Annotated in this window: 55 protein-coding genes and 2 pseudogenes (2 of these 57 only partly in view); 48 read left to right on the top strand and 9 right to left on the bottom strand. The window is 35.5% G+C overall.

All coding sequences use genetic code 11. The features are described 5' to 3' along the window. The 31 genes and pseudogenes from nuoN to DT250_RS08395 form a co-directional block, all read left to right on the top strand. Nucleotides 1-806: the 3' portion of an NADH-quinone oxidoreductase subunit NuoN gene (gene nuoN / locus DT250_RS08545; RefSeq protein WP_141555619.1), read on the top strand. Its footprint begins 709 nt before the window's first position; 806 of the gene's 1515 nt are visible here — the last part of the coding sequence; the start codon falls outside the window, past its left edge; the stop codon is at nt 804-806. A 212-nt stretch (nt 807-1018) separates the two neighbouring features. Continuing rightward, nucleotides 1019-1255: a DUF1146 family protein gene (locus tag DT250_RS08540; protein WP_000940744.1), complete on the top strand. Its 237-nt coding sequence runs from the start codon at nt 1019-1021 to the stop codon at nt 1253-1255. A gap of 51 nt (nt 1256-1306) precedes the next feature. Continuing rightward, nucleotides 1307-2011 carry a YwmB family TATA-box binding protein gene (locus tag DT250_RS08535; protein ID WP_370513119.1) on the top strand — a complete coding sequence of 235 codons (705 nt, stop codon included), beginning with the start codon at nt 1307-1309 and terminating at the stop codon, nt 2009-2011. A 39-nt stretch (nt 2012-2050) separates the two neighbouring features. Next, the gene (gene murA / locus DT250_RS08530; protein WP_000411269.1) at nt 2051-3355 is read left to right on the top strand and encodes a UDP-N-acetylglucosamine 1-carboxyvinyltransferase; all 1305 of its coding nucleotides are present in this window, start codon (nt 2051-2053) and stop codon (nt 3353-3355) included. 208 nt (nt 3356-3563) lie between these two features. Further along, nucleotides 3564-4583 (top strand): stage II sporulation protein D, encoded by a 1020-nt coding sequence (gene spoIID / locus DT250_RS08525; RefSeq protein WP_149212927.1) that lies wholly within the window; start codon nt 3564-3566, stop codon nt 4581-4583. A gap of 103 nt (nt 4584-4686) precedes the next feature. Further along, nucleotides 4687-5101 (top strand): annotated as a pseudogene (locus DT250_RS08520) (AMP-binding enzyme); the annotation flags it as partial. Nucleotides 5102-5217: 116 nt separating this feature from the next. Then, a complete protein-coding gene (locus DT250_RS08515; RefSeq protein ID WP_149212926.1) occupies nt 5218-6225 on the top strand; it encodes a LytTR family transcriptional regulator DNA-binding domain-containing protein in 1008 nt (335 codons plus the stop codon). A 180-nt stretch (nt 6226-6405) separates the two neighbouring features. Next, nucleotides 6406-7248: an ABC transporter ATP-binding protein gene (locus DT250_RS08510; protein ID WP_000170857.1), complete on the top strand. Its 843-nt coding sequence runs from the start codon at nt 6406-6408 to the stop codon at nt 7246-7248. Beyond that, on the top strand, nt 7248-7955 hold the full coding sequence (locus tag DT250_RS08505; protein WP_149212925.1) for an ABC transporter permease: 708 nt from the start codon (nt 7248-7250) through the stop codon (nt 7953-7955). Before DT250_RS08510 ends, DT250_RS08505 begins: the two co-directional genes overlap by 1 nt. Nucleotides 7956-8116: 161 nt before the next feature. Continuing rightward, entirely contained in the window at nt 8117-9022 is a 906-nt protein-coding gene (locus DT250_RS08500) for a stage II sporulation protein SpoIIQ (protein ID WP_098230430.1), read from the top strand. A 288-nt stretch (nt 9023-9310) separates the two neighbouring features. After that, nucleotides 9311-9445, top strand: a complete 135-nt coding sequence (locus tag DT250_RS08495) for a hypothetical protein (protein WP_000008903.1) — start codon at nt 9311-9313, stop codon at nt 9443-9445. Nucleotides 9446-9753: 308 nt separating this feature from the next. Next, nucleotides 9754-10026: a sporulation transcriptional regulator SpoIIID gene (spoIIID, locus tag DT250_RS08490; protein ID WP_000544012.1), complete on the top strand. Its 273-nt coding sequence runs from the start codon at nt 9754-9756 to the stop codon at nt 10024-10026. 161 nt (nt 10027-10187) lie between these two features. Further along, nucleotides 10188-11189, top strand: coding sequence for a rod shape-determining protein (mreB, locus tag DT250_RS08485; RefSeq protein ID WP_000457990.1), 1002 nt, complete (start codon nt 10188-10190; stop codon nt 11187-11189). Nucleotides 11190-11694: 505 nt separating this feature from the next. Then, nucleotides 11695-12129, top strand: coding sequence for a 3-hydroxyacyl-ACP dehydratase FabZ (gene fabZ, locus DT250_RS08480; RefSeq protein WP_000931959.1), 435 nt, complete (start codon nt 11695-11697; stop codon nt 12127-12129). 346 nt (nt 12130-12475) lie between these two features. Continuing rightward, nucleotides 12476-13153 carry a CpsD/CapB family tyrosine-protein kinase gene (locus tag DT250_RS08475; RefSeq protein WP_141555616.1) on the top strand — a complete coding sequence of 226 codons (678 nt, stop codon included), beginning with the start codon at nt 12476-12478 and terminating at the stop codon, nt 13151-13153. A gap of 276 nt (nt 13154-13429) precedes the next feature. Next, nucleotides 13430-14173, top strand: a complete 744-nt coding sequence (locus DT250_RS08470) for a YveK family protein (RefSeq protein WP_149212924.1) — start codon at nt 13430-13432, stop codon at nt 14171-14173. Beyond that, nucleotides 14163-14864, top strand: coding sequence for a CpsD/CapB family tyrosine-protein kinase (locus DT250_RS08465; RefSeq protein ID WP_149212923.1), 702 nt, complete (start codon nt 14163-14165; stop codon nt 14862-14864). The genes DT250_RS08470 and DT250_RS08465 overlap by 11 nt, the downstream gene beginning before the upstream one ends. 109 nt (nt 14865-14973) lie before the next feature. After that, nucleotides 14974-15741 carry a tyrosine-protein phosphatase gene (locus DT250_RS08460; RefSeq protein WP_149212922.1) on the top strand — a complete coding sequence of 256 codons (768 nt, stop codon included), beginning with the start codon at nt 14974-14976 and terminating at the stop codon, nt 15739-15741. Between the two features lie 240 nt (nt 15742-15981). After that, nucleotides 15982-16842: a UTP--glucose-1-phosphate uridylyltransferase BpsC gene (gene bpsC, locus DT250_RS08455; protein WP_078183560.1), complete on the top strand. Its 861-nt coding sequence runs from the start codon at nt 15982-15984 to the stop codon at nt 16840-16842. Between the two features lie 32 nt (nt 16843-16874). Further along, a complete protein-coding gene (locus tag DT250_RS08450) occupies nt 16875-17561 on the top strand; it encodes a sugar transferase (protein WP_304488581.1) in 687 nt (228 codons plus the stop codon). 130 nt (nt 17562-17691) lie between these two features. After that, nucleotides 17692-18825: a glycosyltransferase gene (locus DT250_RS08445; protein WP_149212921.1), complete on the top strand. Its 1134-nt coding sequence runs from the start codon at nt 17692-17694 to the stop codon at nt 18823-18825. 1 nt (nt 18826) lies between these two features. Beyond that, a complete protein-coding gene (locus tag DT250_RS08440) occupies nt 18827-20092 on the top strand; it encodes a hypothetical protein (RefSeq protein ID WP_149212920.1) in 1266 nt (421 codons plus the stop codon). A gap of 39 nt (nt 20093-20131) precedes the next feature. Then, complete coding sequence (locus DT250_RS08435) at nt 20132-21202, top strand: glycosyltransferase family 4 protein (protein WP_149212919.1); 1071 nt, start codon at nt 20132-20134, stop codon at nt 21200-21202. Nucleotides 21203-21214: 12 nt separating this feature from the next. After that, a complete protein-coding gene (locus tag DT250_RS08430; RefSeq protein ID WP_149212918.1) occupies nt 21215-22342 on the top strand; it encodes a glycosyltransferase family 4 protein in 1128 nt (375 codons plus the stop codon). A 47-nt stretch (nt 22343-22389) separates the two neighbouring features. Then, complete coding sequence (locus tag DT250_RS08425; protein WP_149212917.1) at nt 22390-23763, top strand: sugar phosphate nucleotidyltransferase; 1374 nt, start codon at nt 22390-22392, stop codon at nt 23761-23763. 36 nt (nt 23764-23799) lie between these two features. Continuing rightward, on the top strand, nt 23800-24747 hold the full coding sequence (gene manA, locus DT250_RS08420) for a mannose-6-phosphate isomerase, class I (protein ID WP_149212916.1): 948 nt from the start codon (nt 23800-23802) through the stop codon (nt 24745-24747). Between the two features lie 111 nt (nt 24748-24858). Continuing rightward, a complete protein-coding gene (gene tagU / locus DT250_RS08415; RefSeq protein ID WP_098130138.1) occupies nt 24859-25773 on the top strand; it encodes a polyisoprenyl-teichoic acid--peptidoglycan teichoic acid transferase TagU in 915 nt (304 codons plus the stop codon). Between the two features lie 98 nt (nt 25774-25871). Next, the gene (locus tag DT250_RS08410; protein ID WP_149212915.1) at nt 25872-26690 is read left to right on the top strand and encodes an SGNH/GDSL hydrolase family protein; all 819 of its coding nucleotides are present in this window, start codon (nt 25872-25874) and stop codon (nt 26688-26690) included. 84 nt (nt 26691-26774) lie between these two features. Beyond that, nucleotides 26775-27788: a UDP-glucose 4-epimerase GalE gene (gene galE / locus DT250_RS08405; RefSeq protein WP_149212914.1), complete on the top strand. Its 1014-nt coding sequence runs from the start codon at nt 26775-26777 to the stop codon at nt 27786-27788. A 121-nt stretch (nt 27789-27909) separates the two neighbouring features. After that, complete coding sequence (gene galE / locus DT250_RS08400) at nt 27910-28902, top strand: UDP-glucose 4-epimerase GalE (RefSeq protein WP_098130141.1); 993 nt, start codon at nt 27910-27912, stop codon at nt 28900-28902. A gap of 216 nt (nt 28903-29118) precedes the next feature. After that, a pseudogene (locus DT250_RS08395) lies at nt 29119-29390 on the top strand (hypothetical protein); the annotation flags it as partial. 198 nt (nt 29391-29588) lie between these two features. On the opposite strand, the gene DT250_RS08390 reads toward DT250_RS08395, so the two are convergent. Both DT250_RS08390 and DT250_RS08385 read right to left on the bottom strand, forming a co-directional pair. Continuing rightward, nucleotides 29589-31019 carry an oligosaccharide flippase family protein gene (locus DT250_RS08390; protein WP_098130142.1) on the bottom strand — a complete coding sequence of 477 codons (1431 nt, stop codon included), beginning with the start codon at nt 31017-31019 and terminating at the stop codon, nt 29589-29591. A 39-nt stretch (nt 31020-31058) separates the two neighbouring features. After that, nucleotides 31059-32039, bottom strand: coding sequence for a glycosyltransferase family 2 protein (locus DT250_RS08385; protein WP_149212913.1), 981 nt, complete (start codon nt 32037-32039; stop codon nt 31059-31061). 384 nt (nt 32040-32423) lie between these two features. Here DT250_RS08385 and DT250_RS08380 point away from each other — a divergent pair, with 384 nt between their 5' ends. The 14 genes from DT250_RS08380 to DT250_RS08315 all read left to right on the top strand — a co-directional run bounded on the left by DT250_RS08380 (nt 32424) and on the right by DT250_RS08315 (nt 48412). Next, nucleotides 32424-34370, top strand: coding sequence for a BglG family transcription antiterminator (locus DT250_RS08380; protein WP_149212912.1), 1947 nt, complete (start codon nt 32424-32426; stop codon nt 34368-34370). A gap of 144 nt (nt 34371-34514) precedes the next feature. Next, nucleotides 34515-36467, top strand: a complete 1953-nt coding sequence (locus tag DT250_RS08375; RefSeq protein ID WP_149212911.1) for a PTS fructose transporter subunit IIABC — start codon at nt 34515-34517, stop codon at nt 36465-36467. A 17-nt stretch (nt 36468-36484) separates the two neighbouring features. Continuing rightward, on the top strand, nt 36485-37429 hold the full coding sequence (manA, locus tag DT250_RS08370) for a mannose-6-phosphate isomerase, class I (protein WP_149212910.1): 945 nt from the start codon (nt 36485-36487) through the stop codon (nt 37427-37429). A gap of 122 nt (nt 37430-37551) precedes the next feature. Further along, the gene (locus tag DT250_RS08365; RefSeq protein WP_000699565.1) at nt 37552-38223 is read left to right on the top strand and encodes a response regulator transcription factor; all 672 of its coding nucleotides are present in this window, start codon (nt 37552-37554) and stop codon (nt 38221-38223) included. 11 nt (nt 38224-38234) lie between these two features. Beyond that, a complete protein-coding gene (locus tag DT250_RS08360; RefSeq protein ID WP_149212909.1) occupies nt 38235-39665 on the top strand; it encodes a HAMP domain-containing sensor histidine kinase in 1431 nt (476 codons plus the stop codon). Between the two features lie 66 nt (nt 39666-39731). Beyond that, entirely contained in the window at nt 39732-40514 is a 783-nt protein-coding gene (locus DT250_RS08355) for a DUF3919 family protein (protein WP_149212908.1), read from the top strand. After that, on the top strand, nt 40511-41545 hold the full coding sequence (locus DT250_RS08350) for an ABC transporter substrate-binding protein (RefSeq protein ID WP_149212907.1): 1035 nt from the start codon (nt 40511-40513) through the stop codon (nt 41543-41545). The genes DT250_RS08355 and DT250_RS08350 overlap by 4 nt, the downstream gene beginning before the upstream one ends. A 19-nt stretch (nt 41546-41564) precedes the next feature. Beyond that, entirely contained in the window at nt 41565-42899 is a 1335-nt protein-coding gene (pgtP, locus tag DT250_RS08345) for an MFS transporter (protein WP_046955541.1), read from the top strand. A 239-nt stretch (nt 42900-43138) separates the two neighbouring features. Beyond that, the gene (locus DT250_RS08340; protein WP_098857492.1) at nt 43139-44332 is read left to right on the top strand and encodes an efflux RND transporter periplasmic adaptor subunit; all 1194 of its coding nucleotides are present in this window, start codon (nt 43139-43141) and stop codon (nt 44330-44332) included. Next, nucleotides 44329-45009: an ABC transporter ATP-binding protein gene (locus DT250_RS08335; protein ID WP_000631628.1), complete on the top strand. Its 681-nt coding sequence runs from the start codon at nt 44329-44331 to the stop codon at nt 45007-45009. Before DT250_RS08340 ends, DT250_RS08335 begins: the two co-directional genes overlap by 4 nt. Continuing rightward, nucleotides 45006-46208, top strand: coding sequence for an ABC transporter permease (locus tag DT250_RS08330; protein WP_149212906.1), 1203 nt, complete (start codon nt 45006-45008; stop codon nt 46206-46208). The genes DT250_RS08335 and DT250_RS08330 overlap by 4 nt, the downstream gene beginning before the upstream one ends. A gap of 119 nt (nt 46209-46327) precedes the next feature. After that, nucleotides 46328-47026 (top strand): YknW family membrane protein, encoded by a 699-nt coding sequence (gene yknW / locus DT250_RS08325; RefSeq protein WP_149212905.1) that lies wholly within the window; start codon nt 46328-46330, stop codon nt 47024-47026. A 16-nt stretch (nt 47027-47042) separates the two neighbouring features. Further along, the gene (gene yknW / locus DT250_RS08320; protein WP_149212904.1) at nt 47043-47723 is read left to right on the top strand and encodes a YknW family membrane protein; all 681 of its coding nucleotides are present in this window, start codon (nt 47043-47045) and stop codon (nt 47721-47723) included. Between the two features lie 218 nt (nt 47724-47941). Further along, nucleotides 47942-48412, top strand: a complete 471-nt coding sequence (locus tag DT250_RS08315; protein ID WP_149212903.1) for a sigma-70 family RNA polymerase sigma factor — start codon at nt 47942-47944, stop codon at nt 48410-48412. 55 nt (nt 48413-48467) lie between these two features. On the opposite strand, the gene DT250_RS08310 is transcribed toward DT250_RS08315, so the two are convergent. Then, nucleotides 48468-48974, bottom strand: a complete 507-nt coding sequence (locus tag DT250_RS08310) for a competence protein ComK (RefSeq protein WP_048566685.1) — start codon at nt 48972-48974, stop codon at nt 48468-48470. A gap of 194 nt (nt 48975-49168) precedes the next feature. Between DT250_RS08310 and DT250_RS08305 the strand changes: the two genes are divergently transcribed. After that, nucleotides 49169-49567, top strand: a complete 399-nt coding sequence (locus DT250_RS08305) for a DUF4359 domain-containing protein (protein WP_000731403.1) — start codon at nt 49169-49171, stop codon at nt 49565-49567. A gap of 19 nt (nt 49568-49586) precedes the next feature. Here the strand turns inward: DT250_RS08305 and DT250_RS08300 are convergent, their stop codons facing one another. Together DT250_RS08300 and DT250_RS08295 are read right to left on the bottom strand one after the other, a co-directional pair. Continuing rightward, nucleotides 49587-49802, bottom strand: a complete 216-nt coding sequence (locus DT250_RS08300) for a DUF2922 domain-containing protein (protein ID WP_001197599.1) — start codon at nt 49800-49802, stop codon at nt 49587-49589. A 93-nt stretch (nt 49803-49895) separates the two neighbouring features. Further along, the gene (locus DT250_RS08295) at nt 49896-50120 is read right to left on the bottom strand and encodes a DUF1659 domain-containing protein (RefSeq protein ID WP_149212902.1); all 225 of its coding nucleotides are present in this window, start codon (nt 50118-50120) and stop codon (nt 49896-49898) included. A 110-nt stretch (nt 50121-50230) separates the two neighbouring features. On the opposite strand from DT250_RS08295, the gene DT250_RS08290 reads away from it, so the two are divergent. After that, nucleotides 50231-50716 carry a VanZ family protein gene (locus DT250_RS08290; protein WP_001080718.1) on the top strand — a complete coding sequence of 162 codons (486 nt, stop codon included), beginning with the start codon at nt 50231-50233 and terminating at the stop codon, nt 50714-50716. A gap of 24 nt (nt 50717-50740) precedes the next feature. Here DT250_RS08290 and DT250_RS08285 read toward each other — a convergent pair whose 3' ends face one another. From DT250_RS08285 to DT250_RS08270, 4 genes are all read right to left on the bottom strand, one after another. Continuing rightward, nucleotides 50741-53497: a DEAD/DEAH box helicase gene (locus DT250_RS08285; protein WP_149212901.1), complete on the bottom strand. Its 2757-nt coding sequence runs from the start codon at nt 53495-53497 to the stop codon at nt 50741-50743. Further along, entirely contained in the window at nt 53481-55100 is a 1620-nt protein-coding gene (locus tag DT250_RS08280) for an SWIM zinc finger family protein (RefSeq protein WP_149212900.1), read from the bottom strand. The genes DT250_RS08285 and DT250_RS08280 overlap by 17 nt, the downstream gene beginning before the upstream one ends. Before the next feature lie 298 nt (nt 55101-55398). After that, on the bottom strand, nt 55399-55701 hold the full coding sequence (locus DT250_RS08275) for a DUF3910 family protein (RefSeq protein WP_149212899.1): 303 nt from the start codon (nt 55699-55701) through the stop codon (nt 55399-55401). 79 nt (nt 55702-55780) lie between these two features. Beyond that, complete coding sequence (locus tag DT250_RS08270; RefSeq protein ID WP_149212898.1) at nt 55781-56659, bottom strand: cell wall-binding protein EntA; 879 nt, start codon at nt 56657-56659, stop codon at nt 55781-55783. Nucleotides 56660-57323: 664 nt separating this feature from the next. Here DT250_RS08270 and opuD point away from each other — a divergent pair. Continuing rightward, nucleotides 57324-57671 carry the beginning of a glycine betaine transporter OpuD gene (gene opuD, locus DT250_RS08260; protein ID WP_141555615.1) on the top strand. It continues 1170 nt past the right edge of the window, so the window shows 348 of its 1518 coding nt (coding positions 1-348); the start codon lies at nt 57324-57326; the stop codon falls past the right edge of the window.

The raw sequence follows: 57671 nt of genomic DNA, 5'->3' as shown, positions 1-57671 counted from the left end.
ATGAGGGAGCGGCTACGCCTGTTACTGCTTTTCTCGGGACGATTTCTAAAATTGCTGGATTCTTACTCATTATTCGTCTGTTTCTCATGGTTTTTGCAAGTGTATCGGTGCAAGGAGACATGCAATCTTTATACGGACGTATGAGCATATACATTGCAGTACTAGCGAGTATTACGATGATTATTGGAAACGTAGTAGCGTTAAAGCAATATAACGTAAAACGCCTATTTGCCTATTCGGGAATCGCACATGCGGGGTATTTACTCGTTCCGCTTGTCGCATTATCGCCATTTGCGATGGATAGCATGTGGTTTTACATGCTTGCGTATATGCTGATGAATATAGGCGCATTTGCGATTATCCACGGCTTAATCTTACAAAGCGACAAAGAAAATATCACCATTTTCACTGGATTATATAAAAGGTCGCCATTTACAGCGATAGTAATGACGATTTTTATTTTATCGTTGGCCGGGATACCAGGAACAGCTGGTTTCATCGGGAAAATTAACATCTTTTTAGGTGCACTGCATGTAGAGCCAGCTCATTACGTACTAGCTTCTATTATGATGGGGACGACAGTCATCTCATTCGTATATTATTTCCGTATTCTACAGCAAATGTTTTTCCGGACGGGAGAAGTGGAAGAGAAAATTCGTTTGCCATTGAATATAAAGGTTGTTATGAGCCTTTGTGCAATCTCGATTGTAATACTAGGGATTATGCCGATGATTGGATACAATTTCTTTTATGAATATTTTCCATTAATGAAGGATTTCTTCTTCTTAGGGAACGTGGTACAATAGTGAAAATAAAAGGTGTGGAGTTGTTACTCTGCGCTTTTTATTTTGTGTGAATTACAATTGAAAATGCATGTAGGTATATGTTTTTTGAGAGCAAATTACGATGTGAAATGTAAGATGTTTATTTGTATTTGAAAAAGTGTGGCTCCTACTTATCATGGTATCGTTTTTATAGTATTTCGTAAGTAGTAGCTGGGTAAAAAGGGGTCGATTTTTTGGCACATCTTTTAGGGCAACAAGCACTGATTGCCATTGTTTCGCATTTATTGTTTATTACCATTACGTGGTGGGCCTTACAAGGTGTTCACATTGAGCGTTTAATGAAGTCTGGAAAAGTGATGCAGACGCGAGTGTTACTCATCCTAATTACAATTGCAATTGGGACATCTGTAAGTAACTTTTTCCTTGATTATTTAGGCTATTCAAAGAGTTTAACGTATTTAGTAAAGTAAGTGTATAGAACCTCATATCTCCGTTAACAATGGGGATAGGAGGGGATGAAATTGAAGCTTAAAGCCATTCTTATTGTTATGATAAGTGTTGTTTTATTTTTGGTTGGATATAGAGAGATGAAACCGATCAGCGATGAACAGAAAATGGAGAGCATGATTGCAACTTTAGAGAAAAATGATGCTAAAGTAGAGAAGTGGTCATGGTTAGCGCGAGAAACAAAAACAATTTCTAATATACATACGTTTCAAAAGTTGTTAAACGATGTGAAGGACAAGGCGAATATTCAAAAGTGGGAATTAGAGCAATCTCCAGATGGATATAAAGCTACATCCTATAAAAAGTTTTCTTCTTATGAAGAACGAGTAGTAGTAACATGGAGTAAGGAAAATACTAAAGAAAACACTTTCATTATTTTTGAAGTAAGCGGGGCGAAATGGGACCCGAAGTACATTCAGAAAACAAATAAAATTTTTAGTGAAAAACCTATAATTTACACTTGTGTTCAAGGTGTACTGAATGATAAGATTGAAGGTGTTTTGCAAAATAAAACCAATCAGTTTTTGAAAGATCTTTCAGCAAGAGCGATCGAACAGATAGAAGAAAGAGCATTTGTGTCAGTCTCCGCATACAATAAAAAGTGGGATGACGCTCTTTCAACAAATAGAGAGAAAATAAATGTGCAAATAGCAATACGTTCTACAGACAACAAAGATACAATTGTGGTTGGCACACCGATCATAACTTCTGAGTATTGAGTGAATAGATACTGAAAAAAGGACACGGAGGGGAATAATTTGGAAAAGATCATCGTCCGTGGCGGAAAGCGGTTAAACGGCACAGTGCGTGTTGAGGGCGCAAAAAATGCTGTATTACCTATAATCGCTGCAGCCCTATTAGCGAGTGATGGAAAGAATGTACTATCTGAAGTACCAGTTTTGTCTGATGTATACACAATTAATGAGGTATTACGTCATTTAAATGCTGAAGTCGTATTTGAAAATAACCAAGTAACAATCGATGCTTCTAAAGAACTAAACATTGAAGCACCATTTGAATATGTACGTAAAATGCGTGCATCTGTTCAAGTAATGGGACCATTACTTGCACGTAACGGCCGTGCTCGTATTGCACTTCCTGGTGGATGTGCAATTGGTTCACGTCCAATTGACCAACATTTAAAAGGCTTCGAAGCAATGGGAGCAAAAGTACAGGTTGGTAATGGTTTTGTTGAGGCATACGTTGAGGGAGAACTAAAAGGAGCTAAAATTTATTTAGACTTCCCAAGCGTGGGCGCAACAGAAAACATTATGTCTGCAGCTACATTAGCAAAAGGGACAACAATCCTTGAAAACGCAGCGAAAGAACCAGAAATCGTTGACTTAGCTAACTTCTTAAATGCGATGGGAGCGAAAGTACGCGGAGCTGGAACTGGAACGATTCGTATCGAAGGCGTTGATAAATTATATGGTGGAAACCACTCTATTATTCCTGACCGTATTGAAGCGGGAACATTCATGGTTGCAGCGGCAATTACTGGTGGAGACATCTTAATTGAAAATGCTGTACCTGAACATTTACGCTCAATTACAGCGAAAATGGAAGAAATGGGTGTTAAAGTTATTGAGGAAAATGAAGGTGTACGTGTTATCGGCCCAGATAAGTTAAAAGCGGTTGATATTAAAACTATGCCTCACCCAGGTTTCCCAACAGACATGCAATCACAAATGATGGCATTATTACTACAAGCTGATGGAACAAGTATGATTACAGAAACGGTATTCGAAAACCGCTTTATGCACGTTGAAGAATTCCGTCGTATGAATGCTGATATTAAAATCGAAGGTCGTTCTGTTATTATGAACGGTCCAAACAGCTTACAAGGTGCTGAAGTAGGCGCAACTGACTTACGTGCTGCTGCTGCATTAATCTTAGCTGGTTTAGTATCTGAAGGTTACACTCGTGTAACTGAGTTAAAGCATCTTGACCGTGGTTATGTAGATTTCCATAAGAAATTAGCTGCATTAGGTGCAACTATTGAACGTGTAAACGAAAAAGTAGAAGAAGTGAAAGAACAAGAAGTTTCTGATCTTCACGCTTAATTGAAATAGTCTCTACGTCTTTTGACGTAGGGACTATTTTTTTGGGTTATTACTGTTATAGTCAATAAATTCTATACTTATGCACGTACCAGTAAAAATATTTAGAAAATTTTCGTTTTAGCTGCTTCCCCCTTAAGTATGTTCTAAAAGGAAGAGTTGTTCCATAAGAATGAATGGAGTAAAGCTTTTGGATATTGGGGGAAATAAGATGAAATTTTCAAAGCCACTTTTTATCACAGTAGCGCTTCTCATAGCGCTCGTTATCATTGTACCTGCTGCTCTTGTTATTCCGTTTGCGAAAGCAAAAGTAGGGGAAGAAGCAGCTTCTAAAACTCCTCCAGCGATAGAAAGTATACCAGCTCCAGGAAAAGTGGATACAGCGGTTCAAGTTGCTGTATATCGTGATCGGCAAAAGAAGGTAGAAACATTACCTATGGAGGAGTATGTGACCGGTGTAGTAGCTTCTGAGATGAATGCCAGTTTTGAAATAGAGGCGCTAAAGGCGCAGGCATTAGCAGCGAGAACATTTGTGGTACAGCGTATGCTAAGCGGAGGTAAGAAAAACAATGCGGACGTGACCGATACGGTGAAAGATCAAGTGTACAAAAGTAAAGAAGAATTGAAGAAACAATGGGGCAATAACTACGAAAATAATTTGAAGAAAATCGAAGAAGCCGTTTCGAAAACCGCAGGACAAGTTTTAACGTATGATGGAAAACCAATCTCAGCATCCTTCTTCTCAACGAGTAATGGTCGGACAGAAAATGCAGCTGATTATTGGGGAAATGATTATCCGTACTTAAAGAGCGTAGATAGTCCGTGGGATCAAGCCTCTCCAAAATTTACGAGCGAGCAAACCTTTACAGTAGCTGAATTTCAAAAACGTCTCGGTGTGAAGGTGTTGGCAGACGGGAAGGTTGGAAATATTAAAGATCTTACGGAAGGAAAGCGAGTAAAAGATGTAGCATTTCAAGGGAAAACATTAACAGGAAAGCAAGTTCGTGAAAAATTAGATTTACGCTCTTCTGACTTCACATGGAAACAAGAAGGGGATAAAATCGTCGTTACCACGAAGGGATTCGGTCACGGCGTTGGCATGAGCCAATACGGAGCGAATGGCATGGCGGCGGAAGGTAAGAAATATACAGATATCGTTGCTCATTATTATAAGGGTGTCGAAATAAAGTCGATGAATGATTATGAAGGAAAGTTGATGGTGAAGAAGTAGGGGGAAAAGAGGCCGTTCCAAGAGGTATATTGGGACGGTTTTCTTTTGTTAGTGGATAGGTTAATAGATATATTAAAAAAATCGTCAATGTTCAGTGGTGACAGAACTCTGTTTAAAGGGCCCATGGATCGCTGGAAGCTATTATAAGGATGAACGTACAGAAGAATCAATGAAAGACGGTTGGCTCTATAAAGGAGACATTGTCACGGTTGATTCGGAAGGATGTATTAAGATTGCTGATCGTACGAAAGACTGAATTAAAAGTGGAGGCGAATGGATTTCTTCCATAGATTTAGAAAATGCTTTAGTGTCGCACGATAAAGTGTTAGAAGCATCTGTTGTGGCGGTGCCGCATGAAAAACGTCCCGTTTACTTGCGTTGTACTAAAAGAGGGACAAGCAGTAGAAAGAGAAGATCTGTATGCTTTACTAAAAGCAGAATTTCCGAAAACATCTGTGGGGAAATTCTTAAAGAGAGCACTGCGTGATCAGCTCAAGACGTATGTAGCGCAAAACTAGAGAAGAAGGCTATCCTTTCATTTGGATAGCCTTCTTTTTATGATACTTCATAAAATATCTAAATCTTCCATTAATTGTTTGGTATAATAGGATAAAAAGTATTTGGGGGAGACAGAATGGCGTTATTGGAGTTGAGACAATTAGGGAAGACGAACCAGTTACCGGCAGTTGAACTGAAGGTTGAGCAAGGACAATGTGTTGTTTTGCAATGTAATAACCATACAGCTAAAGTGTTGCACCGCATTATTATTGGTGAGGAAGAAGCTTCAACTGGCAACGTGCTATTTGAGGGAGAAGCGATTGGAAAGAAAAATTATTCTCGCATTGGCTTTTGTTTTTTAAAAGATGAAGCATATGATCGTTTGAAGGTGAAGGAATACTTTAAGTTTTTAATAGGGCTGTATGAATCGAATATGAGTACGGAAGAAGTTGTACAATATGTCGGCCTCTTAGATAAGTTAAACGTTAAAATAGAAAAACTATCATTTTCAGAGAAACGTCGCCTTCATATCGGGCGAGTAATGGTTCATAATCCAGACTTAGTTATTTTGGAAGAACCAGAGCAAAATGTAGATACAGAGAGCACAATTATTATTCGAAAATCAATTATGAAAATGAAAGAGCAAGGAAAGGCCATTTTTATTACGTCATCCTTTCTATCGGACGCCCTTTCGTTAACAGAAGATGTATACATATTAAACAATGATGGTGTGAAAAAAATAGAAATCGAACAAGAAGAAGTTGAAGAGGTGGATGAAGAGAAGGTCGTGCAAATGATTCCGCAAATGAAACTTGAAAGAATTCCAGCGAAAGTAAACGATAAAATCATTTTACTTGATCCGATGGAAATTCATTTCATTGAAACGCAAAACGGAGTGACACATATTCATGTGCGTGAAGGTGATTTCGTATGTGCATTAACATTAAGTGAACTAGAAGCGAGATTAACAGGATTCGGGTTCTTTAGATGTCATCGCTCGTACCTTGTGAATTTACAAAGAGTACGAGAAGTGATTACGTGGACTCGTAATAGCTTTAGTTTAATTTTGGATGACGAAAGAAAAAGTTCAATCCCGCTTTCAAAAGGACGAATGGATGAATTAAAAGGTGTGATTGGGCTATAAAAATTGCTCCAATAAGCTTAAAATACGATTCATTCACCGGTAAAAATACTCCTTTTACCGGTATTTTACTGCGTAACCTCTTTGTTTTTCATATGATTGAGTCAAGAAAAGCGAAACAAACAAACGAAAAGCGCTAAAGCGACTTTCATCTATAAAAGAAAAAACAAAGGGGATGACGGGATGACATTGGCAATTGAAATGAAAGATGTAATGAAAAGTTTCAACGAAAAAACGGCACTTCGAAATGTAAATATTGAGGTGAAGCAAGGAGAAATTTTCGGATTCCTTGGACCGAGTGGATCTGGAAAAACAACAACAGTAAAGATTTTAACTTCTCAATTGCTGCATAGCGTTGGAACAGTGAGGGTACTAGGTAAAGATATTACAGGCCCAAGCAGCATCGATTATAAACGAATTGGTATTTTAACAGACAACAGCGGTTTATATGAGAGACTTAGCATTTATGATAACTTACTATTATTTTGTGACTTATACGATTGTAAAAAAGAACGAATCGATGAAGTGCTAGCGCAAGTGAATCTATTAGATGATAAAAAAACACCAGTAAAGAAACTATCAAAAGGAATGAAGCAGCGTGTTACATTAGCTAGAGCGATCCTTCATAAACCAGATATCCTCTTCTTAGATGAACCAACATCTGCACTTGATCCAGTAAACGTACAAAACATTCATAAAATCTTAAAAGACTTAAATAAAGAAGGAACGACGATTTTCTTAACGACTCACAATATGAACGAAGCAGAGACGCTTTGTAACCGCATCGCATTTCTATGCGGCGGAGAAATTGTAGCGCTTGATACACCAGAAAACCTTCGTCTACAATACGCGAAAGATCAAATACAAGTCGTATTAAAAGATAAGCAAAAAGAAGTCGTGCAAAAAGATGAATTAGGTGCAAAACGTATTTCAGAATGGATGAAAAAAGGTGAATTACTATCCATTCATTCACACGAACCAACGTTAGGCGATATCTTTATTGAAGTTACTGGGAGGGGACTATAATGACATTTTCAATGAGACGATTTTCAGCTATTTTTCGGAAAGAGGTACAGGATATCAAAACAAATGCATCGGTACTTGTAATGGCGGCGATGCCAATTATGTTCGCTTTTGTTTATCAACAGATGGATGGGCCGAAAGAACAAATAGCTATTATGGTAACTTTAATGACTTTAATAATGGTAGGGAGCTTTGTTCAAGCGGCTTTAATTGCGGAAGAAAAAGAAAAGCATACTTTACGTGTTATGATGTTATCACCAACATCATCGCTAGAAGTATTACTAGGAAAAAGCGCATTAACAGCTCTTATTACCTTTGTAATTTGTATTAGTAACTTCGCCATTTTAGGTGTGATAAAGGGGAATATGGTTTTAATCGTTCTATTTTTACTTGCTAGTATATTTTTCTTCCTTATGTTAGGTACGGCAATTGGATTAATAGCTAAAACAATGGCATCGACATCAGTAGTAGGTATGCCGATCTTGTTTGTTTTTTTCCTGGCTCCAATGTTGGGAGAATTTATTAAAAATAAGTTTGTAACAAAGGCGATTGAGTTTCTTCCAACGAAACATCTTGTAGATGCAATGCCAAAGATGCTGGCTGGAAAAGGTTTTTCAACTGTTAGTGGTGATTTAATCAATATTATAATTTGGTGTGTGCTTTCAATTGTTCTTTGTATGGTAGTTTACAAAAAGAAACAAATGGACTAAAAACTGAGCTGAAATGCTCAGTTTTTTCTTTTTTCAATCATTTCCTCGGAAATTTTACAATTCCTATACATATTTTTACAGATTTTGTCGAAAAGTAATTAGTTATACGTTGTATAGGATACGTGAATATTGTTCAAAATGATTGCTGAGGTGATGATGGAATGCGAGGAAGAAATAATAAAAAGTCGCAAAAGGTAGTACATTTATTTCAAAAAAGATGGGTGTTTCCGGCACTATACATTGCATGTGCAGCGGTAATTTTAATGGTTGCGCTATGGTTCCAAGGAGCTAATCCGAAGAAGACTCCGAACCAAGATCAAGCAACACCGTATACCCAATCGGAAGATCCAGCAGTACCAGTAACGAAATCTTCAGAAGTAGTGAAAATGCCAGCTGCCGCTAATGCGGAAGTAGTCGTGCAGAAGAAATTCTATGAAGATGCAGCAACTGAGGCGGAACAAGAAAAAGCACTTGTCTTTTATAACAACACATATTCCCCAAATAAAGGAATCGACATTGCTGCGAAGAATGGAAAAGAATTCGATGTAGCTGCTGCTTTAAGTGGTACAGTAACGAAAGCTGAAAAAGATTCACTTCTTGGTTATGTTGTAACAGTTGATAGCGGAAATGGTGTAGCAGTTTCTTATCAAAGCTTAGGCAGTGTGAAAGTAGAAAAAGGTGCACGAGTTGCACAAGGTGAAGTATTAGGAAAATCCGGTCTAAGTGCAATGAATAAAGAAGCAGGTTCTCACGTTCACTTTGAAGTACGTAAAGACAATGTGGCTGTGAACCCTGAGCGCTACTTAAATAAGTCAGTAGCAGAAATTAAAGCTGATGCAGGTGCTGCAAAAGCAACGAATGCTTCTGGTAAAAAGGCTGATGACAAATCTCAAAAAGAAGAAAAGTCAACGAGCACGAAACCAGAAAGTAAAACAGAAGATAAGTCTCAAAAAGAAGAGAAATCGACAAGCGGTTCGACTAGTGACAAAAAAGAAGAGCCGAAGAAAGAAGAAAAATCAACAAATGGTTCTACAGAATCATCTAACAGTTCTTCTTCACAAGAATAAGAAAGTGAAAAAATCAGTTCCCACTAGGAGAACTGATTTTTTTACTTTTACCCCGCATTAACGGGCAGTAAGACCCCTACTTCAAAATTCAGTGAAAGCTAAGAAGTTAGGCCTGGGGTCAACTGCCCGTAAAAGCCCGATTGGTGAAGGCTAATAATCAGTGGGAAATGGCGCCCACTGATTAAAGTTTCACTTTATATAAAAATACTCAATTTCGAGAAAAAAGTTGCAATAACAAGGAAATATGACGAGATTCTCGAATATATATTACAAACAGGAGGGGATACTGTGTCATTTTTATTTGTTCTGTCGACTGCTATTATTTTATTGTTTGTTTTATTCACTTTATATTATTATATTGCCGGTAAGAAAGAGGTTCCCCACCATCAATTGTTAGAAGAAGAGTTGGAACGAGAAGAATGACACCTTATATACAAGGTGTCATTTTTTTTCGCTAAAATAGTTACTGTTAACGTATTTCTCACAAAAAAACGTAATTTTTCTTAACTTAGTCCGCAAAAATAGTGAACATGTAGCATATATCAGTAGTGCGGGCAATACAATGGTATAAACCAAAGCAAAGAGAGTGTTTGAGGTGAGAAATCGTGAATCATTTCATTATAAATCCAAGAATGTTTAACGCTTACAAACAGCACTCACACTTACTTCTTAGTGGTATGCAGCGAGGCTCATTTCACACTTCTCACATCCAATTTAGGGAGGCGAGTGGTGTGCACGATTACATCAAAGAGAGAACTATCAAGATTGGTAAGTATATCGTGGAGACAAGAAAGACAGTGCGTGTCATTGCAAAGGAATTTGGGGTATCAAAGAGTACAGTCCATAAAGATTTAACGGAACGTCTACCAGAAATTAATCCAGAGCTCGCAAATGAAGTGAAAGAAATTCTTGATTATCATAAGTCTATTCGTCATTTAAGAGGCGGAGAAGCAACAAAACAAAAGTATAGAAAAGAAGATGTAGAAAAGCCGGTCCGTCAATAAATATGCGATCGCAAACATTCCGTTTCAATTCGGTAATATTTTTCAGAAGAATTCTTTTTGCGAATATTACGTTTCTGTTAAATTTATGATAAAATCAGAAATTAGGTGTAAAAGAATTCGGGTGTAACCTGATTTTGAATATCGAGGAGGAAATGACGGGAATGTTTGCGCGAGATATCGGAATTGACCTAGGTACGGCTAATGTATTAATTCATGTTAAAGGCAAGGGTATTGTATTAAATGAGCCATCTGTTGTGGCAATTGATCGTAACACAGGTAAAGTATTAGCAGTAGGTGAAGAAGCAAGAAGTATGGTGGGACGTACACCTGGTAATATTGTAGCAATTCGTCCGCTTAAAGATGGTGTAATCGCAGATTTCGAAATTACAGAAGCAATGTTAAAGTATTTCATTAACAAATTGGACGTGAAGAGCTTCTTTTCAAAACCTCGCATTTTAATTTGTTGTCCAACAAATATCACATCAGTAGAACAAAAAGCAATTCGTGAGGCTGCTGAACGTTCAGGTGGTAAAACAGTATTTTTAGAAGAAGAACCAAAAGTAGCCGCAGTTGGTGCTGGTATGGAAATCTTCCAACCAAGCGGTAACATGGTTGTTGATATTGGTGGAGGTACAACAGATATCGCTGTACTATCTATGGGTGATATTGTTACCTCTTCCTCTATCAAAATGGCTGGCGATAAGTTTGATATGGAGATCTTAAACTACGTTAAACGTAAGTATAAGCTATTAATTGGAGAACGTACTTCAGAAAATATTAAAATTAAAGTTGGTACAGTATTCCCAGGTGCACGTAGCGAAGAGCTTGAAATTCGCGGACGTGACATGGTAACGGGCTTACCACGTACAATTACAGTATGCTCTGAAGAAATTACAGAAGCACTAAAAGAAGACGCGGCTATCATTGTACAAGCTGCAAAAGGCGTACTAGAGCGCACGCCACCAGAACTATCTGCGGACATTATCGACCGCGGTGTTATTCTAACAGGCGGTGGAGCTTTACTACACGGTATCGACATGCTTCTAGCAGAAGAACTAAAAGTACCAGTATTAATTGCTGAAAACCCAATGCAATGTGTTGCGGTTGGTACAGGTATTATGTTAGAGAATATCGATAAATTACCAAAGCGTGCTTTACGATAAAGTGAAACTTTAATAAGTGGGGGCATCCCCCGCTTATTATTAGCTCGCAAAAGGCGGGGAATAAGAGAAGAACTAAGGTGTTAACCGTAGTTCTTTTTTGTTTTTTTATTCTTTTATTTTTTTATTTTATTTTGATTTATTGAGAAAATAGAAGAAAAATAAAGAAAAACGAAGGAAATAGGTAAAATATTCATATATATGGTTAAATTTAATATTTCCTTATTTGAAAACGTTTATAATATAATGAGTCGAATACGACATTAAGGCAAATCATGTTCAAATACATATTGCCTTTCCCTAATTTGGGCATACACTCTTTTCTACCTCCGTGTCAGTTGCTGGAATATGCAACTATTTTAAGAGAATAGAGTGTGTGCATTTTTTTATATATAAAGCTGAAAAGATATTAAAGTTTCACTTTATAATGACAAACAATAAACAAAATGGGATAATAAACAATATGTCCAAGTGGTAAGACCAATATTACAAAAGGGGCGATTGTTATATGCTAAATATAGAACAAATTAAAGAAATCATTCCTCACCGTTATCCATTTTTACTTGTTGATAAAATATTAGAAGTAGATGAAGGTAAAAGAGCGGTTGGAATTAAAAATGTATCCGCAAACGAAGAATTCTTTAACGGGCACTTTCCTGACTATGCAGTTATGCCTGGTGTACTTATTGTAGAAGCATTAGCACAAGTTGGAGCAGTTGCGGTATTAAAGAAAGAAGAAAATCGCGGAAGACTTGCTTTCTTCGCAGGTATCGACAATTGTCGTTTCAAAAAACAAGTACGTCCAGGTGATCAACTTCGCCTAGAAGTAGAAATGACACGTGTACGTGGTCCAATCGGAAAAGGAAAAGCAATCGCGACAGTAGATGGTGAAGTTGCATGTGAAGCTGAAATTACATTTGCGATTGGTGATAAAAAAGAATAAAGATAATAAAAAATCTCCTTGTGAAAATGCAAGGGGATTTTTTTATTTCCACTATATATCGGTGTAATCATTAAAATGCAAACTAGTCAGAAAATTACTTGTATATGGAAGATAATTGCCATATAATTACTTTATTGTTTATACGAAAAATAGGATAAATGATAAGGATAGAAAAGAAGTAAAGCCATTGTCATATTATAAAGGCGTTCATATAAGACAAAGTAGAATGATATTGATTAAGATGAGATGTAGGGAAATCAGTGATATAAATAGTAATTAGACGTATGAAATCGAGCATAGAGAGAAAAAGGAGAAATGTCGCATTTCACAAAAGGAGACTATGAATATGTTCGGAAGAAAGAAAAGAAAACCATTACGACAATTAATCACACATAAAGAGCCTAAATCACGTGTTGCAGAGCAATACCGTAACATTCGTACAAATATTGAATTTACATCTGTAGATAATCATGTTCGTTCTATTATTGTTACCTCGGCAGATCCAGGTGACGGAAAAACAACGACAATCGCAAACTTGGCAGTTGTTTTCGGCCAACAAGGAAAGAAAGTCTTATTAATCGGAGCTGACTTGCGTAAGCCAACGATTCAAAACTTATTTGCCATTCACAATTCAAATGGATTAACGAACCTATTATCAGGACAAGCGAAACTAGTGCAATGCATTCAAAAAACAGATATAGAGAACGTATACTTAATGGCTGCAGGTCCAATCCCGCCAAACCCAGCTGAACTATTAGGCAGCCGGATAATGGATGAGCTATTACTAGAAGCATATAACATGTTTGATATTATTCTAATCGACACACCACCGGTTCTTGCGGTTACCGATGCACAAATACTAGCGAACAAATGCGATGGAATCGTATTGGTCGTGCGCAGTGAAAAAACAGAAAAAGATAAAATTGTAAAAGCGAAGCAAATATTAGACAAAGCGTCCGGTAAATTACTTGGTGTCGTTTTAAACGATAAAAGAGAAGAAAAAGAACAATATGGATATTATTAGAAAATAATGTATATAATAGTAAATGTAAAAGCTGATAAATATTTTTATCAGCTTTTTTTGAATTTTTATAAAATTTTTCATTGAATTATATAAAAAACATGATACAATAGAAATTTTGGAAATTCGATGGAATGTGTTGTCATATTTAAGATTATTTTGTAAGATTATATATGCTTGTTAGGAGCTTGTATTAAATAATTTATTAAAATAAAAAAATGTAAGATCAATATGTTATAATTTTTCTTATGTGCAAATTTTAGAAAGTTGGAGGAACTTATGGAAGAAACAATTAGTTTGAAAGAGTTATTTCATATTTTAAAAAAACGTTTAGCAATGATCCTCGTAATTGCCTTTGGTGCTGCTATAGTAGGTGCTATCATTAGCTTCTTCTTTATGACACCAATCTATCAATCTTCGACGCAAATTCTTGTTAACCAGAAGAAACAGGATGGAACAATGATTCAAGCTGGTGAAATTCAAACAAATATTCAATTAACGAATACATATAAGGTTATTATTAAAAGCCCTGTAATCTTAGATCAAGTAAAAGAAAAGTTGAATTTAAATTTAACTATACAAGAATTAACAAAAAAGATAGATGTTACAAATGAGAAAGAATCACAGGTTATTTCTGTTACAGCAGAGGATAAAAGTCCGAAATTAGCTCGTGATATTGCAAATGCAACTGCAGATGTATTTAAAAGTGAAGTTGCAAAAATTATGAATGTTGATAACGTAACAGTACTATCTAAAGCAGAAGTTGCGGAAAATCAATCTCCAATTAAACCACGTCCGATGTTAAATGTAGCAATTGCTTTTGTTATTGGTTTAATGGCTTCCGTTGGCCTTGCATTCTTATTAGAATACTTAGATAACACAGTAAAAAAAGAAGAAGATGTAGAAAACTTACTTGGTTTACCAGTGTTAGGTATTGTAGCTCGTATGGATGAAGAAACAACAAGTGTGAAGTCACACGCTCCATCATCAAGAAAAGTGAGGGGACAAACAATTGGCTCTTAATTTATTTAAAAAGAAAAAAAATCATCGTCAACGTCGTCAATTAATTGCTCATCAACAACCGAAATCACCAATTTCAGAGCAATATCGTAATATTCGAACGAATATCGAGTTTGCAGCTGTTGATACGAATTTACATTCATTAATGGTTACGTCTGCGAACCCGAGTGAAGGGAAAACAACAACAACAGCGAATATGGCAGTTGTGTTTGCCCAACAAGGAAAGAAAGTCTTATTAATTGATGCAGATATGCGCAAACCAGCAATGCATCAAATGTTTCAAGTAGATAACATTTTTGGATTAACAAATGTGTTAACGCATAGTGAGCGTTTAGAAAAATGTGTGCAAACGACAGCTGTAGATAATTTACACTTTTTAGCTTGTGGTCCGATTCCGCCCAATCCAGCAGAATTGTTAGGATCAAAATCAATGCAAGAGCTTCTTGCACAAGCATATAGCCTGTATGATTTAGTGATTTTTGATCTACCACCAATTCTAGCTGTAACAGACGCACAGATTATGGCAAATGTATGTGATGCTTCTATTCTTGTTGTTCGTAGTGAATCAACAGAGAAAGAAACAGCAGTAAAAGCAAAAGGATTGTTAGAGTCCGCTAAAGGTAAATTATTAGGCGTTGTCCTGAACGATCGTGAACGTGAACAAAGCTTATATTATTACTATGGTGCAAACTAACGAAAGGAGTGAGATATGGCAAGGACATATCTCCTTTTTTCCCTTGAACATGAAACAAATTTCATGTTCAAGGGAAAAAAGTTTACAAAAGAGAAGGAGGATAAAACAAATGATTGACTTGCATTGCCATATTTTACCTGGTATCGATGACGGTGCGCAAACAGTAACAGATAGTTTAGCGATGGCACAACAGGCCGTGGTAGAAGGAATACATACAATTGTCGCAACACCGCATCATCAAAATGGAAAATATGTAAATAATCGTACTTCTATTATCCATCAAGTAAAGCAATTAAATGATAAATTACAACAACATGAAATTCCATTAAAAATATTACCAGGTCAAGAAGTAAGGTTATACGGTGATTTATTAGAAGACTATGAATCTGGTAAAATTGTTACTTTGAATGAAACAAATAAGTATATATTAATTGAGTTCCCATCTAATCACGTACCTCGTTATGCAGAAAAATTATTATATGAATTACGTGTGAAGGGAATGATTCCAATTATCGTTCACCCGGAGCGTAATGCCGAGTTAATTGAGCGGCCAGATAAGTTATATAGCCTTGTAAATAAAGGTGCGCTTACTCAAGTAACGGCAGGGAGTTTACTTGGAAAGTTCGGCAAAAAAATTAAAAAGTTTTCACTACAACTTGTAGAACATAATTTAACGCATATGATTGCATCGGATGCACATAACACAAAGTCAAGAGGATTTCATCTAGCGGAAGGCTATGAACTAATAGAGAAAGAATTCGGCACAAGTGTTATGAATGATTTAAGAGAGAATCCGTATTTATTAATTAGTGGTAAAGCAATTTATAAAGAAGATCCAGAACAAATTCGTCGTAAGAAACTGTTCGGTATTTTTTAAATAAGGAACAGGTGATGTCTCCTAACCGTTATCAACGGGGGCACTCGGTCGTGCTGTGGGTAGAAATTTTATTTCATGCCTACCTTAGACGCTTGTCGTCGGGAGTATGACGTGAGGATGGGTTAGATGCCCATATTTTATTTATGATAGAAACTCTACCTATGGAGTTATAACTGTGACCCTATAGGTAGAGTTTTTATTATTTGTACATATAAATATAAATATATAGGGGGAATACAATTGAAAAAAGTAAGAAAAGCGATTATCCCGGCTGCTGGTCTTGGGACAAGATTTTTACCAGCAACGAAAGCAATGCCGAAAGAAATGTTACCAATTGTTGATAAACCAACAATTCAATACATAGTGGAAGAAGCAATAGAGTCAGGAATTGAAGATATTATTATTGTTACTGGAAAAGGAAAACGTGCGATTGAAGATCATTTTGACCATTCCTTTGAATTAGAACAAAACCTGTTAGAAAAGGGAAAACATGAAATGCTTGAAAAAGTACAAGCTTCTTCAAAAATTAATATCCATTATATAAGACAAAAAGAACCAAAAGGTTTAGGTCATGCAGTATGGTGTGCACGTAAATTTATTGGGAATGAACCATTTGCGGTATTACTTGGTGATGATATAGTACAAGCTGAAACACCATGTTTGCGTCAATTGATGGATCAATATGAAAGTACACAGTCTTCGGTTATTGGTGTACAAACAGTACCTGAAAGTGAAACGCATCGTTACGGTGTTATTGATCCAATTGAACAAGACGATCGCCGTTATCAAGTACGTCAATTTGTGGAGAAGCCAGCGCAAGGGACAGCACCATCTAATTTAGCAATTATGGGTCGTTACGTATTAACACCAGAAATTTTTATGTTTCTCGAGAATCAACAGACGGGTGCTGGTGGGGAAATTCAGTTGACAGATGCAATCCAACGATTAAATGAAATTCAACGCGTGTTTGCTTATGATTTTGAGGGGACTCGTTATGATGTTGGTGAAAAACTTGGGTTTATTAAGACAACAATAGAAATGGCGCTTCAACATAAGGAATTAAAAGAAGAATTAGTGGAATATTTGAGAGAAATTATATAAAGGTAAATGTATGAAGAGAAGGTGGGATGGTTTTGAATTCATTGAAAGTTTCGGATAGGAATACATCACAAGAAGCTAAAGCAGAATTTAATATAGTAGAAATGAATATGAGCAAAGGATATTTAATAACTAAGCGCCTCATAGACATTATCGGGGCATTAGTGGGATTAATTTTATTATCCCCTGTTTTTATAATTGTTGCACTATTGATTAAATCTGGAGAACCAAGAGGACCAATTTTCTTTAAACAAATGCGTATTGGTAAGAAGGAAGAACAATTTTATATGTATAAATTTCGTTCAATGTCCATAGATGCAGAAGATAGGTTAAATGACTTATTAAAACACAATGAAGTAAAAGGTGCCATGTTTAAGATGAAAGAAGATCCAAGGGTCACCAAAATTGGAAGGTTTATCAGGAAGACGAGTATTGATGAACTACCACAATTATTTAATGTAATAAAAGGAGAAATGAGTTTAGTTGGTCCTAGACCACCTTTGTTACGTGAAGTAAATGAATATACGGAATACGATAAACAAAGACTATTGGTTACACCTGGATGTACGGGTTTATGGCAGGTGAGTGGGCGTAATAATCTTAGCTTTTCTGAGATGGTAGAGTTGGATTTATGCTACATACAAAAGCGGAATACATTTTATGACCTGAGTATCATATTAAGAACAATAAAGATGATGGTTAAATCTGAAGGTGCTTATTGAAGTTCAATAAATAATTGATATGTCGTGAGAAATAGTTAATTTAAAACATTGATTTTATTTGGTTTTTTTTAATCAATAAATGAATCTAGTCTATATAAAATAAATTTTTACGTTGTCAGGAGCATTTATATTGAAAAAAAAGAAAATTCTATTCGTTATGACAGATATGTCGCTAGGCGGTGGGCCAAAAACGTTATTAGATTATCTAAAAGGATTAGATAATAAAAAATATGATATAAATTTATATTTGATAAGAAATGAAGGGGAATTAATAAATGAAATTCCTAGTGATGTAAAAGTTACAGCTTATATTTTGAAAAGTGATCATAGATTACTAGCGATGTATAAAAAGATAAAATTATTATGTTCAAAAAAACAAATAAAAAAACAATTTGAAGGTTATGATTTAGTCATAGGATATACCGAGTATTATCCAACGTATGTAGTGGCTAAAATTAATAAATATTTAGGTACGAAAGCAATTGCATGGATACATACTGATTTAAGTAAAAATCCAGCTAATTTTTTAAAAAGAATAATACACAAAGTATTGGGTAATAAATTATATGGTCATATAAGTAAAGTGATGTGTGTTTCAGAGAACATTGGGGATGTTGTTAAGAAAATCTATCCAATTGTTAATGCTGAAAATAAACTAAATGTAATTTACAATCCAAACGATTATGAAGAAATAGTCCGACAATCCCAGGAAAGTATAAACTTAGAAATAAATAATAAGTTTAAAGTAGTCTTTGTGGGGAGATTATCCTCAGAAAAAAATATTGCACTATTGATAAAGGCTATAAGTGTAATTAGCAAAAGACATGATATTCAATTATTGATTATTGGTGAGGGAAGCGAAAAAGATAATTTAAGAGAATTAACTAGAAATTTAGAGATAGAAGAGAAAGTAAATTTCTTAGGCTACAAGAAAAATCCGTATCCGTATATAAGACAAGGAAATGTTTTCGTATTACCGTCTAATACGGAAGCATTGCCAGGTGTATTAATTGAAGCGTTAGCATTAAATGTCCCTGTGATAGCTAGTAATGTAGGTGGAGTAAGCGAGATAGTAGATCATATGAAAAATGGGATTTTATTTGAAAAGCAAAATGAGGAAGAGTTAGTAAATGCCATCGAGTATGTTATGAAAGATTTCCGAAATAATGAAAATCATTTAGTCAATCCTAAGGATAGTTTAAAGAAATTTGAGAAGAAGAACTCTTTTAAAAAAATAGAAAGTATTTTTAATGAGGAGACATAGGATGTTTTTTAATAAATATGTAATACCTTTTGTAGTAGCCTTTTTGCTATTGTATGATGTACGCCCCTTGATGTTTGGGAAGGTAATTAATCTACCATTAATAATAGTAGGGATGTTTTTTTTAAAGTATGCGATAGTAAATTGTAAAAAATATAGAATTGAACATTTAAAGATAGTTATTTGTTTAAGCCTTTTTACTTTTCTTGCTATTTTACAAGTGTTGCTTCAGGCACCACCTAATGGTGATAAAGGATTAACATACTTTTTTATTGAGTTAATTGTTTTATTTATAGGTATGGCAGGTATTATTGATACTTATTACGAGCGGTTTAAGCATGGCTATATATTCTTGAAAATGATCATATTAATTGGTTGTGCCCAAGCTTTAATTTCTTTAGCTATGTTTTTAAATAATGACATTAGAAGTTTTATTGCTAATAATTTTTTAAGTGATGCAATAGTATTTTTACAAAATAATGAAATGAGAGGATACGGTCTATCGCTGGCGACTACCTTTACTTTAACCATAATACAATCTTTAATATTATTCTTAATTGTATATGTATTGAAAGATATTGGAGCAAAGCATGTAGTATATTACGCACTGGCTTATACCATAATAGCTATAAGTGTAATATTAGCAGGTAGAACCGGAATGTTAGGAATAGGTCTCTCATTTATTATTATATGTTTGAAATCATTCATAGGTAATCAAAGAAAAAATTATAGGTTGTTTTTAGGATTAGTAATAATAATAATTCTGCTGGTTATTTCAGTAGTTAGTATATTTTTCTCTCAAAATAATCAATTTGTTCTATGGATGCAATGGGCTTTTGAGCTAGTTTATAGTTTCGGATCGACAGGGAAATTAAGCACTAGTAGTACAAATGAATTATTAGCAATGTATCAGACATTACCGGATAATCCAAAAACACTTCTTTTTGGTGATGGTAGATTAATAGGAGATACATATAACTATTGGTTTGAAACTTTTTCTTATTATATGAATGTAGATGTAGGATATTTAAGATTAATATTTTATTTTGGAATTTTTATGACATTTTCCTTCTATGGATTCTACTTATTTTTAATCCAAAAAGCTTTTAATTATAATCGTTTTTCATTATGTCTTGCTATTACTATAAGTATCTATTTTCTAATTATTGAAATGAAGGGTTTATTTTTAATTAATATAAATATAAATTTACTTATATTTTGTTTTTATTTGATTTCCTTAAAAAAGAAACAAAATAGGGAATGTTTATGATGTTTTAAGATTATAAAACTTAATTAAGAGGTAGGAAAAATGAAAATTTATATAAACGGTAGATTTTTAACTCAAAAAACTACTGGTGTGCAAAGGGTAGCAGAAGAAATTGTAAAAGAATTTGATGAAATTCTGATTGATTTGAACCTGGAGAACAAGGTAGAAGTCATTATTTTAACACCAAAGAATATAATAAAAAACTTAAAGTTAAAAAGGATAAAAGTACAAAAAATAGGCCCTTTTACAGGACATTTGTGGGAGCAATTGGTGTTACCTATGTATACTAAAGGTAATATGCTAATAAACCTTTGTAATACAGGTCCAATATATAAGAGAGAACAAGTTGTTATGATCCATGATGCAGCGGTATGTAGTTCGCCAATGGGTTTTTCAAAACAATTTGTAATGTGGTATCGCTTTGTATATAAACGTTTAGCTAAATCAGCAAATAAAATTATCACAGTCTCGAATTTTTCTAAGCAAGAACTTGTTAGTTATTTTCCTGATATGGTTTCTAAAATAGACGTTATCTATAATGGAGTTGACCATATTGGGAAAATCAACCCTAATATAGACATTTTAGAAAAACATAATTTAAGATCAGAGGAATTTATTTTAGCTGTAAGTAGCATGAATCCTAATAAAAACTTTAAAATAATTACTGATGCGATCCATGGGATAAAAGATTTTAAAGGACAAGTTGTCATTGTAGGAGGAGCGGCATCGAAGGTTTTTGCAAACGCAGAAATGGAATTTAATAATGATATAATTTGGACAGGGTATGTTAGTGATGAAGAGCTAGTTGCATTATATAAACATGCAAAAGTATTTGTATTTCCTTCTTTATATGAAGGATTTGGATTACCGCCATTAGAAGCAATGGCGGTAGGATGCCCAGTTATTGCTTCTAATGCTGCATGTATCCCAGAAATTTGTGGAGATCATGCTTTATATTTTGATCCAAATAATGCACAAGATCTTATAGAAAAAATCGGTTTAGTAGAACAATTAAGAAATCCAAGCAGTAGAATTGAATCAAAAGAGTTTGTAGAGAAGTATAGCTGGAATAGAGCGACTATAAAATTATTAGAACATATTAAGGTATTATAGGAGAATTTTAAAATGAAAATAGCTATAGTTCATGATTGGTTAGTAACATATGCTGGGGCAGAAAAAGTATTAGAGCAAATGCTTGAAGTATTTCCAGAAGCAGATTTGTTTAGTTTAGTAGATTTTTTAGATGAAAAAGAACGGGGGTTTATTAAGAACAAAGAGGTTAGTACAACATTTGTTCAGAAGTTACCTTTCGCGAAGAAAAAATATAGAAATTATCTTCCTCTAATGCCTTTGGCTATTGAACAGTTAGATTTATCAAAGTATGATGTTATTCTTTCTAGTTCTCATGCTGTGGCAAAAGGAGTTTTAACAGGGCCAGATCAATTGCACATATCTTATGTACATTCACCAATTCGTTATGCATGGGATTTACAGCACCAATATTTAAAAGAAGCAAATTTAGAAAAAGGTCTTAAGGGACTGTTAACAAAATCTATTTTACATAAAATAAGAAATTGGGATTACCGTACTGCAAATGGCGTAGATTATTTCATTGGTAACTCTAGGTTTATTGGACGTAGAATATGGAAAGTGTATAGAAGGGAATCAGAAGTTATTTATCCACCTGTTGATATCTCCGCATTTACACTACATGAACAAAAAGAAGATTTTTATATAACTGCATCACGTATGGTACCATATAAGAAAATTGATTTAATTGTTGAAGCATTTGCAAATATGCCAGATAAAAAGTTGATTGTAATTGGTGATGGACCAGATTTTGAGAAGATAAAGGCAAAGGCTAAAAGTAATGTGCAACTTCTCGGTTATCAATCATTTGAGGTGTTAAAAAGTCACATGCAGCGTGCAAAGGCATTTGTCTTTGCTGCAGAAGAGGATTTTGGCATTACACCAGTAGAGGCACAGGCTTGTGGTACACCTGTTATTACATATGGTAAGGGTGGCGCTACAGAAACTGTTTTAGATTTAAATTATGAGAAACCGACTGGTCTATTCTTTAAAGAGCAGACTGTTGAAAGTATTGTTGAGAAGGTTAATGAATTTGAAAAAAGTTATGACAAGTTTACTCCATCTAACTGTAGGGAGAATGCTATAAGATTTTCTCCGGAGAGATTTAGAGAAGAGATTAGAAGTATTATAGAGGAAAAATATAAAGAAAAATTTCTAGGGTGAGGGGATAATATCTTCACCTTTTTTATTTTTTGTAAGGGAGTGGAAATATGAAATTAATATTATTATCGGGTGGTTCAGGAAAACGTCTATGGCCGTTATCAAATGATTCACGATCTAAACAATTTTTAAGGGTACTCAAAAATAATAATGATGAAATGCAATCTATGGTTCAGAGGGTATGGGGACAATTAACAAGCTTAGGGATTGAAAATGATGCAGTTATTGCTACAAGTAAATCTCAAGTAGATATGATTAATAGTCAGCTAGGAAATGATGTACCTATTATCATTGAGCCAGAACGCCGTGATACATTCCCAGCAATCGCTCTTGCCGCTTCATATCTATATTCTAAAGAACACGTTGATTTGGATGAGGTTGTAGGTGTATTACCTGTAGATCCATACGTAGAAAATAGTTTCTTTGAAAGATTATTAGATTTAGAAAAGACACTAAACTCTTCAAACGCAGATCTAGGTCTAATGGGGATTACTCCTACATATCCATCTGAAAAATATGGTTATATTGTTCCAAATGTAGAGAAGAGTACACAGGAACTTATTCAAGTAAGTCATTTTAAAGAAAAGCCAGCGACTGCTGAGGCGGAAGAGTTACTCAAACAAAATGCACTTTGGAACAGCGGTGTATTTGCATTTAAATTAGATAAAATTATCTCTCTTTTAGATCAAAAAGGACTTCCAGTTCAATATGATGTGTTAGTTCAACAATATGCAAGTTTACCAAAGATAAGTTTTGACTATGAAGTAGTAGAGAAAACAGAAAATATTGTTGCACTTCCTTATAACGGTTCATGGAAAGATCTTGGAACTTGGAATACTCTTACAGAAGAAATGGGAACGAACATCATTGGTAAGGGAAATATGGGGATTGAATGTGAGCAAAACCATATTATTAATGAGCTAGATATCCCAGTTTCCGTATTAGGTCTTTCTAACATAATTGTAGCTGTTAGCCCAGATGGTATTTTAGTGTCAGAAAAAGATGCCAGCCCTCGAGTGAAAGAATTAGTGGGGGATTGGGATCAAAGACCGATGTATGAAGAGCGCCGCTGGGGTTGGTACCGTGTGCTAGATCATACTAAATATGATGATGGAAACGAAGTATTAACAAAGCGTATAGGTATTACGGCTAGTAAAAATTTAAGCTACCAATACCATAATAATAGAAGTGAAGTTTGGACAATTGTAAAAGGTGAAGGTATTTTTGTATTAGATGATGAAATAAGAGTTGTTCGCCCCGGGGATGTGTTGGAAATTCAACCTGGACAGAAGCATGCAATTAAAGCTGTTACAGACTTAGAGTTTATTGAGGTGCAATCAGGTAGTGAACTAGTCGAGGAAGATATTGTTCGGATTTATATGCAATGGAATAAAATAGAGGAAGTTTGTTATTTAAGAAAGTAAAAATTAGTAGTAAAAGCAACTAGAGGTGGAGTTATTTTGTATAAAGAACCATTATTTTTTCAACCAGTGTTACAGGAACGGATTTGGGGAGGAGAATCTTTAAAAGAATTTAATTATGATCTACCTTCACAAACAACCGGTGAGTGCTGGGGAATTTCTGCTCATTTAAATGGACCGAGTATCGTAAAGAGCGGTAAATATAAAGGATTAACATTAAAGCAACTATGGGATGAACATAGGGCGTTATTTGGGAACTATCAAGCTGAGCAGTTCCCTTTATTAACTAAGATTTTAGATGCAAAAAAAGATTTATCTGTACAGGTACATCCAAATGATGAGTTTGCAAATATCCATGAAAATGGTGAGTTAGGGAAAACAGAATGTTGGTATATTATTGACTGTAAAAAAAATGCTGAAATGGTGTACGGACATACTGCTCAAACTAAAGAAGAATTTAAAGGCAGGATTGAAAATAACGAGTGGAATCGATTACTACGTCGAATACCAATTAAGCCTGGAGATTTCTTTTATGTACCAAGTGGAACCATCCATGCGTTATGTGAAGGTACATTAGTATTGGAAACGCAGCAAAGTTCAGATACGACATATCGTGTGTATGATTATGATCGTGTTGATGGTGATGGAAATAAGCGAGAATTACATGTTGAAAAATCAATTGCTGTATCAATGATTCCTCATGAGGATTATAAAGTCTATCCTGAGATTGAAAAAGGAAATAGCGCTATTGTTACTAAATATGTACAGGAAAAATATTTCTCAGTTTATAAATGGGAAATTCGGAAGGAAGCATCTTTTCAACAGAATCAACCATTTCAATTAGCAAGTGTAATTGAAGGTGAAGCGATGTTAAGAACTGTAAGTGGGGAATTTAATATACAAAAAGGAGATCACTTTATTCTTCCTGCTGGAATTGAAAGTTTTGTTGTAAAAGGAAATGTGACTTTAATTGTCTCTCATCCGTAGGATAGGTCATATTAATTTTGTGATTTAACTTTATCATTTAGTATTATTGCTATAATATAATGAAGAAGTCTTAGTATTTTATTTGTAATTATAAGCAAAGAGGGTATAAGAATGAAAAAGAAAATTTTATTTTGGATTCTCGGTATAGTAGGAGTACTCATTATTGGTGGCGGAGCGTATGCTTATCATGTGTATTCTAATGTAGCGAACACATTAGATGCAGTTCACAAGCCATTAGACCGTGATAAATCGGATAAACGTTCAGAAAAAGTTGATGTGTCTGATAAAAAGCCTATTTCAATTTTAATGATGGGTGTAGATCAACGTGGTGAAGATCAAGGGCGTTCGGATTCTTTAATGTTATTTACGCTAAATCCGGCTAAAAAATCGATGAAAATTACAAGTATTCCACGTGATTCTTATACAGAAATCGTAGGAAAAGGAAAGAAAGATAAGATTAATCATGCTTATGCTTTCGGTGGAATTAATATGTCAGTAAAAACAGTAGAAAATTTCCTAAATGTTCCCGTTGATCATTATATTGAAGTGAATATGGAAGGATTTAAAGATATTGTTGATGCTGTTGGTGGAGTAGATATTAATAATGATATGGACTTTACAATTGATGGTGTTCATTATGCAAAAGGTGATTTGCATTTAAATGGCGAGAAAGCCTTGTTATATTCTAGAATGAGATACCAAGATACTCGCGGTGATTTCGGCCGCCAAATGCGTCAACGCCAAGTTATACAAGCTGTAATTAAAAAGGGTGCAAGTGTGTCTTCTCTAGCAAGTTACGGTGATGTATTAAAAGCAATTGAGAAAAACGTTAAAACAAGTTTAACTCAAGAACAAATGTTTGATATTCAAAAGAACTATAAAGATTGCATGCAAAATAGTGAAGAAATCCAAATCCCTGGTGATGGCCACAAAGCAGCTGACGGTATTTGGTACTATTATGTTCCAGATGCAGCGAAACAAGATTTAACAAATAAATTAAGAACACATCTTGAACTGACTAAATAATATGTAATAACCCAACTCCTATGGAAGGAGTTGGGTTTATTTTTGCGTGAATTTATATTAGTATTATATGTTGTGAGATTAATAGATGAGGTGAATCGATGAATAAGAAAGCAGTACTTGTCCTTGTTATTTTTGTATTGTTTGTCGCTTCGGTTGTGAGCGGTAAATTATACTGGAATAAAAAAGTTGCGAATGCGACAGGACAGACGAGTGAAGTAACGAAAACAAAAGCCGAAGTGAAAGATAGTGGAGCGAAGAAAACAGAGACAAAACAAGATGCGAAGTCATCTTTTAATGAAGCATATGCGAAGAATTTACCAGATGAAGTGAAAGGGAAATTAAAGAAAGCTGCTGAAGATAAAAAGGCAGTAAACCTTGTTATTGTTGGTGATGAAGCTTCTTCATCTGAAAAAGATGCTTGGGCAGCTAAATTCACGGCTAATTTAGAAACTGCTTATGGGAAAGGTTTATGGAATGTGACAGTCAAAGAATATAAGGGTGAAAGCACAGAAGAGTTAATCGCGAATAAACGTGATAAAGAGATTGCAAAAGACAATCCAGATGTGATTTTATTTGAGCCACCATTTATTACTGATAATGGTAAAAATGGTAATGGAAACTCCGTTGTAAATACACAGAAGTTTGTTCAAGCACTTTCTACTAGTGCAAAAAGTGCTACTATTATGATTCAACCATCCAATCCAGTATATGGTGCGAAGAACTATCCGAAAGCAGTTGATGCATTAAAACAATTTGCGGCGCAAAATGGTTATACATATGTTGATCATTGGGGAGCATGGCCGGATGCAACGACAAAGGCTATCCTACCATATCTACAAGAAGAATTTGGCTTCCCGAGCGCTAAAGGCCATGAAATTTGGTCGCAATATGTGACAGATTATTTCGTAGCTAAATAAAGCCTGTAAAAAGGAAATCATTTGTTTATGTAAGATAAATGATTTTCTTTTTTATTAATATTTAATAACACTGGAGGCATATTTATGGCAATACTTGTAACAGGTGGGGCAGGCTATATTGGTAGTCATACATGTGTAGAATTACTGAATAGTGAGTTTGAAATTATTGTGTTAGATAATTTGTCAAACAGTTCAGTAGAGTCTATCAATCGAGTAAAAGAGATAACGGGAAAACAATTTAAATTTTATGAAGAAGATCTTTTAAATAGCGGGGCATTGAATAAAATTTTTGAAGAAAATAAAATTGAAGCTGTTATTCATTTTGCGGGTCTTAAAGCTGTAGGAGAATCAGTAGCAATTCCATTAAGATATTATAATAACAACATTATAAGCACGCTAGTGTTATGTGAAGTGATGCAGAAACATAACGTAAAGAAGCTAATCTTTAGTTCTTCTGCAACGGTATATGGTATACCAGAAACATCACCAATTACGGAGGAGTTTCCGTTAAGTGCAACAAATCCATATGGCCAAACCAAATTGATGATTGAACAAATTATGCGTGATGTAGCACTTGCAGATGAGGAATGGAGCATAGCATTACTTCGTTATTTCAATCCATTTGGTGCACATGAGAGTGGCCGAATTGGAGAAGACCCAAATGGAATTCCAAATAATTTAATGCCATATGTAACACAAGTAGCAGTAGGGAAGCTAAAAGAATTAAATGTATTTGGAAATGACTATCCAACTAAAGATGGAACGGGTATCCGTGATTATATTCATGTTATAGACTTAGCAAATGGTCATGTAAAAGCGCTTGAGAAAGTACTGAATAAAAGGGGTGTAGATGCTTATAACCTTGGTACAGGTACTGGTTATAGTGTATTGGAAATGGTTGAAGCATTCGAAAAAGTTTCTGGTAGGAAAGTTCCTTATAAAATTACAGAGCGTCGTCCCGGTGATGTAGCAGTATGTTTTGCGGATGCATCGAAAGCAAAGTTGGAATTAGGATGGGAAGCAACACGTGGATTAGAAGAGATGTGTGAAGATTCTTGGAGATGGCAATTAAAAAATAAAACTGGCTATATTAAATAATACCTTTAGGTTTTCAGTGTACACACTATAGACGATTGAAGTCTATGTCTATGCTATAATGTATATAAATTAAGGAATTATAAGTTTGAAAATTTAGCTATGAAGAAAGTAGGTATATGCAATGCATTCGATTCTAATCTGCGGCGGAGCTGGTTATATCGGTTCTCATGCTGTGAAAAAATTAGTAGACGAAGGTTTATCTGTAGTAGTAGTAGATAACTTACAAACGGGTCATAAAGATGCGATTACAGAAGGTGCGAAGTTTTATAATGGTGACCTTCGTGATAAAGCATTTTTAAGAGATGTTTTTAAACAAGAAAATATTGAGGCGGTTATGCATTTCGCAGCTGATTCTTTAGTTGGAGTTAGTATGGAGAAGCCTCTTCAATATTATAATAACAATGTGTATGGTGCACTTTGCTTATTAGAGGTAATGGATGAGTTTAAGGTAGATAAGTTTATTTTCTCTTCTACTGCGGCAACGTATGGTGAGGTAGATGTGGACCTTATTACTGAGGAAACGATGACAAATCCAACGAATACGTATGGAGAAACGAAGTTAGCAATTGAGAAGATGCTTCATTGGTATAGCCAAGCTTCTAATTTACGTTATAAGATCTTCAGATACTTTAACGTGGCTGGTGCAACTCCAAATGGTATTATCGGGGAAGATCACCGTCCAGAGACTCATTTAATTCCTCTTGTGCTGCAAGTAGCGTTAGGTCAACGTGAGAAGATTATGATGTTTGGTGATGACTATAATACACCAGATGGTACTTGTATCCGTGATTATATTCATGTTGAAGATTTAGTGGCAGCTCACTTCTTAGGGCTTAAAGACCTACAGAACGGCGGAGAAAGTGATTTCTATAACTTAGGAAATGGTAATGGTTTCAGTGTGAAAGAAATCGTTGATGCAGTTCGTGAAGTTACAAATCATGAAATCCCTGCTGAGGTGGCGCCACGTCGTGCAGGAGATCCAGCACGTTTAGTTGCTTCTTCTCAGAAAGCAAAAGAGAAGTTAGGATGGGATCCTAAGTATGTAAATGTGAAAACAATCATTGAGCATGCTTGGAATTGGCACCAAAAGCAACCTAATGGGTATGAGAAATAGTTATTTAAAACTTTAATATAAGAAATTAATTTTCAAATTAAAAAGGTATGTTTTTATAGCATACCTTTTTAATTTGAAAATGAGGATAATCATATGAATGTGTAATAAGGTTATTGTCACATTAAAAAGGTATGTTTTTATAGCATACCTTTTTAATTTGAAAATGAGGATAATCATATGAATGGGGAATAAGGATTTAGTCACTGATTATTATATATAGAATTTAAAGAACAGCCAGAAAACATGAAGTCAGATAAGAAGAAAATTGAGGGCAGCTTTTATAAAAATCTAGAGTTCGGTACAGATCGTATGCGTGGTAAACTTGATGTATAAGGAATCATAACATATGTGTTTGAATGCTTAGAGCCAAAGCAAGTGCTTTCTGTCACTGTTTAAGTAGAATCGTTCTTATGAAAAGACATAACACGACTGAATGTAACGGTTATAAAGTATATGGTGAAGATGGTGGGCAATTACCTCCAAAAGAAGTAGCAGGTAATCCGTGGTTTAACGTGATGTTTTGAAATATCATAGAAAGATAATTATTGAAGCTTTTATACGTTGAAAAGAATGGCGGCCTCAAAAATATATGCATATTAAGACTGAATAATAAAATTTCAGGTAACTTATATAAATTACCTGAAATTTAAAAGATGAAGTATTGGATATTGAAAATGTATTAAAAACTAATAATAGTGTTTCTCTGTCTTTCGTAACTTGTTATTTAAAAAACTAAAAATTAAGTTGCGTGTTTGAGGATCAATCGTAATAACTATGATACCATATAGAAGGCCAGTAAGCGTTAAAGCAATTAACGGAGGGAAGCCAATTAAGACATTTTGATATATGAGACAACTAATCATAAATGACAAAATGTTGAATATAACACCTTTAAATAATAATTGAAGTCCTTTAGATATAAAAATGGTAAATCCAATTAATAGACATAATTCTGTTATAATTGCAGCCACTGCTGCTCCGATCATTCCAAATTGTTTACCTAATACAATATAACTAATTATAGCAACTATTAGTCCGATAGACATCGTTATTGTTCGTTTCCATTGCTGGCCAATTGTTGTTAAATTATCAGCAAGTGGATAATTTATCGATTGAAAAATAACCATAAATGCTAATATCGCAAGGACATCGCCTGCGGGTGCGTATTTTTCACCTAATAAACTAATTATCCAAAAGTTAGGATTGATAATAAAGGGAATAGAAATACCAATCCCCAAAAATGACATAAGCTTTAGCTCGAAATAGGATAATTCTCGATGTTCTTTAATATTGTTTTCATTTCCAAAAGCAAACAATCTAGGATAGAAAGCCGCTGCAATTACACCAGGTATTTGATATAGAACCATAGGTATTTTGGAAGCTGCTCCAAAATAGGCAATATTATCATATGAAGTAACCTTTTCTAATATAATTGGACCTAATGAAGGTAATAGCATAATTATAATACCATTTATTGTGAACACTAGTAGCTGATTTAAAATCCGATTATCCCATCCCTTATAAAAGGTTGTATAGCGATTAACAATAATTAAAGTTATACAGCCAGTTATAAAACTCGCTCCTCCATACATTGCCGCTACTATTGTAAGGGACCATTGTAAGTACATTCCTAATAAAAGAGAAACAGCAGAAGAAAGACCTTGTATAACTGAAATGGTAGCAGTAAATTGCATGCGCTCAGTTGCTTGAAAGTATGCCATACCTACACCTTGAAATGTAGCTCCAAACATTGTTGGTAGGACAACTAAATAGACGATAGTACGTAAGTAAGCATCTTCATAAAATAATTGAGCAAATATAATAAACAAAATAGAAACAATAAAAGCTAGAGTTAGGCGAATTCGTAGATAGCTGCTTAGAAGTTTACTAATATTCGAATTTTGTCTCGTACCTTCACGCATAAAGGTGTGTGTAAGACCAGCATCTGTGAAATAGCAAATAACAGATGAAACAGCTAATGCAATAGTGAAAATTCCATATTCTGATGGTGAAACATATCGAGCGAAAAGGATAGTAGCTATTGCAACCGCAAAACGAACGATAATATTACCTATAAATAAGTAAGATGCATTCTTTAGGATTTTATTTTTTTTCATGGGAGCACCCTTCTATTGGGAGGAAATAAATTATGAAATTCATAAAAATAATATTTTGAATCGTAAAAGCCATAATTTTGTATATAATTTTAGAGATTTCCTACCATTTTTGAGATAAATTTTTTGACAATATTTTTTTAAATCACTTTTTATTATTTTCACCAAGTCTTTTTTTAATTGGTCGTTATAATTCATAAACATATATGAACTATTAATTATTGTAGACGGAAATAAATAGGTATCAATAATTTGAATAAGTGATTTAGGATTCTTTTCGATTAAGTATACAGAGTTTATCTGTAGCCATTCCTTAATCCTTCGATATACTTCTAATTCTGTGGTAGTTAGTAATTTGTAGTCTTGGTATTTAGAAGTAAGATTACCATTTTGTAAAATTCGATAATAAGTTAAATATTCATCCACATAGCATACTTCAGTAACGCTGATAAGTTTAAATAAAAACTCTAAATCTTCGCCCCAGTTACAGTTAGGAGTAAAATGAATATCATAATCTTTAACAACTGATTTTTTAAAAACCCAGGTGCTGGTTTGAGCTATAATATTTCGAGTTAAATAGTCCGATGCTATATTACCTTTTATAAATTTTGTTTTTACTTTGCTTTTTTCAGGGGTTGTCTCAAAGAAATTCATATATCCACAATAGCAAGCATCCATTTTATTGAAATGCATGCTTTGAATTTGTTTTTCTAGTTTAGTTGGATGCCATAAGTCATCACTATCTAAAAAAGCAATATACTGTCCATTTGCGTTTTCTATTCCTGTATTTCTGGCAACAGAAACTCCTTGATTTTTTTGTTTAACATATTGTATTTTTTTAGGAGATGTTTCTTTAAGCTGTTTAACAATAGAAGAAGATTGATCTGTACTTTCGTCATCGACAATGACGATTTCAATGTGTTGATATGTTTGATTTAATATAGATTTTATAGTTTCTTCAATATATTTCTCTGCATTATACATAGGTATAATAACGGAGACAAGTTGTTCCTTTTCCATTATAAAATGATACCCCCTTGAGTATTTTGATTTATTTTTTATAGAAGGAAGGGGTAATAAGTGTATTACTTTCCTTAATGATGTTGTGCCCTTATATCACGTGATTATGTGTTAATCAATGTCTCAAAAGTATCAATAAATTATATAAAAACTATAGGAAGAGAAGGCAATTAAAACACCTGTATAATTTTAACCTATCTAAAGTTTGTAAATCAACTTTTTATTTATTCTAAGGTAAAGCGGTTATGTAGTGAAGATACTTGGTTACATCGAATAAGTGATAAAACAATAAAATCCCCTAATTCAGAAATTCACTAATGTGTTATGATAAATGCACTAAGTTAGCAACATATTGGGTACAAAGGATAGAAGAAACAGGTGAAGCAGATGAATAAAAGACAACAGGAAATTTTACAAGTTTTATTATCTGAGTCTAATGAGTATTTGTTAGTGCAGGAGCTTGCTGATAGGATAGGATGTTCGGAGAAGACGATTCGTAATGATTTTAAGGTGATTGAGGAATATTTAGAGAAGTATTCAGATGCACTTCTTATTCGGAAACCAGGTTTAGGTGTCTGTTTAGAAATTAAGGATTATGATAGGACGAGTTTGTTTAATAAATTGTATTCTGTAAAACAGAATGTAAGCTATGCATCAGACGAGGAGAGAGTGTTGCAAATAGCGTATAGTTTGTTGATGAATGTTAAGCCAGTTACAGTGCAGGAGCTTGCTGAGCAGTATTTCGTAAATAGAGCTACGGTTAAGAGAGATTTAGATAGAATTGAAAAATGGCTTGAGGAACTGGGATTAGAGTTAATTTTAAAGCAGAGAGTAGGCTTAACGGTAGAAGGCGATGAGAGAAATAAGAGGAAAGCATTAGCTAAACTATCAGATTTAATTCATAATCGGGAATTAATGAATCAATTTATTAAAGAGCAGTTTTTGTATCATGAAATTGAATTTGTAAAGACTGAATTGAAAGCGTTACAAAAAAGATACGCTATATTCTTTACAGATGATACGTTAGAAAATCTTTTATTACATACGTTAATCATGGTGCGGAGGATGAAGTTAAAACAACCAATTTCAATGTCTACAGATGATTTAAACATTGTGCGAGAGACGAAAGAGTATGGGTGGACATTAGACTTTTTAACAAGGTTAGAGTTTGTATTTACTGTTCATTTTACTGAAGAAGAGATAGCTTATTTAGCCATTCATATTTTAGGTGGGAAATTTCGCTATCAAGATGAATGGGAAAAAAGTAAGCTAAATGTGAGTAGCCCCGTGCTTTCACAAGTTGTATCGCATTTAATAGATCGTATGTCTAAATTGAATGAAATCGATTTCGATAAGGATACATTTTTAGTAGAGGGATTACAGATGCATTTGTACACGACATTAAATCGTTTGCAATATAATCTTTCTGTCTCGAATCCGATGCTTCATGAAATTAAGCGCATGTATCCGTATATGTTTGATATGTTAATTCATGAGCTGGATGATATTAATACATCATTAAGTTTACAAATCCCTGAGGAAGAAGCGGCCTATCTTACTTTGCATTTTCAGGCGGCAATGGAGCGTTTGAATGATAAAAAGGTATCAAAAAATGTGATTATTGTTTGTCATATGGGGATAGGGATGTCGCAATTATTACGGACAAAAATTGAAAGGAAATTCCGGCATGTCCATGTGATGGATTGTATCGCAAAGTCCGATTTGGAAGAATACTTAATGAAAAATAAAAAGGTAGAGCTTATTATTTCTACGATAGATCTTCCACAGTTAAAGATTCCTCATTGTGTTGTATCTCCTTTATTAGAGCGGAGTGAAGAAAGTAAGTTAGAGGATTTTATGAAGAAATTAGATGAACTACCGTCTAACGAAAATAAGGACTTTGTTTTATTGAATTATACAAATCCTTTTTTAGTTTTTTTACAACAGGAAGTAGAGCATCGTTACGAATTAATTGAAAGATTAGCGAGATCTCTTTATGAAAAGGGATATGTAGAGAAAGGATATATTGAAAGTGCGATTGCTAGAGATAGAATGTCAGCAACGACAATTGGTGCAGGAGTCGCCATTCCGCACGGAAATCCTAAGTTAGTTCAACAATCCGCAATTGCAGTGGCTACGCTGAAGGAGCCGCTAGACTGGGGAGTAGAGAAAGTATCGCTTGTATTTATGTTAGCAGTTAAAAGTGATGGTAAGGAAGTTACGAAACAGTTATTTCATGAGTTATCTTTTATAAGTGAACAACCTGTTTTTGTTCAGAAGCTTATAAAGGAAAAGAATATAATGAAGTTTTTATCTTATTTAAGATATGAATAGGTAAGGCGAGAAGCCTTACTTTTTTATTTGCTTCGGTAAAATAATGTTTTTTCCGGAGGTTACGGTAAAAAAGAAAACTTTTATGAATCAAATATTGATATATAGTATTTGTAGGCGCTTACATAAGGGTTGAGGAGGGTTAAAATGAAAGTACTAGCGATTACATCGTGTCCAAATGGGATTGCCCATACGTATATGGCTGCAGAAAACTTGCAAAAAGCAGCGGATAAATTAGGAATTCAAATGAAAGTTGAAACACAAGGTGGTATAGGTGTTGAAAATGAACTTACTGAGCAAGAAATTCGTGAAGCGGATGGCATCATTATAGCTGCAGATCGTGCTGTAAATAAAGATAGATTCATAGGTAAAAAGTTACTAGTTGTAGGAGTTAAAGATGGCATTCGTAAACCAGAGGAGCTCATTCAAAAAGTAGTAGAGGGTAATGTTCCTGTTTATCATTCAGATGTGAAAGAGGCAAGGGATGACTCGCAAGGAAAAAAACAAAATCCTATATACCGTCATTTAATGAATGGTGTATCATTCATGGTCCCTTTCATTGTTGTAGGAGGGTTATTAATCGCAATTGCTTTGACACTTGGTGGTGAGAAAACCCCTGGTGGTTTAGTAATACCGGAAGGTTCTTTTTGGAAAACAATTGAGCAAATAGGTGGAGCTTCATTTGCATTTATGGTTCCAATTCTAGCTGGTTATATTGCATATAGTATAGCTGATAAACCTGGACTTGTTCCTGGTATGATCGGAGGATATATTGCAGCAACGGGAAGTTTTTATGGTAGTGAGAGTGGGGCAGGCTTTCTAGGTGGAATCATTGCAGGTTTCCTAGCTGGTTATGTAGCTTTAGGAATTAAAAAGTTAAAAGTACCAAAAGCGATTCAACCAATTATGCCGATTATTATTATCCCGGTATTTACATCACTTATTGTTGGTTTAGCATTTGTATTTATTATCGGTGCTCCTGTAGCACAAGTATTTGAATCATTAACGGCTTGGTTAGCCGGTATGCAAGGTTCAAGTTCAATTCTTTTAGCGTTAATCTTAGGTGCAATGATTTCATTCGATATGGGTGGTCCAGTAAATAAGGTGGCATTCTTATTTGGTTCTGCAATGATTGGAGAAGGAAATTATGAAATTATGGGACCGATTGCAGCAGCAATTTGTATTCCACCGATCGGGATGGGACTTGCTACATTTATAGGAAAGAAAAAATTCCAAGGGTCTGAAAAGGAAATGGGGAAAGCCTCATTTACGATGGGCTTATTCGGTATTACAGAAGGAGCTATTCCTTTTGCAGCACAGGATCCATTACGTGTCATTCCAAGTATTATGGCTGGTTCTATGACAGGTGCAGTTATTGCAATGATTGGTAACGTAGGAGATAGAGTAGCACATGGTGGACCGATTGTTGCGGTACTAGGAGCGGTAGATAACGTATTTATGTTCTTTGTTGCTATTATTGTAGGTTCTCTTGTTACAGCAGTGATCGTGAATGTATTAAAGAAAGATATTTCAAAAGTTGAAGAAGTACAGGAATTAAAAGAAATGAAAGAAGTGTCAGCAACAAAGGAAGTAACGGAAGTTCAAGAGCTAGTGATAGAAAAGAAAGCTGAAAAGGTTGAAATTCAGAAATTAACAGATATAACGAGTCTGGAGCTAATTGATGTTAATTTAGCAGGGGAGACACGTGACGATATTATTGATGAAATGATTGGGAAATTAAATGCTGTAGGTGCTTTACATTCTGATTCTGAGTTTAAGCAAGCAATTATGAGTCGCGAAGCAGAGAGTAGTACAGGCATTGGAATGAATATTGCGATTCCTCATGGGAAGTCGGATGCAGTAAAAAAACCGAGTGTTGTATTTGGAATTAAACAATCAGGGGTAGATTGGAAGAGTTTAGATGGAACGGATGCAAAGTTAATCTTTATGATTGCAGTTCCGAAAGAGAGCGAAGGAAATGAGCACCTGAAGATTCTTCAAATGCTTTCAAGAAAACTTATGGATGATAGTTATAGAGAGAGATTAATATCTGTCCAAACGAAAGAAGAAGCACATAAGTTATTAGATGACATCGTATAAAATGGAGGATTTTAATCATGACAGAACCGTTATTTTTTGCACCCATTTTTAAAGAAAGAATTTGGGGTGGTACGAAATTAACTTCTTTCGGATATGAAATACCATCAGAACAAACGGGAGAATGTTGGGCCTTTGCTGCACATCAAAATGGACAAAGTGTAGTTAAAAATGGAAAGTATAAAGGTTTGTCTTTAGGACAATTGTGGAATAATCATCGAGAATTATTTGGGGATATTGAAGGGGATCGCTTCCCTCTTCTTACAAAAATTTTAGATGCAAATCGCGACTTATCTGTTCAAGTTCATCCGAATGATGAATATGCACGTATAAATGAAGATGGTGAGCTAGGAAAGACTGAATGCTGGTATGTCATTGATTGTAAAGAAGGTGCTGAGATTATTTATGGGCATCATGCAAAGACAAAGGATGAACTAGTAAATCTGGTTGAACAAGAAGAATGGGGCAAGTTATTACAACGTGTAAAAGTGAAGCCAGGTGACTTTTTCTTTGTTCCAAGTGGCACAGTGCATGCGATTGGTGAAGGTATTTTAATATTAGAAACGCAACAAAACTCTGATACTACTTATCGATTATATGATTATAATAGAAGAGATTCAGAGGGGAAACTGCGTGAACTCCATCTGGAGAAAAGTATGGAAGTAATAGAGACACCATTTGTTTCAAAGCAACAATCTGTTCAATATGAAAAAATAGAAGATTTATATGTAAGAAAATTTATTGAATGTCCTTATTTTTCAGTAGAAAAGTGGGAATTAGATGGAGTGGTTAACTTAACGCAAAAAAATCCATTTCTTCTTTTAAGTGTAATAGATGGAGAAGGCGAGCTAATACACGGTACTGAAAGGTATCAATTGGAGCAAGGAGATCATCTCATATTACCAAGCGATTTTGGGGAATATAGAGTGGTAGGACGTGCTGAATTTATTATTGCGAGCGTATAAGAGATAAAAGATAACAGGAGAGAGTATCGTCGACAAAATATGTTCGACAATACCCTCTCTTTTTTTGTATGATTTTTGCTATACTAAACTGTACTATAATACGGGATGGAAGGAGGAGAATAATGAAAATACTTGTAGTTGATGATGAATCGAGTATTCGTAATTTGATTCGGATGCAGTTGGAGATGGAAGGGTATGAAGTGCTCACGGCGGCTGATGGAAGAGAAGCTTTAGAGAAATGGAATGAAGGACCGGATGTATTAATTTTGGATGTTATGCTTCCAGATACAGATGGGTACGAGTTGCTTCGTTTGTTTCGTGAGAAGAATAGGGATATTCCAGTACTCATGTTAACTGCGAAGAGTCAGATGAATGATAAATTGCTTGGCTTGCAGCTTGGTGCAGATGATTATGTGACGAAGCCATTTAATTATGCTGAGCTTATTCTTCGGATTAAGAATATGACGCGGCGTGTGAAGAAGGCAGAGGTAACGGTAAGTCATGAAGTAATTGGGGCAGGAGAGATAACGATTTGTCCTAAGGAAAGAAAGGTACATGTTAGTGGACAAGAAATTCAGTTAACGTACCGAGAGTTTAATTTATGTCAGTTGTTTGTTTCCAATCCGCAGCGTGTATTTATGAGAGATGAGTTACTTGAGAAAGTATGGGGGTTTGAGTATATCGGAAATACGAGAGCGGTTGATATTATGGTGCAAAGACTGCGGAAGAAGCTAGGGAATAGCGGGGAATATATTAAGACAATTTATGGCGTTGGCTATAAACTGGATTGTTAAGTGGTGATGGTATGTCTTTAAAAAGGAATATGGTGATTGGAATAGTGGGACTGTTAATCCCGATTTTTGTTCTTTTGTACGCAGTTGTTTATATTACGTTAGAAAAGAATATGTATCATAACGCGGCAAATTCTTTAGAGAAGTTAAGTGTAGAAGCACAAATTTATACGATGAATTATTTAGAGAAGGAAGCAGAGGTAGAGACGCTCGGTCCGAATTCACTTTTAATTGCTTCGTATTTAGCAAAGCGCATGGATGTCCGTGTACAGATGATTGGAAAGAATGGAGATGTTGTTGCGGATACGCAAAAAGGAGCGCTTCTTCATCGGAATATTGATATTGCGAGTTCTTTGAAGGGGAAGAAGTCTTATGTTTTTGAAGAGGGAGACCCAGCTCCAATTCTTTTGTTTTCAAGCCCAGTTTATTATGGAAACGATGTCATCGGAAGTGTTCGTTTTATAAATGAGTTAACGGGTGAGAAGGAAGTTTTAACAAATGTTGGCTGGACGTTCTTAATGACGTCTTTTTGTCTCGTAGCTGCAGGTATTTTCTTTGCAATTCGTTTGGCAAAGTCTCTTCATAAGCCGATTGATCGGTTAAGACAAATGGCAAAGCGGCTTGCGAATGGTGATTATAAAAGCAAGATTGAGCTAAATGAATATGTGGAAATTGCTCAGCTTTCAGCATCTTTTAATGCGATGGCCGATGGAATTGAGCTGCATATTAAGCAATTGAAAGAGGAGAAAGAGAAGCAGAAAGATTTCTTAGACCGCATTACGCATGAACTAAAAACGCCGTTAACGGCGATTATTGGCTATGTGGATTTAATTCCGAAGTTAAAGGCGAAGGAAGATGTAAAAGAGAGCCTGCGATATGTGGCTGTAGAGAGTGAGCGTTTATTATCACTTGTAGAGGAATTGCTTAAGTCTTCAAAGTACGGGAAGAGTACGTTTGAAGTGTCACCTACAGTTGTGAATGTAAAGGAATTAGCCGAAGAAGCAGTTTCAATTGTGAAACCGCGTCTGCAGAAATTTGAGATTGAAGTGATAAATGAGTTAACAGATGTACATGTTGTTGCGGATTTCGATAAGACGAAACAGATTTTCTTAAACGTGCTGGATAATGCGATAAAATATAGCGATGCTACGCAAATTCGTATGAATGTAATTGTAAATGAACATGAGGCAAAGGTTTTTGTTCATGATGATGGCATTGGTATAGATGAAGGTGTGCTTGCAGAGTGGAATGAAGCACCAGAAGGGAAGGTACTGCCTTCTAGTTACGGGAATGGTTACGGTTTGTATATTTGTCAGGAGATTATGAATAAGCAGGGCGGAAGTATGCGAATTGAGAGTAGTGAAGAGATTGGTACTACAATATTTATTACATTTTTGCTTCCGAGACGGATGGAAGACATAAAAAACTTGAAAGCGGTTAAATGATACATTTATGAAACAATTATGCGGTATTTTCGAAACAACGTTTTTTTATCTTGGAGGTAGGCAGAAATGAAAAGGCTATCATTTCAAATTCTTATGTTTGTTCTTTGTATAATTGTTTCTCTTATTTTGTTTTATGTGATGGAGAAGCAAATATACAATCGAATCACAATAGTGAATGACAAACAAATTGTTTTACAAAGAGTGAATGAATCCCTGCCTATCGAAATGAAAGTTAGGCATGAAAAGTGGGGAGAAATTGTTATAACGGATGAAGTTCGTTTGCATACGATTGTTTCATTCTTTGACCGAATTCAAATAGAACCGAGAGAAGCTAAGAATCAAGAACAAGTATTTACTGGAGAAGTAACGTACTTGAATGGACATAAACGTACTTTTGCAGTAGGTGACTTGTTCCAGTACGGGGCTGATGTGTACGGAAAGAATGGTACGGACCCAATGATTTCAGCATTTCAAACGTATTTGTTAAGCCTGTATTACACACCAGAACGTATTAGTGATTTTTTTGCGTCAGCGCAGGATGTCATAGTACGCCAAGGTGATGTAGAACGTGCGATGAATCTTACGCACATACTTGATTCGATTCGGTACGCAAAGCAAATTACAGATTACGGAGAAATACAGAAATTATTACAATCACAGAATGAACCGATTGCTTATATTACCGCTTATAAAACAGGGAAGCGTATAAAGAATGAGCGGGAAGACATTCTTACTATTTCTGTATATCCATCTTACTTTGTTGTGCAATATCTCGGCGATAATAACGGGAATGTTATGTATATGAAAAGCTCCCTCGCAAATTTATTTGTAAAGGAGAATGTGTCATGAGAAAGATAGCCTTTTTCTTCTTTTTGCTAGTAATTGGAGGAGCGATGTCTAGTTGCTCTCGAGATACAACCTCTATTAAATATAATAAAAATGGTCTCCCTATTTTGGATGATCGTCATCTTGTTGCGTATGTAGCAGCTCGTGAGGAAGTTGGTGAAGCTTTGCTGTCATCATTTTGTAAACCACGCGGCTGTACGTATGAATTTATTCGTCTTTCGACAGAAGAGCTTCTTCGGAGGGTAGAAGAGGAAGCTGGAAATCCGAAAGCGGATATTATTATTGGCGGTACGGTAGACGCGCATCAAATGATGAAGCAAAAAAATCTATCTATTCCTGTTACGAATCAGCATGCGAACCGTATTTCAAAAACTGTTAAAGATAAAGACGGTTATTGGTACGGTTATGAAGTGGAGAAGCTGGCAATTGCGATCAATAAAGAGCGGTGGAATGAAGAAATAGCACCGCTCGGACTTCCTTATCCATCAAGGTGGCAAGATTTATTAAATCCAGTATATAAGGGAAAGATTGTAATGCCAGATCCAAATGTCTCAGGAACAGCATATACGTTTTTTCAATCACTTATTGATACTTTAGGTGAAGTGGAAGCGAAGGAATATGTGAAGAACCTTGCAGGACAAGTTGGTGAAGTAACGGTGAATGGTTACATACCAGTGGAACTTGTTGCGAGCGGTGAGTATATGATAGGCATCAATTTCATGGGAGATCAGAGAATGCTTCAAAAACGAGGCTTTCCAATTGTAAGTATTGTACCTGAGCAAACAGGGTTATCTGTTAATGCGATTTCGAAACTAAAACGTGCACCGAATGGTATTATTGCGGATTTATTTATTGATTATTGTTTATCAGAAGAAGCGGGTCACATTTTAGAAAAAGTTTCGTTTGGCGTACCAACGATGTTTGCGAAGAACGAGAAAGAAATAGAAGGACAGCCGGTTAGAAGAACAAACCAAAATATATCAAATAGCGGAATAATCGAGATATGGAATAGACAGCGTCTCTCTCAGAAGTGAGAAAAGGAGACGGAAATATATGTTTAAATGGCTCAAGCCAGCACCTGCAATTGAAAGATTGCCAGCGGATATGATTGATCGAGTATACAAATTATTACGTATTCGTGTATTGATGGGAATTTCAGTTGGGTATGCTGCTTATTATTTAGTTCGTAGTAACTTTACGTTATCAAGTACGTATTTAGTACAAGAATATGGATTTAGTACAGCTGAAATTGGACTACTAGGTTCAATCATGGCAATTGTTTATGGATTTAGTAAGTTCTTTATGGGTAATTTGTCAGATAAAGCTTTCGCCCAGCGCTTTATCGCAGTCGGTTTATTCTTATCAGGGCTTGTAAATATTTGTTTCGGTTTTGCATCGTCATTTGGAATGATTGTTACACTACTTGTTCTAAATGGTATTGTACAAGGTATGGGAGCACCACCTTGTAGTATCGTTATGACGAAATGGTTCTCGAAGAAAGAACGCGGTACGAAAACAGGTATTTGGAATATTTCACATAACGTTGGCGGAATGCTCGTACCACCACTTGTCGGAATTGGTGTAGCTATTTTTGGTGAAAATCATTGGCAAGGCGGCGTGTTTATTTTCCCAGCGATTATCGCAATGGTAATCTCAGTTCTTGTTTGGATTAATGCGAAGGATACACCAGAATCAGAAGGTCTTCCTCCAATTGATGAATATCGTAATGACTATGAAAATCTTGAAAAAGCAGATAATGCTAACAAGATGTCACCAAAAGAAATTTTAATGAAATATGTAGTGAAAAATAAATTTGTATGGTTCTTATGTATTGCGAATGCATTTGTTTATTTAATTCGCTTCGGTGTTATTAACTGGGTTCCCCTTTATTTAACGACGGTTAAAGGTTTCTCAAAAAATGAAGCACACGCAGCGTACGCAATCTTTGAAGGTATGGCAATTCCAAGTTCATTAATCGTTGGTCTTTTAAGTGATAAATTATTTAAAGGAAAACGTATGCCATTATGTATCATTAGTATGGTCGGAGTTGTTATTGGTACGTTTGTATATTGGCAAGCAACTAGCATACTTGTTGTAAGTATTGCAGTTTCTATCATCGGTTGTTTAATTTATGTACCACAGTTCTTAATCGGTTTAAGTGCGATGGAATTAGTACCGAAATTTGCAGTAGGTACGACAGTTGGTATGTGTGGTCTGTTCGGTTATGTAGGCGGAAGTCTTGTAGCAAACGCAGCAATCGGTGTTATTGTTGATCGTTCTGGCTGGGACGGTTGCTTCATCTTACTATTAACAGGTGCAATTTTATCAACAATCTTCTTGTTCATCGTTCAACGTGGGCATGAGGGGAAAAAAACTAAAGTAGCGTAATATTTTGTTTGAAAAGCTATCCAATTATCATTTTGGATGGCTTTTCTTATATTAATATAATCTTTCCTTAAATCTATCTTAAAAGATAATATGTCATATTTCTAATCATTGGAATTTTTGTTACAATATAAATGGATGTGTAAAACTTTGTAAAAAGAATGTAATAATATGTAATTATTTTTCAGAAAGTTTTATACAATTTTTATATTAAACTATTAAGTTATAAAAGGAGAGAGAATATGGTACCAAATACGGTTCGTACTCCAAACAAGAAGAAGAAATGGATTATTATCGGGGTTATTGCACTAATTGTTATTGTAGCAGCAGTTAATATTTTTGTAATGCAAGGGAAGAAGAAGGGCGCAGCAACGACAGCTGATGCTGTGAGCTTTGAGAAGGTAACGGAGCGAAAGCTTAATAATACGAAGTTAATTTCTGGTCAGGTGAAACCAGGGAATATTGAAAGTTTCTATGCAGATCCGACTAAAGGAAAAGTGAAAGATATTGCAGTGAAAGAAGGACAAGAGGTAGAGAAAGGTACGAAGTTATTCTCTTATGATAATGAAGAGATTAACTTGCAAATGAAGCAAGCTGAGCTTGATCAGAAGATGGCAGATATGCGTTATGATCAAGGAAAGAAGAAAATTGATTCGTTGAAGAAAGAAATTAAGAAGGCAAAGGATAGCGGAGCTGGGAAAGAAGTAACAGATCCGATGGATGAGCAAGTAAGTGAGTTAGAGATGGCGCAAAAGACAACTGATCTTGAGAAAGAAAAAGGGAAGTTGCAGAAAGAAGAGTTAAGTAAAAAGCAGAAAGAGCTTACGATTTATAGTAATTTTACTGGTGTCGTTCAAAAGTTAGATAAAGATGCGGCGCAAAGTTCATCTCAAGCGTTAGGTGGTCAAGGGAAAGCATTTTTACAAGTGGCGTCTAAAGATCCATTTCAAGTTCAAGGGACGTTAACTGAGCTTCAGAAGTCACAAATTCAACCAGATCAAACATTTACTGTCACTGCGAAAGCAAATAGTAAGAAGAAGTGGACAGGTAAAATTACAGAGGTAAGTGAATTCCCAACGAGTGCAGAGATGGCTCAAGCTGGTGGTATGGGTGAAGCGACTCAAAATATGTCCCAATATACATATAAAGCAAGTCTTGATAGTCAAGATGGTTTATCTCCAGGTTATCACGTTTCTCTGCAAGTAAGTTTAGAGAATAAGACGATGATTGCAGTTCCGACTAAGAGTATTGTAGAAAAAGATGGTGATGCATTTGTTTATGTTGAGGATAAAGGAAAGCTTCGTAAACAAAATGTGAAAAAAGGTTCTACTGATGGAGATTGGACAGAGATTGTTGAAGGCGCAAAAGTGGGGCAAAAGGTGGTTAAAAATCCTTCCGACGACGTGTATGACGGAATGGAAGTGAAAGAGAAATGATTACGTTAAATAATATTGCTAAAACGTATTATCAAGGAAAATTGGCAGTGCCGATTTTGCACGGTATTAGTTTAACGATTCAAAGCGGTGAGTTCGTTTCGATTATGGGACCGTCTGGTTCTGGTAAATCAACGCTTATGAATATTATCGGTTGTTTAGATCGTCCAACAGAAGGCGAATATATGCTGAATGATGTGAATATCTTAACAGCAGACGAGTCAAAGCTTGCTTTAATTCGTAATGAATATATTGGATTTGTGTTCCAGCACTTTAATTTGCTTCCACGTCTTTCAGCAGTAGAAAATGTTGAACTTCCGCTCGTATACGGTGGTGTGAAGAAAGCAGAGCGTCGTCAAAGGGCTCTAGAAGCGCTTGGTAAAGTCGGTTTATCAGATAGAGTTCACCATTTGCCGAATGAATTATCAGGTGGACAGAAGCAGCGTGTAGCGATTGCAAGGTCGATTGCGAATAATCCAACGTTCATTATGGCCGATGAGCCAACTGGTGCGCTTGATACGAAGTCTGGTGAGCAAGTTATGGATATTTTCACGAAGCTTAATGCAGAAGGTACAACGATTGTTATGGTTACACATGAAGAGGAAGTAGCAGCGTATTCTTCCCGCCGCATTGTACTGCGAGACGGGAAAATTACAGAAGATAGAAGGTGTGCGGTATGAGTTTACTAGATAGTATAAAAATTGCCCTATCTTCTATTTTAGCTCATAAACTGCGTTCAGCGCTTACGATGCTCGGTATTATTATCGGCGTTGGTTCTATTATTACTGTCGTTGCAATTGGGCAAGGCGGGGAAGCAATGCTGAAGTCGAAATTCGCAGGCTCTGGTGGTAATAACCTTATGCCAATTCAGTTTAAACCAGATATGAATGATGAGTTTGCTATAGGCGGATTTGAAATACCAAAGTTAACGGAAGAAGATATTATGGAAGTAAAACAAGTGAAAGATGTTTCACACGTTATTACGACAAATTCGACGACAGAGATACTGGATGTAAATGATAAAAAAGCAAATCTGAATGTTATTGGTCTTGATAATGAATATTTTGCGGTTAATAAAGTAAAGGTCGTAAAGGGACGTACTTTAAGTGAATCAGATATTTCTCATGCAAATAACGTTGTGATGATTAGTACAAAAACAGAAGAGACGTTATTTAAGGACGTAAACCCAGTGGGACAAATTATTGAGATGAAGGGGCAGCCAATGCAAATTATTGGTGTGTATACATCTGATAATGAGTTTATGGGATTTGAAATGGAAGAAGCGTTAATCCCCCTTACATTATGGCCTGTTTTATTCGGAACAGATGATATTCAAAATATCGCAATTCAAGCTAAAAATGTAGACGATTTAGAAGCAGCTGGGAAACAAGCTGTTGATGTATTAAATAGTCGTAAGCCAAGTGAGATTCCAGGTAAATATGAACTGGTGAATTTAAAAGAATTACAAGAAAATGTTTCTAAAGTCACTAGCATCATGACGATGATCATCGGCGGTATTGCTGGTATTTCACTAGTCGTTGGTGGTATTGGTGTTATGAACATTATGCTTGTATCTGTAACGGAGCGTACGCGCGAAATTGGGATACGTAAAGCGCTTGGGGCAACACGTAGTAAAATTTTATTACAATTTTTAATTGAAGCAGTCATGTTAACGCTTCTAGGTGGTTTAATCGGAATTGGTCTTGGATATGGCGGGGCATATATCGTTTCCACATTTGCAAAATGGCCACCACTCGTTTCGTGGGAGGTTGTTGTTGGAGGCGTACTGTTCTCTATGACACTTGGTATTATTTTCGGATTAATTCCAGCGAATAAAGCTGCGAAATTAGATCCAATTGAAGCATTACGTTATGAATAAGTTAGTAGTGTAGTAGAGAGGCTCTCTACTACACATACCGTTCTAGTGGGCGGTCGTAGCCTCTATGTGAGAAAAACCACCCATTAGAACGTGTTATATACATAGAAGGAGGCGTTATAATGGAAGCGAATTTGAATACGCAAAAAGCTGACGGAGAGAAGCCATCATTATTGGGGATGATTACATCTCCTAGTTTACAATTTGAGAGAATGAAGACGAGCGAGAAAGTTTGGGGTATGTTCTTCTTAATGGCGCTATTACAAGGGCTGTTAAGTGCTTTTACTACATACGTTACGAATACGTCCCCTGAGATGGTGAAAGTGAAAAAAGAACTAGGTGAATTTGCAGGACAGAGTTCACTGACATCCGATGTTATTTCCAGCATTGTGTCGGGTACTATAGGTGGTATGCTGGTAACATTCGTTGTTGCAGCTATTTATAAAGTGTTTATGATGTTCTATGGGAATGATACCTCTTATAAAAAATTAGTAACGATTATTGTATATACGAACATTGTTGTTATTATTGGTGGATTTATTAATGCTATTATAGCTTTAATTTTAGGTGTCGCACCAACTGCATATACAAGCTTAGGACCATTATTTGAGACAGGTTCAGTTGCTTATGGAATAGGGAGTTCAATTGAAATATTTTATTTATGGAATATCGTTTTAATTTGGTTAGGACTGCAAATTACAGCGGGAGTAAGTAAAGTGAAAGCAGCAATTCCAATTATCGTTTTATTCATCATTAAAGCGTTATTCTTAGCAGCGATTGTTATGTTAATTGCGGCATTTTTACCAAATATGCCAGTATAAATAAGGAGGCGTTATAATGGAAACGAATATTAATACGCAAGATGTAGGGTCGAAAAAGCCATCTTTATTAGGGATGATTACATCTCCAGGTGAACAGTTTGAGAGAATGAAGACGAAAAGTCCGGTTTGGGTAGCTTTCCTCATATTTGTTCTAATTGGAACGGTTACGACAGCTGCGGTATTTTATTTATCAGTGGTTAATACCCCAGAAGTGGCAAAAGAAATGAATGGCCAAGATGGGCAGATGATAAAATGGTTTGCACTTGGTGGTGGAGCACTTTTTGGTTTATTTGGAACACCTATTGGCCTCTTTATTGCAGCAGGCTTCTATAAAGTGATTATGATGTTAATGGGAAATGATACTCCTTACATGAAGATATTATCTATTTACTTATACGCTAATCTTGTTTTCTACATTGGGAGCTTGTTAAATGTAGGATTAGGTTTGATTTTTGAAGGAAATGGAACGGATGCTTATACAAGTTTAGCTCCTTTATTTGAAAAAGGGACAGTTTTAAATGGCATTGCATCTTCAATTGAGATTTTTAATATTTGGAGTTTAATTTTAACAGGATTAGGGTTACATATTGTGGCTGGTTTAAGCAAGAAACAAGCCACAATTTTAATTGTAATTTTCTTTATTCTAACGATAGGACTAGGTTTTTTAAAAGGTTTAGGAAACAGTTTTGGCGCATAATATGATTTGATTAAAAGGTGACTCTCCCAAGAGTCACCTTTTTTATTTTTACCCTTATTTCAAATACGACCAGCAGAATTTGAAATTCTACTTCGTGTAATTTCAAATTTCGGCGGTAGTATTTGAAATTACTCACAGTGAAATCGCTTCTTTATTTTTATATTGTGGAGGTACCGGCGGAATAACAAAGAGGTATACCTTTTAGAAGTGGGTACTGTGTGAAACCAGCAACTTTTACAGAGACAGTTGTGTTGTATGAAGGTATGATTGTAAATCAAATAAAGAAGTTAGGTATTTATCAAGATCATGAAGAGTATTATCAATGTGGTTTAATTGGTCTTTGGCATGCATATGAAAGGTATGATGCGGAGAAAGGAAGTTTTCCTGCATATGCAGTTATAACTGTGCGTGGTTATATATTAGAAAGATTGAAGAAAGAGTTTGCAGTGCAAGAAAAGTGTGTATGTGTAGGAGAATATGAGGATATCTTCCATTTTGAAGATATTGAAATGAGAGCAAAGGATTTTATGAGTGTATTAGATGAGAAGGAGAAGTATATTATTTTCGAACGTTTTTTTACAGGGAAGACGATGGGGGAGATCGCTAACGAGATGGAAATGACCTATTATCAAGTGAGGTGGGTGTATCGTCAAGCACTTGAGAAAATGCGAAATAGTTTAAGAGAATAAATATGATTATAAGAATGGAAGGCAATGGATATTGCTTTCCATTCTACTTATTCTGTTAAGGTAGTAAATGTAATAAGAGGTTTTTAAATTGTAGTGAATCTTGCATGTTCATACGTGATAATACGTATCCAGCTTTTAATAATTGCTGTTTTAACTTATGGGGACTGATATGTATTGTTGTAGTAGTGCCATTTGAAAAATGAATGTTAGCTTTTTTACTCTTTTTGAAAAATTCTATGTCATGTATATGGTTATAAAATAACCATATACAGTTTGGAGAAGAAGGAGATTCTGTCGGGAAAGCACAAATATATTCTCGATGATTAATTGGAATTGGGACATTTTGTTTAAATTTAAAGTTTGTTTGGACTGCATTACGTCTACCTTGATAAGTAGAGTGAACATTGGTTAGACAAGATTGCTTGATGAGTTGGAGAGCAGTTTGACAGGAGTAAAGATGGTTCCCGCTACTGTCGATAATTTTGGTGCGATAATAAGGGTGCTTGTAAGGTTCCAGCATCATTGTAGAATTAGAAATAATAATATCATTTTCTTCATTCATAAATTTGATTCCTCCCTTATAAATGATAGTAATACCAAATATAATTATATACGAATTAAATGAATTAATTATTAATATTCTGTTTCATATTGTAAATTTTGACTATTCGTTTACAATCAATAGATGTTAGTCTTTCTAATTTGCATCGCTTGTACATATATATGAAAATAGAAAAGAGTAGGCGGTGAGATAGTATGAAGAAAAAGTATATTATTATGGCTCTAGTTGTCGTGCTTCTAGTATATTTAGCAAATAGTAATCCGAGTAAAGGTGAATATACGGATTGGGCAGCGAAGCAGTTTATGAAACGTAATGATGTAAGTAAGAAGCTAGACGAAGTTCAAAAGGAAAATGAAGAGGGTCTTCTTGGCGATTTAGCATCGGCTGGTAAGAAGTTGGCGAAAAAATATGTTGAGCCACAAGTTGGATTATTAATCGAGAATTATACAAAGCGAAATGATTATATTTTCTTCTCAACATATACGACCGAGTTTGATATAGGCGGAGAACACTATAAATATGTATGCGTCGGTTTTTCAAAAATCTTTATTCCGATTGAAATGCCGAAGAAAAAAGACGAATCTGCAAAATGATGCAGATTCGTCTTTTTGTTTATAAGTTAATTGGAACTTCAGATACATTCTTTTCCACGAGACGGGCTCCTTTTTTTCTGGTATTTTCATTAATTGATGAAAATACAGATGAGGCAAGGATGGTATCCATTACTTGATTTACGACTTGTGCATCGACGGGTGTGATAGGTTTTTCGATAGAAAAAACAACTGTTTTTCCATCTTCTTTCGCAAAAATTAATTCTAGTACTTGCATACTTTATTTCCTCCTTTTTATTTATCGTGTTATATGCGGGTAGGGCGATTGGTGTACTCAGCGGGGGATGCCCCCACTGAGTAAAGTTTAACCTTATAGGGTAGAAAGATCTGATGTGCTAACAAGTTGTATAGCGTGAAGCGGTGATACTTGTAAAGAAGCAAGAGCACGTGCTACGTTTTGTACTTGCTCTAAGTTTGCGTTTGTTTTAACACGCTTAAATTGTTTTTGCTTAAAAGCTGTTTTTCCGTTCTGATCTAATCCATTGTTTAAGACAAGACGTAAAGTTAAGTCCGTTACGATTGTTTCGACTGCCATGTTTATCACCCCCTTTCACTTTATAAATAGGGTGCAAATGTCATGTTTTGGCGTGAAATTTATTCTTTTTTTTGGTACGCTTAAAAGACTAAGAGAGGGGTTTCGGAAGAATGAATCGTAAATGGTTATTTTGGATTCCTGTTTTACTATGGATGGGGTTGATTTTCTATTCCTCGGCACAACCATATAAAAAGCAGGATATGCGTTCGGATATTGAACAATATGTAAATGTTGAGTTTGTGAAAGAGCATTTCTCGTGGGTATCTATCGATTATGGCGGTGGTACACCTGTTAGCATTGCAAATAAAGGTGTAGGCGGATTTATTGAGTTTTTCCTTCGTAAAGGTGCTCATTTTATGGTGTTCTTTATGCTCGGTTCATTGACGTATTATGCTTTTCATCGATCGGGTTATTCGAGAAAAAGGTGCTTCCTATACGCTCTTCTATTCGTTGCGGGATATGCAACATTTGATGAAATTCATCAATGGACTACGGGAGATCGTACACCGATGTGGCAAGATTCATTACTGGATACATGCGGCGGATTAACAGGAATTATAATAAGCAATTGGTTTTGGAATAGAAAAAGGAGCTAATCTTTTGGGATTAGCTCCTTTTGTTTATACACCAAGTAATTCTTTTAGTTCATCTGTAGATAGTTCGGTCATCCAACTATCGGTTGTAATGACGGCATTGTTTAAGGATTGTTTTCTTTCTAACATTTCATCAATTTTCTCTTCGAGTGTCCCCGTTGTAATAAGTTTATGAACGTGAACGAAGCGTTTTTGACCAATACGATATGCGCGGTCTGTTGCTTGGTTTTCTACAGCTGGGTTCCACCAACGGTCGTAGTGAATGACATGGTTGGCAGCGGTTAAGTTTAATCCAGTTCCACCTGCTTTTAACGATAAGATGAAAATGTCATACGTTCCGTTTTGGAACTGCTCGATCATTTTGTCACGTTCCTTCTTCGGTACACTACCGTTTAAGAAGAGGACGCGCTGACCGAAATGTTCTTCTAACACATTTTTTAGCATGTTCCCCATACCGATGTATTGTGTGAAGATTAAACAACTTTCATTTTGATCTTTTATATTTTCAATTAGTTCCATTAGCGTGCTCGTTTTCATGGAACGTTCGATGATGTCTTTTGGTTCTGTTTCTTTTAAATAAAGAGCAGGATGGTTACAAATTTGTTTAAGTTTGTTCAGCATGAGTAATATAAATCCGCGTCTTTCAATCCCGCTTAATCCTTCTACATTTTGCAATGTATCTTGAACAAGTTGTTCATATAAGGAAGCTTGTTCACCAGTAAGTGGACAGTACGCTTTCTGTTCTTGTTTATCAGGCAAGTTTAATGCGACGGTTTGATCTTTCTTTGTACGACGCAGTAAAAACGGCGAGATAAAACGTTGAACTTGTTGGATTTTTCCTTCGTCACGGTCCTTTTCAATCGGTGAGACGAATCGGCGCTGGAATTGTCCTAAGCTGCCGAGATATCCATGATTAATGAAGTCAAAAATAGACCAAAGCTCGGCAAGTCGGTTTTCCATCGGTGTACCGGTTAAAGCAATTTTGTGATTTGCTGGCAAGTTTCGTACTGCTTTCGACTGTTTCGTATGTGGGTTTTTAATATTTTGTGCTTCATCCAAAATAACAGCATCCCAGCATAACGTACTAAGTTCTTCTTCATCAAGCTGAGCTAATGCATAAGATGTTAATACAACATCTGCTGATTGAAGGAAGTCTTTAAATGATTCGCCTTTCGCTCGGTTACTTCCATAATGTAACTGAACACGTAAATTTGGTGCGAAACGCTCAAATTCTTTTTGCCAATTTCCAAGAACAGATGTCGGTGCCACGATTAAAGCAGGGCCTGTTTGGAGATTGTTCTCTTTAATATATAGTAAGTAAGTGATCGTTTGAATGCTTTTTCCAAGTCCCATGTCGTCAGCTAATAATGCTCCAAATCCAAGCTTTCTTAAATATAATAACCACTCAATGCCATGTTGTTGATACGGACGGAGTGTTGCGTTTAGTGCAGAAGGGACATCTACTTTTGGAATATCTCCAATGTGCAATAGTTTTTGGAATAGCTCTTCATAATATCCATCCAGTTCGATTTCAATATCGGTAAACGGACTATCTTCTTCTACAATTTCTGTTTCAGCAGTGTTTGATAAATGTTGCTGAAGGACATCTTTCATTTCTAGTCCATATTTATCGGCACGGCTCATAAGCTTTCGTACTTCTTCAATAAAGGCTGGATCCAGTCTCATCCATTGACCATTTATATTGAATAACCGTTTGTTTTGTTCAACGAGTTCGAAAAATTCGCTTTCGGATAAATCAATGCCGTTCGTTGAAATGCGCCAGTCAAAGTTAACGAGTGTATTCATGCCGAAGAAAGATTGCGTTTGCGTAGCATTTTGCTTCAGTTGCACACGTAATTTTGGTTTTGTCGCTTTTAAATTTTGCCACCAGGATGGCAGTAAAATCGTAATACCTGCAGCGAGTAATTCGTTACTTGCTTCTGTTAAGAAGTTCCACGCTTCTGTTTCAAAGAGTTCACTTCGGAATGTATCCCCTTCTTTTAACCACGGTACGAGCTTACTGAATCCTTCTTGTGTTTCAAGAATACGTTCTTCATAATCGTGCCATCGTTTTGGCAAAGAATCGATACTTTCATATACATATATGCGATGTGCCCCGCGCTTTGGTGTAACAATTGTCTCAAGCTTCCACATTTCAAATTCTTCTTGCGGCTCTTGTAGCCGTAGTCCGATTGTAAACGGAAGGTCATCTTCAATGTAACCAATTTTTCGAAGCCAATCTTCTTCATGTAGTGCTGCATCCAATTGTCTTTTCGTAAAGTCGTAATGTTCATAAAGTCTCTTGGCATCTTCCCATCCATCGTTTGAACGGTTATCTTGTAATATGCTTTCATTTACCGCGGCCGAGAAAAGAGATACCAATGTGTCATCTTCGATTGGGGTATTTTGCACTTTCCAAGATGGTTGTTGAGACCAACGCTCCATATCAGGTACGAAGCTACCGCTTGTGAAGGCATCCCATAATTCGTTCGCATCTTTCGTAAGTGCTGTAATAGGGCCATTCATTTGAATATGGGCAAAGGAGTTCATCGGTTTATTAGCGATGTATTCAAATGCTTGTGCGTTTGTTAGCATAACACCTTGTTTTCCTTCAAAGGTCGCTTCTTTTAGAAACGTGCCGTAGAAGGAAGTGGAGTGCCATGTAAATGCATTTCGTTTCCAACTTGTTACGGATAATGGAGTACCGCTGTCATTTTCTCCCCAAAGGAACCAACCTTGACTAACGTGCTGGAGCCTAATTGTTACTTCAGTTTGATTGATCATCGATTAATTTTCCTTTCCGTAATTCCTCTTGTAGTGCACGCAGACGTGAATGTAGGTTTGCGATGTGAATAATGAAAGCATCCCATTCATCAGTGCGCTTTAATCGTTTATATAATGTACGTAATTTCTTTAAGTAACGAACTGCACGTCTATATGATTTGCGGTTTCGCTCTTCAATGGCCTCGGTAGCAGCAAGGTGATAAAGAGGAAGGGCTGCTTCTGGTGCTTCCTTTTCAATATCCTTCAGCGGCTCTTTCAAAAGTTCAATTGCTTCAAACCCATGTAAGAGCTGAAGTTCTGCCCATGTACGATATTGCTTTTTCGCGAGTACGTATTGCTCATAGTTTGCGAAACTATATGGTAGTAGCTCTTGCAAAATCATTTCGAGTCCGGCTTGTTCATTTGTATGGGTTGCATACGTTTCATACATGATGACAAATAAGCGAACGATATCTTTTATGAAAATCGTATTTTCGTGCTCATGTATCGTTTTCTTCACTTGTTTATACGTAAAGGAAAGCCAGTTTTTCACACGATCCCACTGCATTGTATTTAATAGCTCTTCTAACCAATAGAAGTACAGACTTACAACAGAAGCAGGCTGTTTTTTTAGTAAGTCCATTGCTAATAGGTCTTCGTCATTTAAAAAGAGTAGGTGAGAAGATGCTAATGCTTTGGAAAGTGGATTGATTTTCGTATCTATGCGCTTTTCTTCTTCTTGCAGTTTCTCTTTATTGTGTAAGAGTTCACTCCATATGTGACGATAAATAAAAAATCTTTCTTGCGTATAGGCATCGGTGGAGAAGAATACTTCGTGAACGAGACGAGCTGTTTCTTGCAAAATTGCTTCAGACTCTGAAGGAATCGCTTCTGATTGTAAGTCCCGAACGATGGATTCCACTTTATCTACAAATAAGCGAACGACGTTAACAGGCTGGTGATAAGAATACGTTTTATTTGCTTCGAAGTCCTGAATTTCTTCTAATAATTTTTGAAAGCAATAAAGCGCTGCGTGTAGCCTGAACAACTCATGTATCGCAACGATACGCGGAGCTTTCCGCTCGAGTTTCGTATAGAAGTCTGTAAAAATACTCATAAGAAAATACATTTGTTTATAAGTAAGCCGAGCTTGTTCTTTTTTAAATGATTCATATTCGTTGTCAAAATACGATTGCCAACTTTTATAATCCGTTTCTTCAAACGCTGATGATTGCAATACTTGTCTTGCAGTTCGAATAGGAGGAAGGGAAGGTTTCGTATTATTTTTAAATAAAGTTAATACATCTCCTACTTGCCCGAAACTAGATGCTGCAGATAGTAAAACAGCGAGCATATGCTCACATTGCGTTGGTGCAAAGCAATCGCAATAGCTTTCAGCGACGTTACGAATCGGGATATGGACGCTATATACGCTGCCTGCAGCATCTACAGTTCCTGATAGCGTATAACCATCAAAGTCAACATTGTAGACAACACCACTACGATATAGGTGCCGAGCTGTAGCGACATGTTCCTGATCAGCTGTTTGCTGTGGATCTAGTCCTTGAACGAACTCATTCGCAATCATCATAATTTCATCTTTCGTAATTGAGTGTTGCAGCATAATATTCCTCCGTACACATATTTCTTTCCCTTACCATTATAAACAAAAAATGCTCAAAACAGAAAAAATGAAATCTGGATTATTATATTGTAACTGTGAATGGAGATGGAAAGGTGTTTTTCAATATTTTTGAACGGCATCTTTTTTGTAGTTTAATTCTCTTGTCAATCTTTATCTGTAAATCGATATTTCGTGTCGAACCGTTAATATATTTTTCTCTATTCGCGTTTACGAAGGGAAAATAAAAAGGATATCACTTAGCCGAAAAAATCCGACGAGGTGATATCCTTTTTTACAATTATGAGCGCGTTTCCTTTAATATCGCTTGCACATATGGATCATGTAATATTTGTTCTATAATTGGTAACATGTTTTGTTCGAATGGAATATCGATAGGAAATGGCTTTTGTGAGCCGGGTTTGATTCCATATTGGACAATTTTGTAATGTGTATTTTCTTCAGAGCTGAGCACAATTAATTTATATCGATTGTCATCGCCAGCGAGTGAAAAGTCAATGGAAGTAGCGTCGTATGTTACTTCATCTTTATATATATACGGTTTTGGTGTACCGATCCAGTCTACTTTTGCTTGTACATTCATGAACATAACCTCCTTATAGCTATTATAAAAAAATAAAAGCCAGCTCTCAACAAAGAGAACCGGCTTTAGCAGTCATTGGTTATTTTAAAATTTTCACTTTAACAGTTTTGCGTCCCCATTTTTGAGCAGCGCTATCTGATCCAAGTAGGATGTCGATACGGTTACCTTTAATTGCACCGCCAGTATCTCCAGCGATAGCTTCTCCGTAACCTTCAACCCATACTTTAGATCCTAATGGAATTACTTTCGGGTCAACAGCGATCATTTTCATGTTTGGGTTCGCTGTTAAGTCATGACCCATTGCAGTTAATACACGGCCACCGTATGTGCCACCGTTTTCGCTCGGATGAGCTGTATATGCTGTAGCTACAACTGTTAACTCACGACCACCAGAAGGTGTGCTAGTTTCAGCAGCTTTCACAGCAGGCTTAGCAGCAGGTTTTGCTTGTGCTGCAGGTGCTTGCGCTTTAGCTGGTGCTACAGTTTTAGCAGGAGCAGGTTGTTCTTGTTTCTCGATAACAGGTGCTGTACCTGTTAAGAAAGGAACGTGAACATAAGCTGTTTTCCCGTTATATTCAAATTGTAACCACTCATTTTGTACTTGGTTCGTTGTTTCGATCATATCGTCTTTCTTTAGCGTTCCAAGAACTTCTGAGTTTGTGTTCGCTTCAGCACGTACGTTTAATACGTTAGCTGTTACGTAGTAGATGCTTTTTGTAAACTCTGTACTTACGAATGCGTCTTTACCATCTAAAGTGATTTTTGACCATCCGTTCTCTGTATTTTGAACATCTATTTTATTCCCGTTTAGTAATTTACTGACAACTTTTGATTCCGTAGTAGGGTTTTCGCGTACATTTAGTACGTCTGTTGTTACAACAGTTTCTGCATTAGCAGATGATGTGAAAATCCCAAGACCAAAAACTGCTGCTGTTGCTATTCCAATTAATTTTTTCATGATAGCCTCCATTGCGTTTGTTTTCGTGTCCTCATTATAGCAACAGATTTTTTCGGATTTCGGGAAAACACACAATTACAAACCATTCGTAATCAGTCGTTAACATCCTGTAATATAACAAAAAATATAGGAAAGCGTTTTTCATTCTATGTAATTAGTAGGTTTCTACTTATATTCAAAATATTTAATACAACATATATTTTTCGGTGTAAATAAAAATATTACAGGAGTGTTACATGATGTTTACTAAACGATTACATTCCTTGAGTATTTTACCGTTTTATGGGTAATATAGTTATATAAACATAAACATTTCGTTTGTGAAACTATAAACACGTGCTATATACTAGCAAAAAAACCGCATAATTGTTACAAACAGAAAGGGTTGCAAGGAAGAAAAATGCCCTTTTTTAAATCTGTAACACATCCTTTTTTGGGAAAACACATTCCCATCCGCATTTTTCTCGCACAATTTGACAGCAGTATTTCGATCTTATAGCTCTCGCAGAGTAAAAAGATTATACGGAAGGTAAGGCTGTCCATAAGAATTCTAGTTGGTGAAGGTGAAAGTAAGAAAATCACCGTAAAATTATAGTTTTCTATCCGATTTTACATATCGGAATTTATGTTATTTACAAAAGTGAAACCTACGAAGGGGGATTTGATGAGGAAACTGACAAAAACATTCATCGTATCATTAACATTATGTATTGCATTTACAATTTGGGGGATTATTCCCGAATCTATTATTGGAAAAGGTAGCTTAGGAAATGTAACAACCGCAATTCAAACTGCATTAGTTAGTAAGTTTGGATGGTTCTATATTATTTCTGTTTCTATTATATTAGGTGTGTCTATCTTTTTAATTGTTTCGAAATACGGTTCTATTCGTTTAGGTAAAGATGATGATGAACCTGATTATAGTTATATGACATGGTTTGCTATGCTATTTAGCGCTGGTATGGGTATCGGTTTAGTTTTCTGGGGCGTTGCGGAACCATTAAACCATTTG

The organism is Bacillus sp. AR2-1, from assembly GCF_008368755.1.
Lineage (GTDB): Bacteria > Bacillota > Bacilli > Bacillales > Bacillaceae_G > Bacillus_A > Bacillus_A wiedmannii.
Note: the sequence above shows the minus strand (reverse complement) of the source record. Positions and strands in the feature narration are given on the sequence as shown.

Excerpts from the sequence above, each read along its gene's own strand:
- manA (WP_149212910.1), top strand. The coding sequence starts at position 36,485 with ATGACAGAACCGTTATTTTTTGCACCCATTTTTAAAGAAAGAATTTGG.
- DT250_RS08505 (WP_149212925.1), top strand. The coding sequence starts at position 7,248 with ATGACATTTTCAATGAGACGATTTTCAGCTATTTTTCGGAAAGAGGTA.
- spoIID (WP_149212927.1), top strand. The coding sequence starts at position 3,564 with ATGAAATTTTCAAAGCCACTTTTTATCACAGTAGCGCTTCTCATAGCG.
- DT250_RS08285 (WP_149212901.1), bottom strand. The coding sequence starts at position 53,497 with ATGATCAATCAAACTGAAGTAACAATTAGGCTCCAGCACGTTAGTCAA.
- DT250_RS08515 (WP_149212926.1), top strand. The coding sequence starts at position 5,218 with ATGGCGTTATTGGAGTTGAGACAATTAGGGAAGACGAACCAGTTACCG.
- DT250_RS08270 (WP_149212898.1), bottom strand. The coding sequence starts at position 56,659 with ATGAAAAAATTAATTGGAATAGCAACAGCAGCAGTTTTTGGTCTTGGG.
- DT250_RS08290 (WP_001080718.1), top strand. The coding sequence starts at position 50,231 with ATGAATCGTAAATGGTTATTTTGGATTCCTGTTTTACTATGGATGGGG.
- DT250_RS08365 (WP_000699565.1), top strand. The coding sequence starts at position 37,552 with ATGAAAATACTTGTAGTTGATGATGAATCGAGTATTCGTAATTTGATT.
- DT250_RS08295 (WP_149212902.1), bottom strand. The coding sequence starts at position 50,120 with ATGGCAGTCGAAACAATCGTAACGGACTTAACTTTACGTCTTGTCTTA.
- DT250_RS08430 (WP_149212918.1), top strand. The coding sequence starts at position 21,215 with ATGAAAATAGCTATAGTTCATGATTGGTTAGTAACATATGCTGGGGCA.
- DT250_RS08460 (WP_149212922.1), top strand. The coding sequence starts at position 14,974 with ATGATTGACTTGCATTGCCATATTTTACCTGGTATCGATGACGGTGCG.
- DT250_RS08425 (WP_149212917.1), top strand. The coding sequence starts at position 22,390 with ATGAAATTAATATTATTATCGGGTGGTTCAGGAAAACGTCTATGGCCG.
- DT250_RS08470 (WP_149212924.1), top strand. The coding sequence starts at position 13,430 with ATGGAAGAAACAATTAGTTTGAAAGAGTTATTTCATATTTTAAAAAAA.
- DT250_RS08335 (WP_000631628.1), top strand. The coding sequence starts at position 44,329 with ATGATTACGTTAAATAATATTGCTAAAACGTATTATCAAGGAAAATTG.
- DT250_RS08360 (WP_149212909.1), top strand. The coding sequence starts at position 38,235 with ATGTCTTTAAAAAGGAATATGGTGATTGGAATAGTGGGACTGTTAATC.
- DT250_RS08355 (WP_149212908.1), top strand. The coding sequence starts at position 39,732 with ATGAAAAGGCTATCATTTCAAATTCTTATGTTTGTTCTTTGTATAATT.
- galE (WP_098130141.1), top strand. The coding sequence starts at position 27,910 with ATGCATTCGATTCTAATCTGCGGCGGAGCTGGTTATATCGGTTCTCAT.
- DT250_RS08340 (WP_098857492.1), top strand. The coding sequence starts at position 43,139 with ATGGTACCAAATACGGTTCGTACTCCAAACAAGAAGAAGAAATGGATT.
- DT250_RS08330 (WP_149212906.1), top strand. The coding sequence starts at position 45,006 with ATGAGTTTACTAGATAGTATAAAAATTGCCCTATCTTCTATTTTAGCT.
- DT250_RS08475 (WP_141555616.1), top strand. The coding sequence starts at position 12,476 with ATGTTCGGAAGAAAGAAAAGAAAACCATTACGACAATTAATCACACAT.
- DT250_RS08280 (WP_149212900.1), bottom strand. The coding sequence starts at position 55,100 with ATGCTGCAACACTCAATTACGAAAGATGAAATTATGATGATTGCGAAT.
- yknW (WP_149212905.1), top strand. The coding sequence starts at position 46,328 with ATGGAAGCGAATTTGAATACGCAAAAAGCTGACGGAGAGAAGCCATCA.
- yknW (WP_149212904.1), top strand. The coding sequence starts at position 47,043 with ATGGAAACGAATATTAATACGCAAGATGTAGGGTCGAAAAAGCCATCT.
- mreB (WP_000457990.1), top strand. The coding sequence starts at position 10,188 with ATGTTTGCGCGAGATATCGGAATTGACCTAGGTACGGCTAATGTATTA.
- DT250_RS08435 (WP_149212919.1), top strand. The coding sequence starts at position 20,132 with ATGAAAATTTATATAAACGGTAGATTTTTAACTCAAAAAACTACTGGT.
- DT250_RS08390 (WP_098130142.1), bottom strand. The coding sequence starts at position 31,019 with ATGAAAAAAAATAAAATCCTAAAGAATGCATCTTACTTATTTATAGGT.
- DT250_RS08305 (WP_000731403.1), top strand. The coding sequence starts at position 49,169 with ATGAAGAAAAAGTATATTATTATGGCTCTAGTTGTCGTGCTTCTAGTA.
- DT250_RS08275 (WP_149212899.1), bottom strand. The coding sequence starts at position 55,701 with ATGAATGTACAAGCAAAAGTAGACTGGATCGGTACACCAAAACCGTAT.
- pgtP (WP_046955541.1), top strand. The coding sequence starts at position 41,565 with ATGTTTAAATGGCTCAAGCCAGCACCTGCAATTGAAAGATTGCCAGCG.
- DT250_RS08310 (WP_048566685.1), bottom strand. The coding sequence starts at position 48,974 with ATGAATGAAGAAAATGATATTATTATTTCTAATTCTACAATGATGCTG.
- DT250_RS08500 (WP_098230430.1), top strand. The coding sequence starts at position 8,117 with ATGCGAGGAAGAAATAATAAAAAGTCGCAAAAGGTAGTACATTTATTT.
- DT250_RS08510 (WP_000170857.1), top strand. The coding sequence starts at position 6,406 with ATGACATTGGCAATTGAAATGAAAGATGTAATGAAAAGTTTCAACGAA.
- DT250_RS08300 (WP_001197599.1), bottom strand. The coding sequence starts at position 49,802 with ATGCAAGTACTAGAATTAATTTTTGCGAAAGAAGATGGAAAAACAGTT.
- fabZ (WP_000931959.1), top strand. The coding sequence starts at position 11,695 with ATGCTAAATATAGAACAAATTAAAGAAATCATTCCTCACCGTTATCCA.
- DT250_RS08410 (WP_149212915.1), top strand. The coding sequence starts at position 25,872 with ATGAATAAGAAAGCAGTACTTGTCCTTGTTATTTTTGTATTGTTTGTC.
- DT250_RS08375 (WP_149212911.1), top strand. The coding sequence starts at position 34,515 with ATGAAAGTACTAGCGATTACATCGTGTCCAAATGGGATTGCCCATACG.
- galE (WP_149212914.1), top strand. The coding sequence starts at position 26,775 with ATGGCAATACTTGTAACAGGTGGGGCAGGCTATATTGGTAGTCATACA.
- DT250_RS08380 (WP_149212912.1), top strand. The coding sequence starts at position 32,424 with ATGAATAAAAGACAACAGGAAATTTTACAAGTTTTATTATCTGAGTCT.
- DT250_RS08440 (WP_149212920.1), top strand. The coding sequence starts at position 18,827 with ATGTTTTTTAATAAATATGTAATACCTTTTGTAGTAGCCTTTTTGCTA.
- tagU (WP_098130138.1), top strand. The coding sequence starts at position 24,859 with ATGAAAAAGAAAATTTTATTTTGGATTCTCGGTATAGTAGGAGTACTC.
- DT250_RS08350 (WP_149212907.1), top strand. The coding sequence starts at position 40,511 with ATGAGAAAGATAGCCTTTTTCTTCTTTTTGCTAGTAATTGGAGGAGCG.